Below are 51,056 nucleotides of genomic sequence, written 5' to 3'. Positions count from 1 at the left end.
ATCGTTTTTCGATCGTTTTTCGATCGTTTTTCGATCGTTTTTCGATCGTTTTTCGATCGTTTTTCGATCGTTTTTCGATCGTTTTTCGCTCGTTTTTCGCTCGTTTTTCGCTCGTTGTTGGTCGTTTTTAGCTAGGCATTTATGAACTACCCTGCTTGGAAGAATAATTTGGAATCCTCGTTTTTAGATAGCGACCCATCGGCGGTTGATAAGCGTCCTTTAGTGTTGGCTGTAGACGATAATCGCGACAACTTAGAGCTGCTGACACAAATACTCGATTTATTCGGCTGCGAGTGCATGGCAGCCGCGGACGGCTACGAAGCTCTTTCAGCAGCAGTCGATCGACCTCCCGACCTAATCGTACTCGACATTTGCCTGCCGGATATAGACGGTCTAGAAGTAGCAAAGCGCATCCAAGAAAACCCGGATCTCAGACATATTCCGATTGTGGCTGTCACAGCACTAGCAAAAGCAGAAGACCGCGATCGGATTCTCCAAGCCGGCTGTGTTGAATACATTTCTAAACCTTTTAACATCAAGGATTTAGAAAAAATTATCCACCAGCACATCAACTCTCCGACGTTAATGGTGGAGTTTTAGGTTGAGTTTTAGACTGGGAACTAGAATCGCGAACTTTAGGTGCAGACTCCAAAATTGCGATCGTTCCGGTGCGGCCGGTCTCCAAGGTCGCATCGCTGAGCAAATCAGTTACTCCCACACCCAAAACCTCTTTGATTAAGTCTTTCAGTTGCCCCTCTAGGACTGATTCTAATTCCGTTCGCACCTGCAAAGCCAAATCTTGCTGACCGTTCTCAGCCAGCAGTTTTTCTGGTTTAGTAACCCCATTTTCCATAATAATTATCAATTTGTTATCCAAAAGATGGCATAGCGGTTGACTCGTTTGTTGTCCGAGTTGAGAACGGTACAAAGCTTGAATTCTCTGCGAAAGACTCCGTTCTAATTTCCCGCGAGTAGGTTCTAAGGTTTCCCCGGTCATATTTTTAATAAAAAAAAGATAACTCAAAAACACACTTATTGAAAAAGGAAGTTCGGCAACGAGCAATGTACGGCAGGTAAAGGAGGCAAGAAGTCAGAAGCCATATAATATTTTATGTTTCAGCAGCAATGAAGAACGTCCTCATCGTCAGGACGATTGCTAAGCCCAGGCGCATCTAAATTTTACAGTCAAGTTAGATGAAATTATTGTGGGGTATCTCGCCCGCCCGAAAAATACAGCGCCAGATGCAGAACAGCTTATAACAGTTAACAGTTAAATGGTAACTGTTAACTGTTAACTGTTAAATGTTAGCAACAACTGTCGCGCTAGCCTACAGTAACTTGATTAGTTTCCACCCCAGTTGCACCCTTGACACCTTTAGCAATTGTTACCAGCTTGGTGACAATTGCCTGATCGGGAACTGTACCTTTGAGAACCACCGTAGAGCCGTGTTGAGCCACATAAACAGTCTCAATATCTGCAACATCTGGATTTGCATCAAAAGCCTGAGCCACCCGTTTAGCTAAACCGCTTTCATCGTATTCTCCATTCAATCCCATGCGTTCCGCCGGAACTGTCTGAGCGCTCGCAGCAGGTTGAGCTTGAGCTTGAGCTTCAGCTACAGGTGCTTGGTAAGCAGGAGCGTCAACAGTTTCTTGATTTTCAAGTTTTTCTAAACCAAACAATCTTTTTAGCCAACCCATAGAGTTTGTCCTCCCACAAAGTTTGTGTTAATTGACGTGTTAATTGACAGGTGGCACGTCGCGGTGCAATTGTTAATCTCAATACCAGGAATTACGATCGCACTCTGGAACGCAGAAACCTGGTTTTTCTACAAAAAACTATCTTCCAGACATCCGCCCCGGTAGAAAAACCCGGTTTGTTGAGTTTGGTGCGCAGTCGTAAATACAATTTACTGTTGTACAACTTCGCCCATCATCTGCCTGGAGACATAAATTCTCCGGCGCTCAAACAAATACCTGCGCTGACCATTCCGGCAAATCAAACTTAAACCCTTCTTCCCCAACTTCTACAATTTTGTTGTACATCCACTCGCGCCAAGTTCCTGCTGCCGGAAAGTTAGGAATGCAGTAACCAGATAGATAAGTATCCGAAAAATTTCCCACAACTACTGCTCGCGTTCCCTCATCGCTCCAGCGGCAGTAAGCGAGGACTTTGGCTTCGGCATTTTCGTGGAAAAATTCAATATTTTTCGTGTAAAGTGCCGGGAATTTTTCCCGCAGCCGAATCACGTGTTTGTAGTATTCCAACAACTCATGATTTGGCTGATTTTCCAACAAAGACCATTGCAGTTTATTCGGCTGGTTGGGAGTTTGCCGAGTGGACTCTCCAAACTCTTCCCCCATCCACAGCATCGGTATTCCTACTGCGGTTACTAACAAAACCGCTCCCAATTTAGCTTGTTTAAAAGCAGCTTCTCGGTCGAGATTCCGAAAGCTTGCTTCCGCCAGCAAGTGGGATCGGTCGTGACTGGCTAAATAATTGATAACATTAGTTGTTTTTTGATAGCCTTGTTGTTTGGCATCCAGAGCTTGCTTGAGCTTTGCGAGATCGCAACGATCCCCGGCGAAATTTTCTATGGCAAAAATGCGAAAACTTTCGTGCCAGCAACCGTCCATCGACCCGTCCGCAGCCACGAGTTCGGTAAGTTCGGGAATGTGTTCTGCTATGTTGTAAAATGGCTTGTCGCCGGCGGTTTTTTTCGCTTCGCGAGTTATCCAGTGCAGGAAATCTCGATTGTCCAACTGGCGCACTGCATCGTAGCGAATGCCGTCGATATGATATTCTTGAATCCAGAAATTAATGACATCGCCGATGAATTTCCAAGCGGGACGAATGCCGAGTTTTGAGTCGAAGTTCTCGCAGTTAAACTCCGGGCCCCAGTAGTTAGCGGGATCTTCGGGATAGTGTTTGTCGCGGTAGTACCAATAATTGCGATCGATGAGCAATAAGGGACATTCTTCATCGCAGTGGTTGTAAATGCCGTCCAGAATCACGCGAATGCCCCGCCCGTGGCATTCGTCAATCAATTGCTTCAAATCTGCGGTTGCACCGTAGCTGGACTCTACGGCAAAGAAATCGCGGACTTTGTAGCCCCAGCTATAATCGCCCGGATATTCATTAACTGGCATTAGTTCGATCGCATTTATCCCCAAATCGCACAGATAATCTAATTTCTCGATCGCCTGCTGGAATTTACCGCCGCTGTCGGAACCATCTGTGCCGCAAAAATCAGCAACGTGCAGTTCGTAAATAACTAATTCTTCATTTTCGGGGAGTTTTTTGTCGTCGTGCTGCCAAACATAGGTATCAATAATTCGCGCGCCTGCTTTGATGCGAATTGTACTTGTATTAGTAGTGCGGTCAATTTCAGTAGCGTAGGGATCGTTGACTTCTACCCATTCGTCGGGTTCACAACAGGGACTTTGCGATTGAACTCGGAATTTGTATTGATAAATACCGTCTTCTAACTGAATTTTAGTGCGGAAATAACCTCTGTCATCTTTTTCTAAAGCAATTTCTTCCCACAAGCAAAAGGAGCCGAGCAGTGTAGCTGCTTTGTTGTTGGGAGCGAAGAGTTTAAATTCAATTGCAGCGGCCGTGAATAGCTTGTTTGCAGAACTTATAACTGTGATTAGTATTCATTGTTACCATTTTGTAAATCTGTCGCCATCGTTCTTAAGAGTTAAACCTGTAACTCTTCTGTTGTCAGGTGTCCAGAGGCGCACCCGGAGGATTTAGTAGTACGCACCCTAGCGGTTGAGTAAGGTGCGCGCCTGAGAACCCGGAGGCCCGATTTAAATCAATCAAAAAGGTAGTTAAAGTAACAAAAAATTGTGAAGTGCTGTTTATGAAAAGTAATTTAACTTTTGATAACTAGATAAATCGTGATAAGAGTTTAAAGTTTGTAACTAAAGGAACATTTTTTAGCTTACAGAGCTAATACTGTAGAATGATGTGATTTTAGGCGGAAAAAGCGAGGATCGGCTTGTAATTATCAGGCAAGAGAAACCAGAAAAATGAATCCTTTATTCAACTGGATTTTCGGGCGATCGACTTTAACTCAAGTTTGAGCCGAGAAGAGCAATGATTATTTTTGCTTATGCCTTGGTAACACTTGTTTTATAGTTCTTGACTGGCAAACTTTGCAGAACCAAAATCAGCTTTAACGACTGCTGCTACCTCAGTAATTGGTAATCGGTGAAAATCTCATCCGTCCCTGTTACCCGTTAGATATTCCGAGCAGCGGCTCTAGGGTTCTAAAAGTTTAATTGGGGATGTTGACGAATTACCCTTACTGTAAAAATCTGGAGTGTTAAAAATGCTAAAACAAATGTGCTGGTTGCCCAGATTGGGAGGCAATGGAGAAAAGATATTGCACTTGCGCACGGAAGCCCGTCAAGCGTGGCGGCCTTACACAGCTTTTCCGCAGTTCGCTGCACCCGACTACCGGGAACCGGGCGGTTCTAACGGATGGGCAACATTTCAGAAGCTGAGAACTCAAGGGTGGAATTTAATTTCGACTGAAGAAGGGCAGCAGTCGATGTTTGGCGAACAGAAAAGTGCTTAAAAAACCACAAACCGCAATAAAAAAAGAAGAGGAGTTTACCTCTTCTTTTTATTAGTTCTCAACGAAGTACCGGGGTTTTTAAACCCTGATATTTCCTTGAAGCGGTAAGGTGCGCACTGCCCACCCTACATAATTTTGACATTTACTATGGCGGCGTTGGAAGTAAATTAGGCGATCGCCGTTGCCCTGTCTGCTGTATTTGTTACGTTATCGAACACCGGCTGGTGAGTTTTCAAGTTAAACCGGTATCCGTGGGGGAGGATGTGCAACTTGGCGCCGCAAATCGCTAAACCCTCATCCTTCAACCGTCCATCTATATTGTCGTGGAGTTTTTCCGACTCGTCGATGATTGTTACAGCGCTTTCGCCAATAACTTCCAACTCGTCACCGTTGACTAAAATAGCTGTATTTTCGTCAATACCAAATCCCAACACGGCCGGTTGCAGCAAGAGTGCGGTAACTAAGCGTCCCAGACGACCTCGCTGGGCGAAATGCTGGTCGATGACAACTCCTGGGAGGAAACCCATTCCCGGGCCCATTGCTACCACATCAACGCGGGGATTTGTCTCGGAGTCTCCTTCAATAATCATCATGTCTGGCATCATCGCTGCGCCGGCACTCGTGCCGCCAATGATAATCCCTTCAGAGTAGCGTTTGTGCATAGCTACGTCCAGTTGGGTGTCTTTCAAGCAGCTAATAATCCGCGCTTGATCTCCGCCGGTAAAGAATATGCCAGTCGCTTGTTCGATCGCTTCTAAATAATCGGGATTTTTGGCATCTTCCGGTGTCTGGGTATCAACAACTCGCACATCTTCAGCGCCGAGTCGCTCAAACACTCGGATGTAATTATCTCCTACTTCTCCCGGCAAGCTGGTCGCAGCAGTCATGATCACAATGTGGGCTTTAGTGCCTCCGGCGCAGCGCAAGAATTCCCGCAGAATTTTACACTCCCCCTCTTTGTCTTCTGCGCCCCCAATAATTAGCAACTTTCCCTGATTTCCGTTGCTCGCCATATTATCTCCAGTTTTAATTTATTAAATTTCACTAAACCACAAAATTTTTCCTTCTGAAAACTGCCAAAAGGTATAGATAGATACACAAAATTATCTGAATTTGCTGATTCCCGGACGCACAAAACTCAAGGGATCTGGGGTTTGTTTACTCGGGCCGCGGGCTGTAAAGATGTTTTTGCTAAAAAAAATCTACCCCCCCTAACAAAATATAGGAGGGGTCAAAAAATGAGTTAAATTACAGGACTTACGCGCGCTGGTCATAAACTCGGTTTCTGACTGGATACTTCCCTCATAACCTCTTATTTCTCGTAAAAACCGGGTTTATGAGCGTAAGTCCTAAATTAGTCCGATCGCCCGTTAGTGCGATCGCTCGATCAAATTGCTCAATACCGTACGCGCCCGTTCTAAAGGTAGGTGTCTGGGTTTGCCATTCCAGACAATCTGATATTCGTTGCTGTTTTGACCATCGCCGTAGCCAGAAATTAGCTTCCGGTGAAATGCTTCCTCAGCTAATTCGTGAACTTGATCCCTGAGAGCAGTTTGTGCGAGCTTCATAAATTTGCTGCCTCTTAAATTCTCCTTCACAGTCATAAACAATTATAAGTGGGCAATAAGTGGGCAGTGCACCTCTCAAAAGTTAGAGCTTTTTTTCTGGAGGGCAAGGAAGTAGAGTTATTAGTTATAGGTGCTTAGCTATAGGTGCTTCGTCATCAGTGCTTAGTTAGATATTGAAGGAAGAAGAAATATTTTCCCACTCTTCCCCTCTCCCCATCTCCCCCACTTCCCCACTCCCCCTCTCCGCCACTCCCGCGATGCTGAAGGCAGAATTGGTCGGAGTGTTTGTATCAACTGCTACTGCAATATCTATGCCTGCGGGTAGTATCTAATGCACCGACAAGAGAGTTAATGTGAAAAATTGACGAAAAGGAGGTTAGAAAATGCTGCAAGAAAAAAGCACCGAAACAGCGCGGGTCAATGCTCGAAAAACAGATGTTTTTGATGTTTTCAACTTCAAACACTATATGGGGCCAAACCCTTATTTAGGAACAGCGGCTTTAGTTTTCGATTTGGCGGTGACGGGCGCGAGCGAACCTTTGCCGATCGCACATTACCATGAAATTATTAGCGATCGCTACCCGCAACTCCTGCAGGAAACTTTCTCAAACCACGCCGAACTGTTCGGCCGTACCGCTTCAGAAGTTGCAAAACTCGACATGGGTTTGCACTTCCAACACTGGAACGTCAAGCCGTTTTCTCAGTTTAACAGAATTAGCATAGAAGCAGTTCACGCCCGCAGCGCCAGAGCCGTAGTTTACGCTGTTTGGGATTGGTTTGAAGCCATCAATCAAAATCAAGATTTTCCCTTGGAATCACAAATAGACACGCTGCAAAATATGTTCCGGCAGTCTGTTTACGGAGGCCCGACAGTTTATTCGTTAATGCGAGCGGCATCGCAAAAAGGCATTCCCGTATTTTATTTGTGGGATGAAGGATTGATGCAATACGGGTACGGGAAAAAACTCGTGCGCGGCTCTGCAACTACTTTTGATTCTGACAGCCACTTAGACTCCGATTTTACCACGCGCAAAGACGATTGTAAAGCTTTTCTCGCTACATTAGGATTTCCTGTTCCCAAAGGCGATATCGTCTCCACAGAAAGCGGAGCTCTGGCAGTTGCTAAAGACATTGGCTATCCAGTTGCTGTCAAACCAGTAGTCGGTCATAAAGGAATTGGCGTCACAGCAGATATCCGAGATGCTGAGGAATTGCAGGCCGCTTTTAAAAGAGCTGTTAAGGCAATTCCCGAAACAGAATCGGTGCGAGTAATTGTGGAAAATAGCATCAAAGGATCGGATTTTAGGCTGCTGTGCGTTGACGGCAAATTTGTTTCGGCAACTGAACGCCGACCCGCTTGGGTAACAGGGGACGGCGACTCAACAATTCGCGAATTGATCCGCCGTGAAAACCGCAAATCCCAACGTTTGGATACGCCAACTTCGGCCCTGAGCAAAATTCAGTCCGACGAATCGATGGAAATGTATCTGGCAGAACAAGGGCTGTCATTGGATAGTGTCCTAGAGGGCGATCGCACTGTATCTCTGCGCAAAGTCGCCAATCTTTCCGCAGGCGGCGTCAGCATCGACGCTACCCAGACTATTCACCCGGATAACATTGTTTTGGCTCAAGATATCGCCCTACATTTTCGGTTAACTTGTTTGGGGGTGGATGTGGTAACAGAAACTCTCGCCAAATCTTGGAAAACAGGCAATTTTGGGATTCTCGAAATCAATGCCGCGCCGGGAATTTTTATGCACCTCAACCCGGCTGTCGGTGAAGGGGTTGATGTGCCTTCCCATATTATCGAAACTTTCTTTGACTCGGGAAAATCAGCCAGAGTTCCGATTATTACTTTCAACAAAATTTCGGTGCAAGAACTGCAAGAAACAATCGACCACATTTTGTTGCAGCATCCCGATTGGACGATCGGTGCTGTTTGTCGCGGTGGACTTTTTGTCAACCGTTCTGAAAAAGTTTTGCATAAGAATTACAATCTTAACGTGCAAAGTTTGCTGCGGAATCCCAAGCTCGATTTGTTAATTGCTGAATATCCCGGAAATATTTTGGAAGCTGAGGGAATGTTTTATCAGGGGAGCAATATGGTGGTCCTGGACAATCCGGGGGAAACTGAGATGATGTTGAGCAGAGAAAGCACTGATGACGATACTGTTGTGGTGAGGGAAGAAAATAGTATTTCTATTCGCCGCCAGGGGTTGATCGAACAGTATACTCTGGGAGATGGGGAACCGTTTACACGGGTTTATTTGAAGGAAATAGGGACTGTTTTGTAACCTGTTCCACATTTAAGTTGGCTTTGTGGGGCGGGTTTTGAGTACCCGCCCCACCAGATAAAGGCTTTTTGTCGTTCCCGGGTGCTTCCGGGGAAGGAAATTGGGGATCGCCCAGATTTGAACTCGCTTCGTTTCACTTAGTTACAATTGGTGGCAATTCCTCAGTGGATGCACTATTCCTAAGAAACCCGGTTTCTTGCTATATTTCTCGTTACCACACCAATATTTTCGTAGAAATTGGGTTTCCCAGGATAAGTCCTATTCCTGCGATCGTAAATTTTTAGAGAATGTAGTTTCTGGGCGGTCTCTTGTTTTATCAAGGAATTTCACAAGTCTTTAAACTAATTGCACTCCGGTGGCAGAAGGTGTGGAAATATGAATGTTGGGAGCAATTGGTTTAATTCGCTGACGGAAAGTTTACAGTCGTACCGTCGCTACATTCCAGCAGCGCTGACTCTTTGGACAGGTACAAGCTTGTCATTGGCAGCCGCCGCCCTTGTGTGGCATTCGGAAAACCAACGAATGCAAGTTCAATTTCACGAGCAAGCCGATCGCCTGAATGTGACTTTGCAGCAAAGCATCAATCACAATTTAGAAGTTCTTTACTCACTTCAAGCATTCTACAACGCATCTACTGAAGTTAGCAGACAAGATTTTAAGCAATTCGTTCAACCTGCACTTTCCCGACATTCTGCCATCTATTCTGTTAACTGGAGTGTGCGCGTGCCTGCTGCCCAAAAAGCAGCTTACGAAGCCGCAATTCGAGCCGAAGGTTTTCCGGCATTTCAAATTTACGAGCGAACTCGTGACCAAAAGCCGATCGAAGCAAAAGTGCGATCGGAATACTTTCCAATTATTTACAGAGAAGCACTAGAAGAAGATAACAAAGCGATCGGTTTTGATGTTGCCTCCAGCCCCGATCGCAAAGCAGCTTTAGAGAAGTCGGTGAATACCGGAAAAATAGCGGCTTCCGCGCGGATTACATTAGTCACCAACAATCAACCGGGATTGCAAGTATTTCTGCCAGTAACCCGTCGCACAACTTCTCTAGATAACTCGGTCAAGAACCGCGAAAATCTCATGGGAGTTATTGCGGGTCTGTTTCAGATCACCCATATGGTCGATTTCTCTTTAGAATCCCTAAATTTAGACAGCATTAATTTTTACCTATACGACAAATCGGCTACAGGGAAAGAACGCTTTCTGGTGCGCTACGACTCACAAGCTAAGCAGTTGATAGATAACCCAAAACTAGAAAAGCCAGAGTTAACTAATGTTCGGGGGGAAATCTGTCAAAATCCTAGTGCTTGCACTCGCTTATTGAACGTAGCAGACCGCCAGTGGATGCTGCTAGTTTTGCCCGGGAACGGGTACAACGGTCTGAGGACGCATCAGGGTTCGCTGGCTATTTGTGCGATCGGGCTATTGATGACTGGCAGCTTGACGATTTACCTGTTGATGTCTCTAGAACGTACCGCCAAAGTAGAACAGCAAGTGTACGATCGCACAATTCAACTAAAAGAGCGCACCGCTGAACTAGAAACAGCACTAAAAAAGCAGGAAACTCAATTTCAACTAATCCAAACTGAAAAAATGTCCAGCTTGGGGCAGTTGGTGGCTGGAGTTGCCCACGAAATTAACAATCCTGTCAACTTCATCTCTGGGAACCTGATCCATACAGGCGAATATACTCGAAACTTGCTGGAACTTGTGGAAATATACCAGCAGCAATATCCGAACCCAACGCCAGAAGTGCAAGCCAAACAAAAAAATATCGAATTGGAGTTTATTATTGAAGATTTGCCTAAAATCCTAAAATCTATGAATTTGGGAGCTGAACGCATCCGCCAGATCGTGCTTTCTCTGCGTAATTTTTCGCGCTTGGATGAATCTGAAATGAAGTCTGTTGACATTCACGAAGGCATTGACAGCACCTTGATGATTTTGGATACTAGGCTGAAACCCCAAGCTGATTTTCCGGGCATTCAAGTCATCAAAGAATACGGAAATTTGCCCTTAGTGGAGTGTTTTGCGGGACAATTAAATCAGGTATTTATGAATATTTTGAGAAATGCTATTGATGTTTTATATGACGCACAACATCAAAAAAAGCTGCTCGGGCAAAGTTTCTCAAATTCGCCATTTTTACCTACAATTCGGATTCGCACTGAACTTTTAAGTTCTAATTGTGTATGCGTGCGAATCTCTGACAATGGAACGGGCATGACGGAGAATGTCAAAAAACGTTTGTTTGAGCCGTTTTTTACTACCAAGCCTGTAGGCAAAGGTACTGGCTTGGGATTGTCGCTCTGCTATCAAATAGTGGACAAACATCAAGGTTCGCTCAGGTGCGTATCGGCTCCGGGAGAGGGAACTGAATTCTCGATTGAGGTGCCGGTGCGGCAACAGTCCCAGCAATCTGTTTCTCAGGTTTCACCTGCGGTAGGTGTTAGTTGAAATTAGCGGGAGAAATCTCGCTTATAGCTGAGTCTAGCCTCGCTCCCCCTGACATCTCCCTTTCTAATGGGAACGCAAGAGCGTCGCCGTTCTCTCTTTTTTTTATTTCTTTAGGAAAGGTGCGCACCATACTTGGGAAAGGTGCGGATTGCGCACCCAACAGTTAACAGCTAACAGTCAACAGTTAACAGTTAGAGTTATTGGCAAGTGCGTGCTAATTTCGAGTCAAATCTTGCCCAAAACAAATATCTTGGGTTTTACTCACCGCGACAATTTATAATTGTAGCAATGCCAGATTACCAATTACTAATTACGATGTCTTTACAATTTATTAGCATTCCGCCAAAAACCGATCGCAAACCTGTCGCTGTGATTGTCGCTTTGCACGGATGGGGTGCTAATGCTCGGGATTTGACTTCTTTAGCACCGGCTTTCAATTTACCGGATTATCAGTTTGTGTTTCCCGACGCCCCCTTTCCCCATCCCCAGGCAATGGGCGGCAAAGCGTGGTATGACCTTCAAGGTAAAGACGCTCAGGGATTGGTAAAAAGCCGGCAATTGCTGAGGGAATTTATGCTGTCTTTGGAAAGCAGCACGGGCGTGCCTTTGTCTCGCACTATTTTAGGCGGTTTTTCTCAAGGGGGAGCGATGACTCTAGATGTGGGATTGACTTTGCCTGTAGCCGGTTTAATTTGTCTGAGCGGTTATTTACACCCGTCGATTTCGCCAGTTGCTGGGAGTGCTTTGCCACCTGTTTTAATCGTGCACGGTACTCAAGATACTATTGTGCCCGTTACTGCTGCTGTGCGATCGCGCGACAGTTTGACTGCTTGGGGAACTGCGGTGCAGTATCGAGAATTTATCATGGGACACGAGATTCTGCCCGAAGTTATAGATGTAATGCGAAGTTTTGTTGTAGAAACTGTGTCGAAATCAGATTAAAGGCTTAGGATATAGTATGGCGGAAGTCTCGGGCAGGGGAAAAAAATGAAAACTTTAACCAAAGCATCGCGCGATATTGCTGTACTTACTTCTCAGGACGTGGCAGAATTGGCTGTCCGTTTGGAAGTGGACGATTATGCAGATCCTTTTGAGGGATTGAATGATTGGCATTTGTTGCGGTCGCTTGCCTTTCAGCGGCCGGAGCTGGTTGAACCTTATCTCCACCTTCTGGATATGGAAGCCTACGACGAAGCATAGCCTAAAAAATCTAGCTTAAAAATTTCGACGGAATTGAGGAAGAAGTTAGCAGCATATTTTGTTGTGAATTGAACAGATGAGTTATGGATTTTTGTCTATTTTCATCTTAATTTCTTTCTTGATTCTTTTTTATGAAAAAATGACACCCGTTTCAAAAAAGAATGTGAATGTAGGCCAGATCTCAACCCTGATATTCATCAGTAATTCCCAATTTAAAATCTAAGATCTAAAATCTAAAATCTAAAATGGTATGACATGAAGGGCAGACGAATTTTAATCGGCGTTAGCGGCGGAATTGCGGCTTACAAAGTTTGCGAAGTAGTTTCAACTTTAGCGAAAGCTGGAGCTGAAGTTAAAGCTATTCTTACTGATGCGGCCGGGGAGTTTGTAACGCCTTTGACTTTTGCTACTCTTTGCCGCCATCCTGCTTTTACGGACAAAGATTTTTGGCAAGCAAGTCACGGCCGCCCCCTGCACATTCAACTAGGAGAATGGGCGGAAGTTTTTGTTATTGCTCCCCTGACAGCTAATACTTTGGCTAAGTTGGCGGGGGGTTTTGCTGATAATTTGCTGACTAATACTGTCTTAGCTTCTACTTGCCCAATTTTGCTGGCACCGGCGATGAATACGGATATGTGGGAACAGCCGGCGGTGCAGCGGAATTGGCGGGAAGTGTTGACTTATCGGCGCTATCATGCTGCAAATCCGGGGGCGGGAATGCTGGCGTGCGATCGCGCGGGTGTCGGCCGCATGGCAGAACCTGGTGAGATTTTGCCTCATATTGAATCGCTGTTGTATGCGAAGGGCGATCGAGATTTAGCGGGCGTTCGGGTGTTGATCGGTGCGGGAGGAACGCGGGAACACCTCGATCCGGTGCGGTTTATCGGCAATCCTTCCAGTGGCAAAATGGGCATAGCTTTGGCGCAAGCTGCACAGCACCGGGGCGCGACAGTGACGCTGGTACACAGTATAACTGGCGAATTGCCGCTCTCAGGTGTGCGGGCGATCGCAGTTGCGAGTGCAGAAGAAATGCGGCAGGCGATGCTGCAATGCTTTCACGATGCGGATTTGACGGTGATGGCGGCGGCGGTAGCGGATGTGAAGCCGGCTGAGTACAGTAGTGAAAAATTGCCGAAGCGATCGCTCCCGAATTGTTTGCCTTTGGCACCGGTAGCGGATATTGTGGCAGAGTTGGGAAATTTGAAACAGCCGCACCAAAAATTAATCGGGTTTGCAGCACAAACTGGGGATATTGTCAAGCCAGCTTTGGAGAAATTGCGGGCAAAGAAACTGGATGTAATTGCCGCAAACCCGATCGATCGAATAGGTGCAGGTTTCGGCAGCAATACCAATCAAGCAATATTAATTAATGCCGCCGGCAAGCAAGTAGAAATAGCACCTTGCAGCAAGCTAGAAATGGCTCACCGATTGTTTGATTTTGTGATGAACGGGTGAGGGCGCAATTTACTCATTAACTGGGATTAATTACTACTGGTTCGGGGGATAATTCTGATTCCCCAAAATCCGTTGATTTCGAGTCAGCGGGCAACTCAATATCTGCGACAGTAATTTCTACTTTCAATCCTAATGCTTCGAGCAATTCTACCAAACTATAAATTTCCGAACCGCCGCTTTCAGTCAGCATCTTGTCGAGTTTTTCGTGATGCTGTTTTGCTGACTCCGAAAGAGCATTCATCCTGATTCGAGCCTCAATTACCTTTCTGATGGCATTTCTCAAAAGCGCGGGTTCAGGGTCTTTTTCTTCCAAGATAGCGCCGATAAAACCAGCAGCTTCTTCCGGCTCGTGGAGAGATTCAATTAGGTACTCGCGGTAGCTATCACTTGTCGGTGCTTTCACGTTTTTCATAATCTGTCCAGTATTCTCTAGCTTGTCGAATGTTCTGTCCTTGGGTGCTTTTATCCCCAGCTATGAGGATTACCACAATTGTCAAGCCGACTTGTCCGAAGTAGAGGCGGTAGCCCGGGCCATAATTAATTCTGAGTTCAAAAACTCCTTGTCCCACTGACTTGAAATCTCCGAGATTACCTTGCTCAACTTCGGTCAAGCCTAGATTTGATTCTAACTATAACATTCCGATCGCGGAGCGAATCAAGCCACTCGCCGAATGGTACTCTACCCTCTGCTGTAGCGTAACGTCGAATTTCCCTGGGTTGTACTTCTATGATTTTATCGTACAGATTAACAATTTCTATCGTAAGTGCGATCGACCGTGCATTAAGTCGGCAAATCATACTTAAGACAGAGGCATTCGAGCGACAAAATAGTAAACCTTGTTTGAGGAAACAAAGTTTAAATCAAACAGGGCCTTGTGAATGAATTTTAAATCGATCGCAAAAACCAATCTACTCTTCGGCAGCCTGATAATTAGCCTCGGATTGCAAGCACTTCCAGCCACAGCGCAAGCAGTCACCGACGCGCAAGTTTCCGCCCTCGTAGAAGCGCTGCGACAAGCCGCCCCGCCACAAGCCGCAAATGACGGAATGTACAGTCAGTGGCAAGTTTTACCGAACAATATTTCCCGCTGGGCAAAGTTCTGTACCAAACAAGATTTAACACCCCAACAATTTGAGGCCGACGCGACAAAAGCCAAATCAATTGTTACCTGTATCGTGGGCGATTTGCTGCGCGACGAATACAAAGCTAGCAGCAACAATGAATTAACCGCTGTACGCCGCGCCGCTTGCTGGTGGATGACAGGGGACTCCGCAGCTTGTAAAAGTGGGGCAACAGCTACTTATGCCGATAAAGTTACCAGCGTTTACCAGAAGCAGCAACCTAAAAAGTAAAGTTTGTGCTGGCGGAATTTAGGTTTTTTTGACCGCAGATGGACGCAGATGGTTTTGTGCTGATGGACAGATAATAGGAATTTGATATTAAATTCAATTATCCTCTAAGCGCCAAAGATTCTTGAGAACATTAATCAGCTCTTTCTGTCGTCGAGCCATTACTTCTGGCGTCCATTCCTGTTCCCGCAGCACTTGGGTAGTAAGCACAAAGGATGAAACGCCCGTTTTAGTAGTGAAATACTTCTGCTTTTTCACATCAAAATCATAATTTTGTGCCAGATTGTTTTTCGCAGAAGATAGCAAAACTAAGTTGCCAAGACGATGCACATATTGATCGCGCTCTTCCTGACTAGGAAACCACTTCATCCACTCACTATTAGCCCCTGGATTTTGGGGAAGTACGTGCTCGACAGTAATGTTGGAGAAGTTGTAAGATGCTTCACCTTCTGACAGAGCAGCATCTAAGCGCAGCAAAACATAACGACGAATTTTTTGAATTAGGTAAAGGTCACTATCGAGGACTCTAAGGATATTGTTTGACTCTTCCGGAGTAAACTGGAGCGGTGAATAGGAATTGAATAAATCTTCCTCTTGCTCAATAGCAGTAAGCAATCTACTGTAACGTTCAATGCGCTCATTGATATTGGCGCGGACAATCATTAAACCTGCGGCAAGGCGGTCTAAATCTATAAAGAAACGCACCAAATTATCGGGGCTATTACGGTTGCGAGATAGGTAGAGAATCGCAGGCGGTATCCAGTCGAAATTATCAATCTTGTTTAACCATTTAAATAGTTGATTTATTTCCTCGGCACGCCGCTCGCTTTCATAGGTTAAGTTTTGAATTTCGGAAAAAGCCTTAGCATAAGGATCTAAAATTTCATCAATGAATTGCTGAGACCCTGCGGCAGGATTGATGTTTTCCTGAAACTCTTTAAGGATACTCTTGCTAAGTTTTTTCTTTTCCTTAATCATGCGAATATGAGAAAACAAATCTTTGAATAAGTCGCGTCCCAGCTCCTCCTCGGTATCTTCCCACTTTTTAGTATATTTTTCTTTTTGCCCTTCTGGTATTTTTCCAATAATGTCCGCTTTCAAGATATCAGTTAGGGAGAGATCCAATCCCCTGTTGTTCAACACAGAAAATATCCGATATGCAGAGTCAAAGTCAGGCGTAGAAACCACTACCAAGAAGCACTGGGTAATCAGGAACTGGGCAAGACGTATACGGTGGGATTCCGCGATCGTCTGCAAACGTTGCAAGAATAAATGTGCATTTTCTTTAATAAGCTTCTGAGTATCCATCAGCTCAGCATTGTTCAATTTTTGGAGCTTGTTAATACCACCTTCATTTTGAATATATTCCTTGAAAAATTCTGCATCTCGCTCGCGCAAAGTCAGACGGTAACGATTATCTATACCCGCGATTAAGCTGCCTCTTTGGTATAGATAAGTGGTCAAGTCATTGGCGTGTTCTGTTGGCAATGATGCTCGGAGAGCAGCTAGTAGTATGGTGAGAGTTGTTAGACGTTGCTGACCATCTACAACTTCAGCATCTGGCGGCCCAGATTTGATCAAAACAATGCTGCCTAGAAAGTACGGGTTGAGTTGATCAATCGTGTGGTTACCATCTCCCAATGATGTTAGCAGGTCTTCCAGCAGTTCCCCAGCTTGCTCATTTGTCCAAGCATAAGGACGCTGGTAGAGGGGAATGGTGAACATAAAGTCATCGCTAAAGATTTTTCTAATGGGGTGTTCCTCACCCTTGATGCTGGCACGGTTCATGGTGGGTTCCTGTGTTAGGTGTGGTTGGTAATTGCTTCCCGAAAGTCAATTTTCTCTGTTACAAGAATACCATGCTCAAGCTTGGAAGAGCTAACTCTCATCTTAGCCTGTGCAGGCCGGTTTCATTCGTCCCGCTGTAGGCTTCAATCTGCGGCTGAATTACCCATTTTCCCCCTGACTTCTTATCAACTTTTGCACGCTGGCTAAAGCCCGATTTAATTCATAACTTTTTCTTTCTGAATTCTGCAAAAAAGCCTGCTGTTCTTCTTCAATCATTAACACATCCTGCCACACCAAACCATCTAATAACTTTTGAGCCGCACCGAACAAACTATCTTTAATAAACCTGCGAAACCAAACCGGCAATTTGTGCAGCCGCCAAAACGCATTTAATGAGGTAAAGTGAATTAAATAAGCGCGAGTTGCTGTCTCGCTCACCGGACAAACCAAGCAGTAAATCTTAAAGTCGCTCCCCAAAGTTGAAACCCAGTGCGGGTAAACATAACTCACCTCCAGCGGTTCCGGGTGCAGTCGGCGCAGAGATTTAAAAAATAACTGAGAAATTGACCAAATTTTATCTATTTTGTAATAACTTTGTGCCTGATAGCGAGCAGTTACTTGATGCTCGTTTTCTTCTAAAGTATCTAACACCGGATTTGCCCAAGCCTGCCAATCATCGTGCAAGTGTCCGTGGTACATATCCATCAAATTTTCAATTAAAAATGAATAGTGTGCCTGACAGTCGATGACTGAAACTGTGGCAATATAATTGAGATGTTCCCACTCGGGCAAATCCAATAAATTTATTTTTTCGGCTTGCGTTTCGTCGCCGGGAAACAGCCAGATAAAACCGTTTTGTTCCTTGGCTGGATAGGAGCGAATTTTGCAGTTAGGTAGCTTTTGATTTTCTGCTAAATAATCGACTTCGGCGCATTCTCCCCTTGCATTTAACCGCCATCCGTGGTAAGCGCATTCGATTAAATCGCCTTTAACTTGACCGTGGCTGAGTTTAACTTGTCGGTGCGGACATCTATCTTCTAAAGCGTTGATTTTGCCTGCACTGTCGCGGAAAAGTACGATCGCCCGATTCCAGATTTTTGCAGCTATGGGGTGAGTTTGCACCTCGGTGCTGCGGGCGATTGCATACCACCGCTCCAAATTAATTCCCAACTGGCGGATGTGAGTTTTTTGTCCCCTTGCAGCTACCGATTGTATCGCGTTGTTTTGCATTAGAAATGTTCCCAGATTACGCCCATAAAACAACCCAATTTTACAAAATAACAGCCGGGAAAGCAACGACTGTAAATCTTTTTAAATTGCCGTTCTGACAAATACCTGTCGCTAGCTAAATGTTTCAACCAGCTTGGCGACAGTCTAAATCTTAATAATCTTGAAGCTGTACGAAATCCGTAGGTAGAACAGTCGGGAAGAAAATCTCTCGCTGCACCTACTATGTAGCCTATTGTAGCAGGTCTTTCGATTTCCGATATATTATCTAAAAAGACGATTTTTCCGTGCCGATTTAACAATTGTTTAATTACTGAGAGGGCGGCGGGGAGGTTGGGCAAGTGGTGAAAAGTGGCGGCACTAACTATTAAATCAAATTTGCGCTCTAACGTTAATTGACTGGCATCCATTTGAATGTATTCGATATTGGGGGCTGAGCGTTTTTGACGGGCGATCGCCAGCATTTTTGCTGAAAAATCTACGGCGACTACACGATCGTAATACTGGGCTAATTCAAAAGCAAGAATTCCCGAACCGCATCCAATATCTAATGCTACACCTTTGCTAGTCGATAGGTTTTTAGTAAAGAAATCGTTCTGATTTTGCAAGGTGGCGGCGAAATCGTATTCTGTTGCAAAAGCATCAAACATTACAGGTTTATTGCGAATTGTGCAGTTACTCTTCAGCATCTATTATTGCTTTATACTGATTCAATAATATTTTAACCGCATATTCACCCCGCTCAACGCAGATATTTTTTGGGTTCGCAAGCTCTGCCTTTTCTCCTCAGCGAAACCGCACCCACAAACCGTAACTCATCTTAAAAAAAGAATGCAACTGTAGTAAAGCTCCAAACCCTTATATAATAAGTCATTCCCAATTATTTAATTCTTTAATTTAAAATTTAAAATGGTATGGCTGGGGGCGGATTTCACCGAGAATAGCAGCCGATAATTGACGATTTATAAAACCCGCCCCCCTGCTAACCTTAGATTTTTAACACGCCTTCGGGATTTACCGTCAAGAGCGATCGCCTCTGCAAACCTTCCTGATATAAAATAGCATTAGCGGCCAACAAACCGCTGCTCACTGCCCTTTCCATTAAACCGCAAGGAAACGGCATTTTTACCCAATCTCCCGCAAACAAAAGATTTGGAACAGCGCAGCAAGTTTCTGGTCGTTCTGCATAGCTACCGGGCGGATATCCAGAGAAATTTTTTTGATTTACCAATTCCCGGTGCAGCATATTTGCCTCTTTTAATTCCGGTACAATTTCGTACAATTCTTGCTCAAAAGTCGCCAGCAAAACTTTCTGGTTCGGAAATTCCTTCTCCTTGTAACAATAAGCGTGCAGTTCCACAACACTACCGCCAGTTTTCTGATTCCACTCGATAAACTGATCCTGAATTTTGTGGTAAAGCGTAATGCTGTCAGTCAGTTTGTAGCCGGAAAGCGAACTGAAATTGCTGTGTTCCCAGGGAAATTCGCGATCGAACCAAAAACGGCACACCGCAAACGGATCGGCTATGTTCAAGCTCTCGATCCGCTTCTGCACCTGGGAATTCACCTCACCGCTGGCCAAACTAAACAAATGCTGCATCCCCGGAACATCTGCCGCCAAAACATAGTAATCAGCCTTCAATGTTTCTCCCAAATTTTGCGGCTGCGATTGGTTAACCGCTGCGGCCAACTGTACCTCATCTGCTTTTTCATCGACTACCTTAAATCGAGGCAAATCCCGCTGAGCAGGCCCGCTGACAACTCGCCCTTCGGCATCAAAAACTGCCCCGTGACAAGGACAGTGAAATTGACCGTCGTTCTGTTTCTGAACTGTGCAGCCTTGGTGAGTGCAGCTCAGAGAAATTGCCTCTTTTCCCGACGGTGCGGCGGCAAATACGCTGTCACCAGCGCCGAAATATTCGGTAGAGTTGCTGTCAGTTAACAGCGCGTTTCGCTTCACCAAAAAAGGTATTTTACTCTGCACGTCTCCCGACTGATAACTCAGATAATCAATCTTACCGTTTTCCCAGCGTATCTCACTGACTGCGACATCTGCTAATACTTTGCCACCTTTCCTTTCAATCGCTCTGGCAATAGGCTGCACCAAACTGGTGCCCATATCTTGCCGCGTGCCGTTGAATGCCAAACCCTCGGGATTTCCGAAAAAGTAAAAGTGGAAAAATTGCATTAATTCTCCCGCGCTCAATTCGTCGGGAGCGTTGAGGCTGGACTTGGCAAAAGGCAGAAAATACAAGTCATAAAGCCCGCGCGGAAATTCACCTTTTACCCAGTCGGCAACTGATATATTGTCGAGGCGATCGAAAGTTTTTTGAGTTTGAAAACCGCCGATTTCCCGAAATACTTGCCAGTGAGCGGGTTTTGTCAGATTGATTCCCCACTTGAGCCGATTGGGAGAAGATATCCCCAAGTCAACTATATTCCAGGGAAAAGCTGAATGGTTGGGACGGAAAACTTCGGGTTTGTATTTGCCGTCTCGAAACACAACGGCGTAGGACTCTAAAGATACAAAGTTATCGGTAATTTCTAGTTCTTCAACCACACTTTTGAGGTTGTAGTATTGCGGAAAAAAACCGTGGAAACCGTGTTCCATCATAAAAGTTTCGTTCCCGACTTGTATCGGCCAACTAGCAATTTTGCCGCCGAGTTGGGGCGATTTGTCGAGCAATGTTACGGCGAAACCCCGCTGGGACAGTTCGTAAGCACAGGCGAGCCCGGCCAAGCCTGCCCCTACAACTGCAACGGTTTTGCGCTGATTCAGCATTCGCGGCAAGTCAATAGAATCTTGCACAAAAACGGTGGGCTCTGGCTTGGAAAATCGAGAGTAGCCCAGCAGCCCGCCTGCGGCACCCACTCCGAGGAATTTGAGGGCGGTTCTTCGAGAAACTGGTTGGGATAGCGGTGAATTGGTTGATTGACTCATCAGCGGTACGCGGTAACGGGCTTTAAACACAAATACGCCATAAGGCATATATCATAGACCGAAATCAGGATATGTGAAGAAATACTAAGACACGTTCCCCAGTCCGATCGCGATCGCACCGTGTCAAGTTCGATCGCACACAATCTATAGCAGAAGGAAGAAGGCTTTAGTTATCTAGGAGAGAAGCAAGAATAAAAAAGGAAAAAGCGATCGACCGCATAGCGTAAAATTCTCTAAATAATTAAGTGTTTTTATTGATAACTTAGGGGTGTGGGCGATCTATGCCACACTTATTGGATCGATCGGGAAAAGTGCGATAAATTTTAGAGTTTTTAACCGCAGAGCGATCGCGGGCGTCCCGCCCGTGCCACGCACAAATCTCGAACAAACGGCATTAATTTATGTTGCTCAACTTTTGGCAACCGCCGTTAATGATGCTAAAAAATTAGGAGATTTGCGGGCAAAATTTTATGCCAAAGGCAGTCTGGGCGAATTGTACGAAATAAGCGGAAAGATATCCTAGACAAAACAATTAACCAGTCGAGCTTTAAGTAAGTTGGCGTGAAAAAAACTAACTATTTTAAAATAAGTAAATACAGAGAATATATCTACTGCAATCACTCAATATATGGGCGCTCGATTCAGGATATTCCTCACTCAAGACCAAGACAAAACCCGATTCAACCTGAGAACTGCGGATGTGCCGCAAAAAGTCAAAGACGCCCCTAGAGGTAATGCCTGTTAAATGCACCTGGCTGCTATGTAGAAAACAGGACTTACGTGAAAAAATCCAGTTTTTACCTAAGTCCTGTTTATGCAAAACTTCTGCATAATTTATAAAACTTTACATAAATCGCGAATTTCTTGGCGCGGGGACTCTGTTGGTGCTGGTGTCCACACCCTACGGCAGAGATTTGCGGTTTGTCTTGAATGCTATAATCGTGCCGCGATCGCCAGCACAGTCAAATATTCCCAGTCACATCCCAACTTTTGCCAACTGCTGCCGCCAACTGCGCCCTCAACCGCCCCAAAACCATGCACGACAAATCCCCGCAGCAACGCCAAAAACACACGACTCATAAAAAAATTAAAAAAGCTATTTTTTACTGTTTGACAGCAATATTTTTCTGCTGGAGTACAGCGAACCTCGCTACAATTGCCCAAAACACAGGCCAGGGCGGGCTTAACGGGCAAGAAATGAGAAATTTGCTCGATCGGGGAAACCTCACCGAAGCCGTAACCAGAATCGAACAAAACTGGGAAGAAGACTATCAAAAATACTTTGAACAAGACTTTGCCGCCCGTGCAAAAACCGCCGAAGCAATATCAAAAACTCTATCCCGCCTAGCAGTTCAAACAAAGAAAAAACCAGCTTTAATTTACGCCATCCCGCGCACCGATCAACTAGAATTAATCTTAATATTGCCCGATCGCCCGCCCATTCTCCGCAGCGTCCCGGAAGCCAAACAAGAGACACTGCTCTCAGTAGTCAAAGAATTCAGCAGCGAAATCACCAACCCCGTAAAAATCAACACCACCACCTATCTAGAACCAGCCCAACAACTCTACAAATGGATAATTGCACCCCTAGAAACAGATTTGCAAACAGCAAGAATTGAAACCTTGCTGTTCTGCATCGGCGAAGGTTTGCGAACCGTACCCCTAGCAGCAATGCACGACGGACAGAAATTTCTGATTCAAAAATATAGCCTCGCCCGCATCCCCGCATTCAAATTCACAGACAGCAATTACACCGACCTCAGAAACACCCAAGTCCTAGCAATGGGAGCATCAAATTTTTCAGAAACGGCAAACAAAGAACCGCTGCCGGCAGTGCCGTTAGAATTGGGCGCGATCGCCCGACAGTGGCCCGGCCAATCCTTTCTCAACGAAGATTTCACCATAGTAAACTTGCAATCCCAGCGGCTGCAACAAAAATACGGAATCATCCACCTCGCCACCCACGCCGAATTCCGCCCTGGAACCCCAAATAACTCCTACATTCAATTTTGGGACACGCAACTTAGACTAGATCAAATGAGAGATTTAAAATGGAACAATCCGCCCCTTGAACTATTAGTATTAAGCGCCTGTAGAACCGCCTTGGGAGACAAAGAAGCAGAACTCGGATTTGCCGGTTTAGCGCTGCAATCGGGAGCAAAATCAGCCCTCGCCAGCCTGTGGTACGTCAGCGATGCGGGGACTCTCGCCATGATGACAGAGTTTTACCAGCAGTTAAAAATCAGCAGGCCAAATGACCTTCCAATCATTAAAGCTGAAGCTCTCAGGCAAGCACAAATTGGTGCGATTGAAGGCAAAGTGACGATCGAACGCGGTCAACTGCGAAGTTCCCGAGGCGAAACTCCCTTGCCACCGTCCATCCCCAAACTCGACAGCAAAGATTTATCCCATCCGTATTATTGGGCAGCTTTCAGCATTATCGGCAGTCCTTGGTAAGTCGGCCTCTTGACCGACACAGGTGATAGGCTATAAAAAATAAAGTAATTCAATGCCTGTCGCTGTCGCTCAACAAACCACCACCAACCTGTGACGAATCAAGCGGGAGCCTTCAAGGGGAAAGAAAGATGAAAAAATTAGAATTTTTGCTACAGAAAGAAGGCGATCGCGCCTGGTTGCCCCTAGAAACCTCCGACGTGGAAATTCTAGAAGGCAAATACCGCGTCGTTGCTCGCATTCAGCACCCCAACACCGACATCGAAATTCGCGTTACCCATACTTCCTTCGACGAAGGCGCGCAGCGGAAAGTCCAAAGCCGATCGGCCCGCACCAACCCCGAAGGATTAGTCGTGATCATTCCTTACACCAGGCTCAAGCCCGGACTGTGGGAACTCTCCTGCTTGCCAGATCCCAAATCAACACCAGCAAAACCTTGGCAGTACGGCGTTCAGTTGGAAGTATTGCCCGCAGAATCGGAAACCTCCGAACCCCTACCGCCGATCGACCAAACCGAACCCGCAACTTCCGCCGCAGCACCAAAAATCGCCGCACCAGCCGATCGCGCAGCCCCACAAATCGCCGCACCGGTCGATCGCCCGGCACCAACCCAAATCCCAGCAGCCCTAACAGCACCGCAGCAGGCCAAAATCTACCAATTCCCCACTCCCCCAACCGCCCAACCCAAACCGGGCATCAAACTCGAACTCGTCCTCGATCGAGAAACCTTCGTCACCCAACTCGGTCGCCCCTTAATCATTTCCGGCAAAATCGACATTCCCCAACCCCCCCAAACAACCAGAAAAACAGCAACTCTCATCCCCGAATCCGAAGCGCTAGAACTCAAACAACTCATCGGTTCAGCACAGCTGCAAATTTACCTGCGCGACCCCCAAACCTCACAAATTCTCGCAGAAATCCAGCAGGCGATGCCAGAACAAGTTCCTCCCTGCATCTTTGCCTGCGTCACCTACATTCCAGCCGAGTGCAAAAGCCGCCTAATATTAGGAGAAGCTATTCTCAGCAGCGGCAGCGTTACCCTAGCCACCAAAGCATTCACAATTACAGCCCGTTTAGAGCATCTTCTAGAAGCAATTGAAGACAATTTCATCGAAGAAAAGCATCAAGCCGAACCCTCCCTAACAGCCTCAAAACAGCCTCGGAGCGCCACAAATCTATCCTTTCTCAAGCTAGTAGAAAAATCCTTAGACCCTCCTTCCCCCGCCGAATCTCCAACAAACGAGCCCTTACCCCCTCAACTAAGTTCCCGTCAGACCTCAAGTGTAGGCGGCTTAGAATTGCCAGCATTCGGTAACAAACTGCCTGACAGCAGCCGATCGCAATTGCTTTCGGAAATCTCCAATGCGCCTCGAACTGTCGCAGAGTCGATCGACCCACAAACCAAACCCTCAGACATCCCAACTTCCCCTAAAACAGCGGAAATCGGAGCGATCGACCAAAAACCCGAAAACAGCCCTGAATTAGCAACAACAGCCCCAGAAACTCCGCCAGGACCCACAAAACAGGCATTTCAAACCTTAAACGTCCAAAATAGATTTTGGTCGCGACTGAGTTCCTTAGCCAGCAACGGCGAATCCCCCGAATGGCTGAAAGCAACCGCCCTGTCGCCAACTCCAAAAGCCACCGCCAATAGCAGCGACGAAATTGCCGTTGTGGAAGAAACCAGCCCAACCCAGCAGCAACCCGAAACCAGCGAAACAATTTCCGACCCCAAATCCACTAGCCCGGAAGCCAGAGAATTTGTCGTTTTTGACGAGCCCCCGCAGCCGAAACAAGTTGCTCAAAAAACCGCAACTGTCGCAGCAGAAGTAACTCCGCCAACTCCCTACGTTTTGCCAGAAGACGAGTTAGTACCGATGCCAATTTTGGAATTGCCGCGGGCCGAAATCCTCGCCGGCGGGCCGGTAAAAGTGCAAGTGCAACTGCCGGAATTAATGCCCCGGATTTATGTGAAAGTTTGGGTGTACGATCGGCAAACCTACCTGATTCTCGACGGCCCGCGCTGGATTACCGAATTTAAACCTAACGGGTTAGGAAACGTCCGAGCAAGTGTCGAGTTAGAGATTCCCTACGGCTGCATGGAAGTCGAATTTGAGGCGATCGCCGTCGAAATGCAAACTCAGCGGGAAAGTCATAAAGTAAGCGTTCACCGCCAAGTTTTACCCCCAGCCGGGCCAACTTTGCCCCTCGAAGGTTAACCGCAATTAACATCTCGATTCATCGGCGATCGTCTGTGGTTTTAAAAAGCCTCTTAACCGAACACTATTAGAAAAAGCTGGATTTGGCGGCGAGAAATCTAGGGATATTCCCGGTTTCTCGCCTCGCGCAGGCAAGTCCTAGTCTACTTACCAGTCAACTGCCGAAACTTCTTCTTAAACTTATTCTTATACACGTAGATCGATCGCTGTAAATCCTCAACTTGCAGCGACATCTCGGCCTCCAAACCCGTGCGGTTCCAAACATCCTCCTGACACTTGCGACGGCAAAAATTCATCGGTTCCGAGTAAACTTTCCCATTAGATAAACTTGGCTTCGGCCCGCACCAGTGAATCACAGTCGCCTGAGTGCGATCGCCCCCAGGCCCGCTTGACTCAACCGGAAACTGCTTTCTCAACAAATCCTGGTCAAAATCCGGCACCAACAACTGCATATCCACATTCTGCACCCGCAGTTTGCCCTCTTGAACGGCGCGGAAGACCATCAGGTTAAAAAAGCCCATGTCTCCATACTTAAATATCTCTGGATGTTCATCATTAAAATCCAGAATCTTTCTATACTCCTCTAAGCTGAAAACACCTCGCTTCCCAAAGAATGTGCCTGGACAGACAAAGCGAGAGCGATAGTCTTGCCAACGAAAATCTGGAAAATACTTTTCGACTCCCGGAATGTCAAAGAAATATTCCGTGATATCCGCATCCGAGTAATCCTGACAAGGCTGGTCAATAATAAAGTCGAAGTCTTGAAAATTAGCGAATTTGAGGACATCTCCCCAAATAATTGTATCTGCATCCATCACGAGAAAATTTTGCCACGGACTTTCCCAAAAGGGAATCATATGACTTTTTCCCCAACCAAAGCTTCTTTTTCTCAGAAGTGGCTCAGAGACGCTATCGTGATTAATGACGCGCACTCCGTAAACTTTTTCTAGGGGACTCACGGAAAACGTACCGTCAATCAACAGGCAGATGGGAACATCTCCCAGGAAATATCGGATGCTAGCACAGCAACCCTTTGCAAACAAATAATCTTGGTCACAGCAAGCAATAATAACACCAAAATCTTCCATAAACCCTCACTTTTTTACTAACTTGCCTAGCCACAGCGTTTCCGTTTTTGTTCTGACCGCAGTTGGATTTTCAAGTTTTGTATTTTCGCCAGCTTAGCACTAAATCCCTGCGATCGCCTGTAGACAAAAACATCGGTAAAACCACTAGGAATCTTGGGTATAGTTTGTCTGTGAAACAACTGAGCCCGACTGCGCTTCCGGGTCAAGCAACACCAATTGCAGCCGCACTTTCGGTGCTAACAAATGACTCATTGACAGTATATTTCCTACACTGACTTCCGAGATATCACTGACAACCAGGGGCTTTGGAGTGCGATCGATCCTGCGAGCAATTGCGGGATTTTCCCGGCCCCATTCCTTAGTCCACCAAGTCTCGGCTTGAGAACTAACGGCATTTGACAGAACCCCGCCCTTTAACAGTAAAACCGTGAGAACTTTCCACACTTGCCGTTTCCAGCTTGGCACAGCGCGCTAATTTTAGTCGCTAACAGATATGCAACAGCGATTTGCATCCCCAAATAAGTCGGAAATAGGTAGCGAGCTTTAGTCGATCGGATTCCTCCCAATATAACATCCGGCAGCACCACTGCCAGTGCTGTCGCCGCCATCACCATCACCACAAACAGCCAAACCTGTTTGTTCGTCTCTGAAAACAGAAAATAAACTGCGTAGCCTACGATTGCCACTAAAATTAAAGTAGCTGCCACTAAACCAATAATATATATCGATCTAGCATGATAACTTAGCCCAAAACAAATAAAACGCGACCGATATTTCCGAGCGAATTCTTAACTATAGATAGCCTGGTATTTTCTAGATCTACCCAATATATTGACCCAGCTGCTGCCCTTCTATTCACCAGTAAGATCGCCATTAAAAGCAGAAATATTAGCAACGAAATAGCACTTGCCATTAAGTAACTCACTACCTTTTTATCCAACCTTAAACCTTGAGTTACTACTAGATAAATGCCGTGTCCGAACGCAACTAACAGGCTAAATAAATGAGTGTAAAATTCCAGAATATTTGCTACTGTGTAAATGCTCCAGGTCAGCTTAGTTTCCAGCAGCATTGCTCGCAGCAGAGACGCACAAGAAAGCAAAATCAGCGCCGGCCACAAAATGTAGGGACGGGCTTCTTGAGCGTAAAGTACGTGCAAGGGAGAAACTGCTACCAATCCCACGGCTATCCACGCCACTTCCGGCGGTGCAAACAATTCTCGGCACAGCCAGTACAAGCTAGGAAACGCTAACAAACTTATCCAAACTGAAAAACTTCGGTTCTTCATCACCTAGTATGCTAAAAATATAATTAAAAACCGAATTAAAATAAAAAAATATATAAAATAATGACCTCAAGTCTTGACAGACTTGACTATTGAGGGTGAGCTGTTGTTAGCTAGAATGAAAAGGTAAGTCATTTTAGGGTGGATGGGTAACGATGACCTCAAAGAAGGAAATTAAACTGCTCACAGAGCTTCTGGAATTGTCAGGAGTAAAAGTTGTCTCACGTCATCAGCATAAAGGAATTGGAATCCTTTTACAGGTTGAGCCAGTAACTAAGGAAAGTATCTGTCATCGTTGTGGGGAAAAAAGCCATAAATTACATCAAAACCATCGATATCTAATCAAAGATTTACCATGGGGAGAGTCCCCAGTCTTTTTGGAAATAAATAGACGACAGTTCAAATGTAAGAAATGTAAGAAGCCGTTTAGCGAAAATTTCGATTGGGTCGGGAAAAGAAGGACTTATACCAAAAGACTAGCTAATAAAATATTGCCCGAAGTTTTAGGAAGTGATATAAATAGTGTAGCGAAAAAAGGATTAGTAACAACGGAAGAAATAGAAAGAATGTTAAAAGACGCCTCATTTGAATTATCAAACTTCCAACCTACCGCTTTAAAAAAAATGGGAATTGATGAGATAGCGTTGGTGAAAGGAAAAGGCAATTATTGTGCAGTATTAATAGATTTAGAAAAGTCTGATTTAATTGGAATACTTGAGAAAAGAACGCAGTCGGAAATAAGAAAAAAGTTGCTTTCATGGGGAACAGAGGTCTTAGAGCAGATAGAAGAAGTGAGTATAGATATGTGGAGAGGATACAAAAGCTTAGTTTTAGAATTAATGCCCAATGCTCAAGTTGTCGCCGATAGATTTCATGTAATGGTACAAGTAAATCAAGAGCTAGATTCGCAAAGAAAACAAGAAAAGCGCCAATTAGAAAATTCACTAAAAACGGCTAAGGAGAAGTCGCAAAAACAAAGTTATGCTCATGTTTTAGAGGGATTAAAGAAGAGTAAATATGCCAGTTTAAAGAACGAAGAAAATTTGAATGAAGAACAAACTCAGAAACTAGCTGAACTGAAAGAGGTTTCTCCTAAATTGAAAACTATGCACGAATTAAAAGAAAAAATCCGCCAAATTTTTGAAGAGAAAAATGATTGGTTAGTCGGACTCTTGAAATTGGGGATGTGGTTATCAGAAGCTCAAAAGTATTTCCCGAACAGTCAGAAGACAATTATTAGATGGCTGGATGAAATTATTGCGTACTTCGATCATAGAACAACCAGTGGGGTAGTCGAGGGAATTAATAATAAGCTGAAACTGATTAAACGTTCGGGTTATGGATTCAGAAATTTTGAAAACTTTCAATGCCGATGTTTACTGAATTGGCATTTTAGCTAAAACTTTAGCATATTATATACTGAAGAGCCAAAACTTCTCGTCGCTGCGGGAGAATTACCGAATAGTTTTGCTCAACACTTGACTGTGAGAAAATACAGTGGAGGCAGTTGAGGTTCTTCAATTGCCAAACTTTTAAGAGTATCGCCAAAATTTTTTGTCGCATTGGGGCGCTGATCTTTCATCAAATCTTTGGGCGCTACTAACTGACCGCTGCTTATTTCATGAAGCACTTCTGTTTGCGTGTATCCAGAAATCCGCAGGGAAGTAAATGCTTCATCGTACCAATAATATTTTTTGTCGATGTTGATGAATCGAAAGAACACTCCTAATAGCAATAATACAACTACTAAAAGCCGGATTTTACTTTCATTTCAGTTAGATATGGTGTCTATAAATCTAATAGTATAGATGCTACGCATCAATGTAACATAGTATATATCGAACGGCCAAATCTACAGGTTGTTCGATCGCCCTCCCATAACTTGTGGCATTTACTTGTGTTGTTAGCAAATTAGAACCGTCTTGGATGCGATGCTTTGTTTCATCAACCGGGTTTTTTAACTTTGAGCGATCGCCTAAAACCAAGTATTTGCTTTCCTCAAACCTGGTTGAGGCGTCATGAACGCCAGGAAAATCAATGGATACTTTGGCAGTGGCATAAATAACAGAGGAAAGGTGCTTTGAGAACCAGAAGCGGTGCCAAAAAAAACTGATTGTGAAACGCCAGACAGCGAGGCCGCAAAATTCTAATTTCACCTAATAGACATTCAGTTGGCTGCCACTGCCAGACCCCAAAAAAATTGTTTTAAACTAGCAGGAAATTAAACCCGCCGACGGGCGGTATCAAAAATGGCGATCGCCCTGGCAAGTCCCGACTGCTGGGGGCATCAGAAAATTAAAATTAGTCAAGTCTGAAATTGGACCCGGAAGAGGTAAATTTACCAGCCTCGATCCCTCAGTTCCTCACTCCTGGCGGGAAATAGCCTCTTCCGGGCCGCGAGGTTTAAAGTTAGGTTAAAAAGCTTGACATAAGAGGATCGAAAGCTGTATAAGGGATGCGACAAGCATCCACTATCCTACCTATAACTGTCTGTTAAGTCTGGCGTAACTGAAGACTCTGGGCAGTTGTCAGTTTGAGGCAGATTGTGGTCGCTCCCGTACAAGCAGTTGTCGATCGCCAGCAGAGCAACTCAAACAAATCTGGCGATCGATAGATGAAATTAGCAGGTGATGGTATAATCAACCGTAAGGTAATGTGGGCTTGACCTGAATTGATGCCTGGGCAGTACAAGGGCCCAGCCCCCTACGTTCAAGCAGAAGTAGACACGCCTACTGTGAATCAACAGTTATGGATAGGTTCTATTTTGGCAGTTATTGTCAACAGGCAAGCAACCACAAAAATTAGCAGTTGGGAATTGCTGCTCGTCGAGTTGAATAGAGTGTGTTGAATAGAGTGTGAAGGTGTGAGGAAAATGAACAGAACTTTTTGGAATTTACTGCTAGTATCCCCGGCAATTCTGGGTCTATCATCAGTCGTCAGTGCCGCTGCGATCGCCGCAGAAGCTCCAGCAACCGCTGAAGCCAACCAGCTAGCTACAGCTCAGTCATCTGAGTCAAAAATTGCAGAAATAGTTACAGAAATAGTTGCAGAACCAGTTGCAGAACCAGTTGCAGCAGCCCCTGCGACCCCAGAAAAGCTAGCTTTAAACAGCAGCGCAGAGGCAGCTCAAACCCCGGTCGCCAACTCCGCAGACGCTGAAAAACTGGCCAAAATTGAACCAGACACCAGCGCAGCAGCACTGCAAACAACAGGGAGCGACATCGCTCCAGCAGCCCCAATCGCTCCCGCCAGCACAGCAGCAGCGACTGAACCACTGGCAGCAGCAGACACAGCCGAACCGTCGCCCCAAGCATCAGACTTGGCAGTGGAAAGCAGCCAGACAGAAGTAGCTGGGAAAATTGAAGTGCCAGGAGTCGCCAGCACCCCAGCTACTACCCCAGCTACTATTGAAGTGCCAGCAGTCGCCAGCACCCCAGCTACTACCCCAGCTACTAAGGTAGAAATTGCTCAGACAGCACCGACAGGAATGGGCGGCCCGATCGTCCCTGTTGCTCCCCAAGCACAGCCGACTCAACAGTCGGGAACCATGTCTCAAGTGACATCTGTCTCTCAGCTATCGGACGTGCGGCCGACAGATTGGGCATTCCAAGCCCTGCAATCCCTAGTCGAACGCTACAGTTGTATCGTAGGCTATCCCGACGGCACCTACCGTGGCAACCGCGCTCTGACTCGCTACGAATTTGCAGCCGGCGTCAACGCTTGCTTAGACAAAATAACCCAGCTAATTGGGTCAACAGGTAACTTGGTCACCAGAGACGACTTAGCCATCCTGCAACGCCTGCAAGAAGAATTTGCAGCCGAACTCGCTACCCTGCGCGGACGGGTAGACGGCCTAGAAGCTCGCACCGCAGAACTCGAAGCCAACCAGTTCTCCACCACCACCAAATTGGCTGGAGAAGCCATTTTTCTCGTCAGCGACACCTTCGTCGGAGATGGTATCCGCCTTGAGGACGATGACACAGTCACCAACCTCGGCTATCGGGTGCGGTTGAACTTCAACACCAGCTTCACCGGTCGAGACTTGCTCAGAACCCGCTTGCAAGCTAGAAACATCGCCAACTACGGTACAGCCACTGCCACGGGTACGAACATGGCTCGCCTCGCCATCGACGGCGAAGACGGCACCGAATTCTCCCTCGATCAATTGTGGTATCGCTTTCCAGCAGGCAACGCTACAGTCTGGTTCGGCCCGAGAGGACTGAGGCTCGATGACGTTGCTGAGCTGACTTCTCCCTTTGAAGCTAGTGGCACCGGTGCTCTCTCCAGGTTTGGACGTTACAACCCAGCAGTGTTCCGCGGCCCCGAAGGAGCTGGTGCTGCTGTGAAATACAACTTAGGCCCCCTCAGAGCTACAGTAGCCTATCTTGGTTCCGACGTCGACGCTCCCAATCCAGCCGATGGCAGGGGCATTTTCGCCGGTTCTTTCAGCGCTTTGGGTCAGCTTAACTTAAATCTGGGCAACGCCTTTGACGTTGGTGTTAGCTACAACCGGAAATACAATCGAGCCGGCGATGTTGGCATCATGGGCAATACGGGCAGTTCCTTGGCTAACCGGCCCTTCGGTCAATCACCCACCGCATCAGATAACTTTGGGGTGCAAGTTAACTTCAAACCGAGCACCCGCTTTCAGATTGGCGGTTGGTACGGTTACAGCAAGGCCGAACAACTTCGGGGCGGCGACAATGACGCGACGATCCAGAATGGTGCTATTACTTTGGCCCTGGGAGATTTTGGCCGGCAAGGCAATCTCCTGGGCTTCGTCTTCGGTGTACCGCCAAAAGTTACTGAGAGTGATGTCGCCAGAGACCGCAACACCTCTTATCACTTAGAGGGTTTCTATCGCTTCCAAGTCAATGACTTTATCTCGGTGACACCGGGTGTTTACGTGATTTTGCATCCCGAACACAATAACAGAAACGAGGATATCTGGGTCGGAGTCTTGCGTACTACCTTTAGTTTCTAAGGTTTCCAGACATCTAGTTACAGCTAAAAGCGGCAGGCGACTGCCGCTTTTAGTTATTGGTCATCAGTCGATCGATTTTAGATTTTAGATTTTAGATTTTAGATTGTTAACAGTTAACAGTCATCAGTCATCAGTCAACAGTCAACTGTTCACAAATTATGAATTTTGGCGGCAAATCCCGAATACAGAGGTGTAGCCGTGCAGAAATGTGCTGCCGCCGACGGGGCCGATTTCGCCGTTGCAGAAAAAGCCGCTCAGGGGGATGTTTTTGAGGTATCGGCTGAAGAGTCGGGAGTCAAAGTTTGACTGGCCGTAAAGCCCTTCACCGCGCCCCAGACAAGAGAACATCAAGGCGCCGGCACTAGATGTACCGCTGTACTCGGCGGCCCGCTGATAGCGATCGAGCAGCATTTCTAAGTCTTCTGCGGAGGTGCGCGCGTCCCGCAGGTGAAATTGGATGCGCTGTCCGGGACGGACTCGATCGCCGATCGCAATTGCTCCCACTTTCGGATCTACTCCCAACAGATTGCGGATTAAAAAATCTCCAGGCTCTAATGTCAGCTTGAATTCATCGCTGACTAAGCCTACAAATAACGAGTGCTGGGCTAATTCTCGGTCTTCTTCGCTCAAAGTTTGAACTAACTCTCGCAGGGCCTCTAAGGGCGATCGCTCGATGCCCCCGCTGCCGCTATCGTCGGTTTGTTCTTCGAGTTTCAGCAAAATATTGCGCTCTCCTTCCGTCACCCGATAAGGATGCCCGATCGGCCTGCAGCCTTGAGCTACGATCGTTTCCAAAACTATATTGCCGCTCAAAGCTACCCCAACCGTTCCTTCTCGGTAAAGCTGATAGTCGCAAAACAGCGCTGCGCCCCTGCCCGCACCGTCCCCGCCGGCGAGCCCCCCGACCTTCGCCGCACCCGGATAGGCATAATCTAGCCCTTGCAGCAAATCGTTAATTTTTGCGGAAAAGGGGTCAGCAAAGATGATGAACTGCGGTTCTTCCTGGGCCGGCACGCCCAAGAGATCCACCCAAGTATCCGGGGGACTGTCTAAGTCCGGCAGTTCTTCTGCACCGACGTGAAAAGTTCTGACATTGACTCCCGGCAAGCGCGCCAGACTCAGGCTGACTGCGGGAGAGCCCTCGACTTCTTCGGTGAGGCCGCCCCGGTTCGTGCCGATGACTCCTCCCCCGCCGCAGCCCAGGATCGCCGGCACTGGCAGCAGTTCTCGGAGTAAAGGCATCAGCCGAGAATACTCGCTGGCAAAGGCAGACGAGATAAATATCAGCGCTAAATCGGCCCGGCCTTCGAGGTCGCGATCGGTTTGTTCTACAACTTCTTTGAGGGCTGATTCCAAAGACGGACGGGTTGATAAAGCGCTGACCCATTGCATTTGGTTTTCGGTGTACATCTGGCAAACTTCTCTATAAAACTATCTCTATACATTAGGCTAACCGGAACTGACCGCTGGGGGGACGGTATTCTTGGGCGATCGATTCCCCCTCGATCGCCGTTGTTGTGTTAACATAAGTTAACATGAGAGTCCGATTAATCTTTTAAGTGTTAAATGCCGTGTTCAGCTAAATCTTAAAAGATAAAGCTCAATACAGTTTGACACATCAACCTCGTGTAATGTTTTCATCAAAAGTAAGGTCGGCTTGACCTACATTGATGCCTGTCAACTAGAACCCGCCTACGGGCTAGAGTAAAGCAGGAAGTAGAGACGGCTGCTGCGATCGCAGTTATGGATGGTTTATATCTGGGCTGCTGCAACAGCAGCGCATCTCAAGCTATTATTAGCTGGGGTCGCCAGACCGAAACTGCAAATCCAACCCAAACTAACATCCAAAAAGAAAACCTTTCTTACTTAATCAGGTCAACGACCCAGGTCTAAAGACACGCTAGCTTCTAGCCTAAGACTTAAACCACAGTTGACCAGCCTAAGACTTTAGAGGTCTATGTTTTTTGAGTTGTGACACCAAGCGGATGCGATCGCTAATCTCTTGCTCTGTCGTTAACGGTGAAACATCTTTATTTGGGTTAAGGATGTGCGGTTAGCCGAACAAGCTCACTAAGCATTGACCAAGCTAAAATTACCTAGAAATAGGTCGGGGACAACCATATTCTCCTACACTTTCATACCAACAAGTTTTATGACAACAACACCCGCAGGCAACATCCAAGAAAAAATTGAAGAAGAACTAGAAAGCGCTCGTACCGTCTGTGACGTCAAGGGCGCCACTTCCGGGGAATGCGCGGCGGCGTGGGACGCAGTTGAAGAACTGCAAGCAGAAGCTTCCCACCAAAAGCAAGTCAAACCTAAGAATTCTTTTGAAAAATATTGCGACGACAATCCTGACGCTGCTGAGTGCCGCATCTACGACGAATAAACGAGCCATTTAGCTCAAGGCCTTCCCTCCCGCGCCGAAATCTAACTTTTGGCGCGGGAGAATTTTATTTGAGGGGTTGGGCCTTTAGGTAATGGCGAGATTTGCCCTCTATCCCGATACGGTTCAAATCCGCCAGCTTCCCCCTAGCCCCCGAACCAAGGGAGACAAGAATTTGCTATTGCGCGCGCCTTGGTTCGGGGGATGGGAATGGGAAATCCGAGGAATAAACAGTTTGAACCCAAGCTGATGACCCTCTATCGTGTCTCAAGTACCTTTCAAAGCGCGCCAAGTACCTTAGAAAAGGTAGCAGCAACAGGAACATTAAGACCGTGTTCAGGTTGCTGATTTTTTAGCATTTTTGTAGTAAAATTTGTGACAAATAAGTGAGTATATTTTCCCAAAGATGTTGAGTCTTTTATTGGCAGCCACCGGGCCTTGGTTTCAACCGCTAGTCTGGATGGATTACCGGTTGTCTGTGTTATTAACAATTTCGATCCCGCTGGTAGTGCTGATTTGGGCTGTTTTGGCAAAAGCTGAGGCGATCGTCCGTTTGTCGATTATTTATTGGCGGGTGGCGAGTTTGCTGGCAATTACACTTTACCTGATGATGGCTGCAATGCCTGTGAGCTTTGTGTCGTCGGTGATTGGGAGGGCTTTGATTCCTGCTAGTCTGTGGTTTTGGGAGGATTTAAACGAAGAAATTGCCGATCGACCGCAGTCGTCCCTGAAACTGGCTTTTACAGCTTGGCGGTGGGCGATTACTGTTTACAGCGGTTTGGGCGCTCTAGCTCAACTTCCCTTTTTAAGCTGTGCCTTTAAATCTCAAATTCAGATAATTGACGAACCTTTTTGCCGCGTTTGGTTAGATCCACCTTGGCTGTACAAACAAATGTTTCACGCTACGGCAAACCCTCAATTTTTGGGATTGTTGGGTCTGATAGGTTTAGGAATCTATGTAATTTACTTCTCATACTTTGTGCTAATTCGACTAGGAAAACAGGGGAGATCGGCTACGGGAAATTAATTTGATTTAAAGTTAGTATTTGCATCCTAAATTGCAGCTAAAGTATTCAATATAAAGCTCAAAAATCCCCACTCAAAAAAGCCGGGGCGCATCTACGAAAAAATCAAACTAACAGGGTGGTGGCTGACGTAACCCCGCCCAAAAACGGATACTTGCGAACGACTCCTGTCGTGGAGATATAAAAATTTTAGACTCAGGTACAAACTCCCAAATTCATCTGTGGAGTAAATCTAAAATCTAAAATCTAAAATCTAAAATCGACTGACAGCAATGTTATTGGGAAAGACTGTGATGGATAGCGAACAAGCCTACTTACAGTGCTTAGAAAAGCTGATTTGGGCGCTCGATCGCCTAGAAGCAAAAGTCGAACCAAGTGAACTCGCTCGGATTGCCGAACTGATTGTTCAGCCGATGATGGGACCCTGGCGGTTTTTTCACACTCCCGAACATATTTTTGATGTGGGGGGAGATGAAGACGCGATCGAGGTTTTGGCAGCTTTATTTCACGATACCGTATACGTGCAAGTCGATCGCAGCATTAACTTTAACGTCAGCTACTACATAACTCCTGTTGCAAAAGAGGTTAACAAACAGCTACAAATTCGGGAGAAATCTGAACTTTCTGCGGATGCTATCTTCGAGATGGTAATGCTGGTATTCAATTTTAAACCGGGCGAAGTTCTCAATCCTTTCACCGGACAAAACGAATTTCTCAGCGCTGTGGTAGCAGCAAAAGCTCTAGAACCATTCCTCAAACGCGAGCAATTGCTTCAAATTGCAGGCTGCATTGAAGCAACAATTCCGTTTCGGGCCGCCGAGTCCGGAGTAACGGTAAGCCAGCGCCTTTATGACCGCTTGCAAGCAACAAATAGCCTGTTTAACCTCAGTTTGACTGACGAGCAAATGCGGGAAACGGTCAAAAAAGCTGTGCGAATTTCTAACCGGGACGTGATTAGTTTTGCTCACCATAGTTCAGCCCATTTCTTGGCAAATACCTGGAATTTACTGCCGGAAACCAATCACAATCTCATCTGCTGCGGTTTTTACACGGTTCGCGACTACCGAGTTGCTTTGCTGAAGATGGAAGGTTTTCTGAGTTATCTGAAGCCAGAGATAATTTTCCGTCAGTTTGATGGATATCCAGACGATCGCACCTATGAGCGCTGGGAAACTACTGCTAAGTACAATCTCGAAATTGCGAAGCTTTATTTGGGGTGCAAACTGTCTGCTCTCGCCCTGCTAGAAGCTCTTTCTTCGGGTTTGGGGATCGATGTTTCTCTGGCGATGATGATGGGAGGAATTCCGGAGCAATCTGCTAACTGCGTGCGCCTGGAAAGCTTTTTTCCAGAAATAGAGAAACCTTACGAACTTAAAAGTAATTTAGAAGCGGAAGTATTGAATTTATTAGAAAATGGGCGGGCTAAAAGCATTTCTAATACCGATTTGGAGAACTCGCCACTGACAACGTTTGTTGTGAAAATTGTTGGCTTTGACGAAATGCGCTATCAGTGCGATCGAGCTAAGGAATTTTTTAAAAACAATCTAAACGCCGACGACTTTATTTCCGACTTTAACCCGATAGTTACAGAAATTGTTATTGATTCAATTCTAAAATTGTTTGACAGCCGCAAATCTACTATCTACCGATACTACGATATCACTTCTAAGTTAAAGTCCCAACCCCCTACGACTTTTCCCGATCGCCCTTTTGGCTCAAATGGTTAACTAGCTTTAAATACAGTATTTTTGCATCCTCTATATAAAAAATTGTTACTCAGCTTTTAAAAGAGTCGATAGAGTACACCGTGACAAGATTGATTGACTCTCCAACCTACGTCAATCCGCCTATCCATCCCGGCACTAACAGCCGTACAGGTATGGTGTGGGGTTTCCAGCAAAAATGCTAAAAATTGATAAAAAATGGAAATTGGCTGCTGTTTGCCTTTGACAATTACTTTCTACAAAACGGATTTGATAGCGGGCTGTCACTCATCTGAGCTACCCCAGATAAGTTTCACTATAAAAAGCGACTGTTAAAGCACTTCGCCTCACAGCTACAACTGGGGAATAGCAAGTTCAAACAACTTGCAAACCACTAATCCCCAATCAAACCATGCAAACCACAAATTCAATTTACGCTCAATTACCTATTTGCTCTTCACTGCCAACACTCCAACGAAATAATAGCACCGCTGCCAATAAAAACGTGCGCTATCTCCAACAATCCTTAGTTAAAAACGGATATCCAGTAGCAATTGATGGATTCTTCGGCGCCAAAACCGAACAAGCAGTCATCAAATTTCAAAAGCAAAATAAGATTGCTGTTGATGGCATTGTCGGCCCTCAAACTTGGAATCTATTAGGCGCTTGTGATGCAGGTGAACCCGGATGTTAAATCCAAGTTAACTAATCCTAGGCGCACGGGTAGCAAGAAACTGGGTTTTTTCACAGCAATACTTCCTTTACGCTCCCAGAAACGCTAAAAAACCTGGTGGTTCAGCGAAGCCGAAACCCCGTTTCTGCCAGTCAAGAGTGTATCAAGGACTATTAACATCATTTCCGCACTTCTCTGCTTTCAAACAACTTGCAAACAACCAATGGAGACTCAAACCATGCAAACCACAAACGCAATTCGCACTGAATTACCTTCCTGCCGTTATTTTCCCCTACTCAAACGCAACGATGCGGTAACTCAAAATGAGGATGTTCGCTACCTCCAGCGGCTCTTGAACGCCAGCGGATTTCCTGTAAATACTGATGGAGGATTCGGCGCGAAAACCCAACAAGCAGTCATCAATTTTCAAAAGCAACAACAGATTCTTGCTGATGGCATTGTCGGTTCTAAAACTTGGAATAAATTCGGCGTTTGTACAACTATATTTTAAAGTTTGTGCAACCATCTTTTAAAGAGAGTAGGGCGTGCAGTGCGCGCCCTATTTCTCTGTCGAAGTTTCCACCCCAGACCACCCATCTGGCGCTCCGTACATCCGATACTTGCGAGAGCGTTTGAAATACAGCATTGCTACCCGATCGTCAGGATTGATTTGTAAAATATTCTGAAATACTTTTTGGGCGGCAACAAATTTTTGCTCGTAGTAAAAATTGAGAGCTTCTTGAAAAATCTCCGCAGTTTGCTGCTTGAGTACAATGCTCTGCTCTGTTTCTGTATCGTAAATTTCAAACACTGACACAGCATTTGTCTTTCCTTTCACCGTTACTCGATCGACAAATCTGTACTTATATTTTTCTGGCTCGTCCAGGCGATCGATAATTGCACCGCTAACTAGAATTCCCGAGCCGTAAACCTTAGTCAATCCTTCCAAACGAGAGGCGAGATTCACCGCATCAGCAATCACGGTACTTTCCATTCGTTCTCGCTCGCCAATTGTACCCAACATCAAATTGCCCGCGTGCAAACCGACGCCGATCGCGATCGGACACCAACCATCTTTTTCTCGCTGCTGGTTGTAAATATTCACTTCTTTTTGCATATCAATTGCTGCTCGCACGCCATCAGATGGAGATGTAGGAAACAGTGCCATGACTGCATCCCCAATGTATTTGTCAATAAACCCGTTATTTTTCCTAATTGCAGGGCTAACCCTTCCCAAGTAAGTGTTAATAAATGCAAAATTTTCAGGCGGTGTCATATTTTCGGAAAGCGCCGTAAACGAGCGAATATCCGCAAACAGCACTGTCATATCTCTTTGCTGATTTTCGCCTAATTTTACTTCAATAATACTCGGCTTTTCCAGCAAGCTTAGAAAATCGTGCGGCACAAACCTGCCGTAGGCTGCATTCAGTTTAGCAAGGCGAATTTGCGTGTTAATTCTCGCCAACAATTCCTTTTTGATAAAAGGTTTAGTTACATAATCATTTGCTTCTAAGTTAAAAGCTTCTACCAAGTCGGTAGTTAGATTTTTGGCCGTCAGCATCAGAATCGGCATTTCTAAAGGCGAGTATTTTTTGCGAACTTCTCGACACACTTCATAACCAGTCATCTGTGGCATCATTACATCCAGTAAAATTAAGTCGGGCTTAAATCCTGATTGAATCAGATTTAAAGCTTCTAAGCCGTTGCTCGCTTGAGTGATATCGTAGTTTTCTACAGAAAGACTGTTGATGATGACATGAATATTAATCGGCTCATCATCAACTACCAAAATTTTTAATCTTTCACTTTCTAGCAAGTCGCTATTGTCTGATACCTGAGAATTTATTAGAGATGATTCGCGGGCTAATTCAGGAGTGATTAAATGCCGATATCCCTCGGTTAAATGCGGCTGTCTGCTGCTAAATTCTGGCTGAGTTTCAGATACGGGCAAAGTAAAGGTGAATTGGGAACCTACGCCTACAGTTGAAGATACCCAAATTTTCCCTCCGTGCAATTCCACTAATTGCTTAGCAACCGCTAAACCTAAACCCGTACCGCCGAATTCTCTAGCAGTGGAACCGTCAGCTTGTTCAAAGGATTCAAAAATTCGCTCTAATTTATCTTCGGGGATGCCAACGCCGGTATCGGATACAGTAATTGATAATTGGGAATTAGGCGGTGATTGTTCGTTGCCCGTTACCAATGCTGCTGAAATTTCAACGGTACCGCTTTCGGTAAATTTAATCGCATTGCCGATTAAGTTGTAAAGTATTTGCTCCAAGCGATTCTCGTCGGCTGCTATTGGCGGCAATTCAGGAGCGACTGAGTTAATCAACTGCAAGTTTTTTTTACCTACTAATGGCTGAGATAAGGTGAGGATTACAGAGACTATTTCTCGGATACCAACGGACTTAATTTGGAGTTCTATAGTTTTGTGTTTGAGCTGAGAAAAGTCCAGAATATCGTTAATTAAAGAAGACAATCTTTTTCCAGACGATGAAATCAAAACTAAGTTAAAATTTGTTGATTCTGGTAGTTGTCCGGTAGCACCGTCTATTAAAGATTCTGCAATCCCAATAATGCCGTTGAGGGGAGTGCGGAGTTCGTGGGAAGTATTGGCCAAGAATTCGTCTTTTAGTTGGTCGAGTCGCTGCAATTCGGTATTTTTAGTTTCTAAGGCAGTAAAAGATGCTTGCAGTTGTGCTGCCATGCTGTTAAAAGCAGCGGCAAGTACGCCCAACTCGTCGGAGCGATCGAGCTTGACAGTTTGGTCAAATTGTCCTTCAGACAAAGCGATTGCTGCATTTTTTAATTTTATAAGAGGTTTGATAATCCAGCGAGAAGTGAGAATTCCTAACACACTTGCCATGCCCAAAGCTGCCAGACATAGCAACACTGTAGTTCGGTTGCCCGCATGAATTTGTTCCATAAAGTCGGCTTCGGGAACGACAACGACAATCAGCAAATCTAAACCCTTGTCGTCTTGGAAGGGCAGGACTTTTAAAAATTGCTGCTTCCCGTTTATCTCAAAACTGAGTTGCTGCGATTTGGTAATTTGCTGCAAGTTTTTAAAGTGACTTTCTAAATATTTAGCTGTAGTTTGCGTTACTGTATCGCTGCTTTCTGTCACTTTAAACAGTTCTTTTTTACCGTTTTGGGTGCGGAAAGGTTTTTCGGGTGTGGAAGTTGCCAGCAGCGTGCCGTTTCTTTCGATAATAAAAGTTTGACCTGATTTGCCTATTTTGAGGCTGGTTAAAAATTGACCGATACTGTCGAGACGCAAAGCAGCAATTAATACTCCTTCTAGCTGTTTCTGGCTGTTGTAAACTGGTTGCAGCGCGCTGAGAATCAATGTGGGTTCTAGGAAGGATATATAAACTGAACTCCAAGTTGGTTTGATTGCTAGAGCCGCATAGGCGTAGGAAGGGTGCTGCCGGATGTCGAAATTTTTAACGGAGGCGGCTACTGTAGTGCGATCGCCCGTATCATTAGTATTGTAAGAATAAAAACCAAATTTTGTAGAAGGGCCCGATGCGTTAATCAATAAAGTGCCATTAGACATCTTTTCGCCAGTGCGATATTCTCCATCTTGATTAGCGATCGATGTAAAATTGATATAAGGATATAATTGCACTTGCCGCCACAGATACTTTTCCCAAGCTGACAAGTCTTTCATGTTCACAAAACCCAGTTTCACCGCATCCAGCTTGCTTTGATTGATTTGGTGCGGAGTTTGCAGATAAGTTCTCAAATTTTGCTCGATGCGATTGCTCACCTCCCCCATCAACTGACCGGCAAGGTCATTCACTGCTCTTTGAGAGTTCCTAAATGATAAGTATCCCACAATACCGACCGCTGCAAATACTTGCAAGACAAAGGGAACTATGAGTACAGTTTGCAGCGTTGCTTTTCCTGAAAGTTTTGCCACTAAGTGCTTGAGAGAAAGAGTGGACATAACATTAATTTTGAGTTATAAAGATACAGTTATATCAATTCCGGTGCAACCGGAATGATTGTTGACTGTTGACTGTTGACTGTTGGCTGTTGAAGGAGGGGTCGAAAAACTGAATGGTTGAGTGTTAACTGTTGACCAGAATTTATTATTCCGATGCAACCGCAAACGATATTAATACTCGGAGCGACGATTTACCGCTGGTAAGTATTCTAAACCATTTTGTAATTAAACAAAACTTACGCAAGGAAAATCTGATATCGTTTCTATCATCCTCCATTTTATACCAATTATTAAAAGTCAAAGCGAACCGTAGGGACACGGGAATGCCCTGTCCTACTCCCCGCGCCGGACACGGCCTTGCCGTATCCCTACTTTTCATCCAAAGCTTCTATCCCCGACCATCCTTCTGCAACTCCATACATTCGATTCTTCAGAGAGCGCTGACAGTAAATTGCTGCTAACTTATCTTGAGGATGTGTTTCGCAAATATTCTTGAATATTTTTTGCGCTTTACTAAATTTTTGCTCGCAATAAAACTCCAGACCCATTTTAAATTCAGTAGCAGTTTTCTGTTTTAATTCAATGCTTTGTTTTGTTTCTGCATCATAAATTTCAAACACCGAGACGGCAGATTTTTTGCCTTTTACTGTGAGTCGATCGACAAATGGGTACATATATTTTTCTCGATCGCCCAAACGCTCTAGAATTGAGTCACTAACTAGAATTCCAGCCCCGTAAACAGTTATTTATTAGCTTTGAGTTACAACTTACCAGAGCTGATCTCCAGCAAAAAACTACCATAAATAGCAGCGTATATCCCAAGCAAAACGCTGTTTAATCCAATTTTTACGGAACAACGATAATTAAAACCTAGTCTTTCTATGGCTCATCAAATATCGAACAAGTAGGTTTTCCCTGATTCAAATAGTTTATTTTTTTATAGCAATTATATTATGTAGGCTTACTTCCTGCTATAAAAAACGGTTGAATTAAGAATAAAATCTTGGCTCGCTGTTCCTGAAATCAGCCGCAAAATTAAGCTATATTATAGCAGGTTTCAGGAAAGTGAGATTTGCTATGGCTGACTCTATTGCTCGCCGCTTGGAACAATACACGGTAAAACGATCGCACGAAGTTTTAATCGTCAAGGCCGAAATTGACGGCGAATTCGATGAAATTGCTATTTTTAAAGGCTTTTCTAGCTCTCTGACGCGATCGACCGCTTTCGATCCTGAGGTTCCTGTTTTGCCGGAGGAAGCAAAAATTGTCAGTGTCGATCGGCTGGAGATCCCCTACAACCCAAATAACCCCCGCTATCTTCAGCAGGGGTTATCTTGGGAAACAATGCAATCTCTCTTGTCTGAGGCGGGAGTTTAGCAAAACAGTAGGGATACAACGCGAAGAAAACAGCAGGGACACAACAATGTTGTGTCCCTACAAAAGCCAGCCGTGTTCCTACCCTTAGAGCTAGAGCGTGCCGCCGGCAGCTTGGAAACGAGCTCTCGCGCGTTTGATTGCTTGTTTGGCTTGAATTTGCTCTTGCAAAGTGCCGCTAGTAGCCTTTTCCAAACGAGCTTCTGCTTCGGTATAAGCAGTACGAGCAGCTTCTTTATCAATGGTTTCGCCTTTTTCAGCGCCGTTGACAAGAATAGTAACTTTGTTTTCTTGGATTTCTGCAAAGCCGCCCATCAGAGCAATAGACACCCATTCCTTGCCGGGACGGACACGCATAACTCCGGTATCCAAAGCCGTCAACATTGGAGCGTGACCGCTCAAGATACCCAGTTGGCCTGTGGTGCTCGGCAGAATTACTTCTTCAGCATTAGAATCCCAAACAGTTTTGTCTGGGGCAACTACGCGCACAGTTAATGTCATAAATTGTCAGTTGTCAGTTATCAGTTGTCAGTTATCAGTTATCAGTTGTCAGTTGTCAGTTGTCAGTTGTCAGTTGTCAGTTATCAGTTGCCAGTTGTTACCAATAACCAATAACTAATAACCAATAACTAATAACTACTGACTAATGACTACTGACTACTGACTAATGACTAAAATTACTTGGCGTCAGCTTTCATTTTTTCAGCTTTGGCGATCGCCTCGTTGATATCGCCCACCAAATAGAAAGCTTGTTCCGGTAATTCGTCAAGTTCGCCAGCCAAAATCATCTGGAAGCCCTTAATGGTATCTGCCAGCTTGACGTATTTGCCGGGGGAACCGGTGAACACTTCGGCAACAAAGAACGGTTGAGACAAGAACCGTTCAATTTTGCGAGCGCGAGAAACGGTCAAGCGGTCATCTTCCGACAGCTCGTCCAAACCCAAAATTGCAATAATGTCTTGCAATTCCTTATAGCGTTGCAGAGTTGACTGCACCTGACGAGCAACACCATAGTGTTCTTCGCCGACAACGCTAACTTGCAACATCGTAGACGTAGAATCCAGCGGGTCAACAGCCGGATAAATACCCTTGGAAGCCAAACCGCGAGACAACACAGTTGTAGCGTCCAAGTGAGCAAAAGTCGTAGCCGGTGCGGGGTCAGTCAAGTCATCCGCAGGTACGTACACAGCTTGAACCGAAGTAATCGAACCTTCGGTAGTCGAAGTAATCCGTTCTTGCAAGTCGCCCATATCCGTACCGAGAGTCGGCTGATATCCCACAGCCGAAGGCATCCGACCCAACAGAGCCGATACCTCAGAACCCGCTTGCACGAACCGGAAGATATTGTCAATGAACAGCAGCACGTCTTGCTTGCTGACATCGCGGAAGTATTCGGCCATCGCCAGAGCCGACAGGCCCACGCGCATCCGAGCACCAGGCGGCTCGTTCATTTGACCGTAAACCAAGGCAATTTTTGACTTGCTGCGGTCTTCTTCGTTAATAACCCCCGACTCGATCATTTCTTTGTAGAGGTCATTACCTTCGCGGGTGCGCTCGCCCACACCACCGAACACGGACACGCCGCCGTGAGCCTTGGCGATGTTGTTCACGAGTTCCATCATAATCACGGTTTTGCCGACGCCTGCGCCGCCGAACAAACCGATTTTGCCACCGCGACGGTAGGGGGCCAGCAGGTCGATCACCTTGATCCCGGTTTCAAACACCGAAGGCTTGGTTTCCAGTTCGGTGAAAGCCGGAGGGTTGCGGTGGATGGGCATACTTTCGGAAGTATTGACCGGGCCGAGGTTGTCTACGGGTTCGCCGATGACGTTAAAAATCCGGCCGAGAGTTGGGATGCCGACAGGAACTTGGATCGATTCGCCGGTATCTACTACTTCCATGCCGCGCACCAAGCCGTCGGTGGTACTCATGGAAACTGCACGCACTTGGGTGTCTCCGAGCAGTTGCTGAACTTCGCAGGTAACGGAAACGTCTTGACCTGCTTCGTTTTTGCCGGAAATCGTGAGAGCGTTATAGATTTGGGGCAGTTTGCCGCCTGGGAATTTTACGTCTACAACCGGCCCAATGATTTGGGTGATGTAGCCTACGTTCGTTTTTGTTGCGGTGGATACCATGAATAGTGCCTTTGTTAGGATGCTATTTTTCCGATATTGGAAAAACTCTTAACATTTAGAAATGCTATTCCTCAGAGTACCACTGAACAGACGCACTATTTAGATTTGAATGGGGCTGATTAAGAGTCATTTTTCTGGTTGCTGCCCTCGCTTGTTTTTCCTGCGAGCTGCCGCCAAAGCCCCGATCCCCAGCACAGTCCCGAACACTGTGACTGGTTCGGGGGCTAACTCCGCCGACACGCTGAAGTCTTGGAAATCAGCGTCGTTTCCTTTTTTGGCATCGTCGAAGGAGATTTTTCTGCGCTGAGCCTGTTGGGTCATTGTTTCGGAGGCTAACTCAGTCAACACGGTGAAGTCTTGGAAATCAGCGTCGTTTCCTCCGGCATCGTCGAAGGAGATTTTTATGCCCTGAGCCAGTTGCGCCATTGTGAGCGATGAATATTGCCCAGGGTCATTACCGCCGTTGATGTTGGTAAATGAGTCGGTGGAGTTGTAGTCGAGATTAAAGTCGCCCAATACGGCTTGCTGACAGCCCGCCACCAGACAGTCATTTCTCTGGAACTGGCTGGTGGCGGCCCACCAGTTGGGGCTGTTCATGAAGGTGCTCGACGAGACGTACTGCTCGAATGGTTGGCCCGTACCCGTGTCGCTCCACAACAGCAGGGCATAAATTTGATCCTGCAGAAATGTGACGGTTTGGGTGATGGAGCCGTTTTCGGAGGTGACTGCGTTGCCGAAGGTTCCCTGCCAGTCATTGGCGCCGCCGTTATCTGAGGGTTGAGTCTCGTAAAACAGTCTGGCGATGTTGCTGTAGCCAGTGTTTCCTGAGTCAGCTTGGGCTACCCACAAGCTCGACTGGTAACCGCCGTGAGATTGGTCGAAGGTAAAGTTTATATTGGTATCTCGATCGAACTGGATGCCGCTCGTGCCAAACATGAAAGCTCGGACGGGCGTGCAGATGCTGAGCAAGATTGTGGTTGCCAAGCTGGCGACTGTAAAAGATGTTTTTTTGACTAGCGTTAAGGTAGTCATAACCCTGATTCCTCCAGTATTGTTAGATAGTAAAACGGGAAATCCCATGTTGCCGTGATGCGAATAGACGATCGCGAGCCTGCGATATTTAGGACGATCGTCAAACCTACAGAAGAGACTCCACACCAGTGAATCTACCGACCAGTATCACTTAAATGTGTTTAGGAATAAATGAGTGCTTCTTCTAAGAGTTTTCACTGACACCAGATTGCCATAGTTTAATCTGTAACAGCAAGATTTTCATCCTGCCTCGACTTCCAACCTACTACATTTACTTCGTTCCGGTAACCGTCTAAAGTTGAGTGCAAGACGTGCCAATATTGGCTTTCATCAAAAATACATAAAAATTTTACTCCTGTTTTGTAAAGTTTTGGTAAAGATCGTCTAAAACTTATAAAGTTTCTGAGAGGAATTCGGCTGTTCGGTCTTATGCTCCTCAAAGCGGTCTGCAAGCTGCTCGCTTTGAGGAGCATAAGAGTGCAGGGGGCGCAAGTAGAGATTTGAGCGAGTTTTTTGCCACTGGAAGCAAGCGGGAGGACAGGCGATCGATACTTACGTAATTTTGACTAATATTCCCAGTTTTTTAAACCCCTAACCCTCGCGTTCCGCCTCAGATTTCGCCAAAATTACCGCACGCATAAACCCGGTTTCTTAAGGTAATTGCTTCATGGAAGCAGTGAAAGTGGAAACAAGAAACCAAGTTTCATTGCTCGCCCCGCGCCTGAATACATTACGTACACAGCATTACCGTGTCGCAACCCGATATCTGTACTTCACGTAACTGAAAACCCCTAAGTAGGTGGTTACAAATAAACATTACGTGGGGAGGGCTGGTGAGAACATTTCTTTACCCGCTGGTATCTCGCGATCCTCACGCTTTCCCCCCTAAAAGATACTATCGTTTTTTGCCTTTACCTACTTATAAACTCATACATTTACTTCAGATTTACCTCCAAATTATTCAGTAATAAAAAACAGAGCTATTCTATTGACATGAGGAGTTTGTAGAAGTAAAAATAGGATAGATAAATACGATCGCACTTTAAGCACAATTTTTAAACACAATGACAGCCAACAGACTACATTTGCTCGGATGGTTATTCATTGTTGGCTGGCTGAGTGCAGCGGCGGGTTCGGCAAAGGCGCAACCCATCACCCCCGCACCAGACGGCACTAACACAGTTGTTACTCCTAGCGGCAACCGCTACGACATTTCCGGGGGGTCCTTCAGCGGAGATCGGGCTAATCTTTTTCACAGTTTTACTCAGTTTAGCCTCAACGAAGGTCAAACGGCTAACTTTCTGACAAATCCCAGTATTCTAAATATTTTGGGGCGGATTACTGGGGGTAATCCTTCTTTAATAAATGGCTTAATTCAAGTTACGGGCGGCAATTCCAATTTATTTTTGATGAATCCTGCCGGCATGATTTTCGGGCCGAATGCCAGTCTGAACGTGCCTGGATCTTTTAATGCTACTACGGCGACAGGGATTGGTTTTGGGAACAATCAGTGGTTTAGTGCGATCGGCAATAACAATTGGGCAAGTTTCATCGGGACGCCGAACAGTTTTGCGTTTACAACTTTGCAAGGGGGAAGCATTGTTAATGCAGGCAATTTGACGGTGACACCAGGTCAAAGTCTAACTTTGGTCGGAGGTACGGTTGTCAATAGTGGTCAGCTAAGTGCCCCTAGCGGCAATATTCTCATCAGCGCCGTACCCGGTAACAATTTGTTGCGCATCAGTCAAGCTGGAAATTTATTGAGTTTGGATATTCAGCCGACTGCAACTCAAAGCTCGCTGCCGAACAATTGGACGCAGCCAGTGTTATCTTTGCCGGAGTTGCTGACTGGAAAAGGTGTGGCACAGGCAACCGGTTTGACGGTAAATCCCAATGGCGAAGTTGTGTTGACGGGGAATGTTGCTGTGCCGGTAACTGCGGGAACGGCGATCGCATCCGGCACTCTCAATGTCTCTGGCAACACTGGCGGTACTGTAAATATTTTAGGCGACAAAGTAGGAGTTATTGCGGGCAATATCGATGCTTCTGGGATTAACGGCGGCGGTAATGTACTGATTGGCGGAGATTATCAGGGTTTGGGTACGGTGCCCAATGCTTTGCGGACTTTTGTTAGCAGCGACTCGACAATTAATGCTGATGCTGTTAGTAATGAGAATGGCGGGCGAGTTATAGTTTGGGCTGAGGAAACTACTCGCTTTAATGGCAATATTACGGCGAGAGGTGGCTTTTTTTCTGGGAATGGCGGCTTTGTGGAAGTGTCGGGAAAGCAATCGCTGGATTTTCAAGGATTAGTTGATTTGCGATCGAGCTTTGGGATTGCTGGCACTTTATTGTTAGATCCTACGGATATCACTATTAGCGCAGGTGCGGATGCAGACGGCACTTTAGCAGGGGGAGCATTTACGCCCTCTGCTGCTACTTCTACAATTAATAATGGGACGCTGCAAACACAGCTAGGTTTGGGAAATGTGACTATTTCCACTGCGTCGGGTTTTCCGAGCCAAGGCGATATTACAGTCAGCGCTCCCGTTGGTTGGAATAATAGTAATTCTCTGACGCTGAATGCTAATAATAATATTACGGTTAATGAACCTATTACTAATAATGGAAATGGCGCGATCGCATTAAATGCTGGTAATGCAATATCAGTCAATACCGACCTTTATACTACGGGCGGAAATATTAGCCTCACCAGTACCAATGATATCAACATCGCTGCGGGCAAGGGCAATCTGAATGCCCAAAGCTTATTTGGAAATGGAGGATCGATCGCCCTCTCAACGGTTGGCGGCGGTAACATTACCACTGGTAATCTAAATTCCTTCTCTGATGCAGGTACGGGAGGGAATATCAACCTCTCTATTACTGGAGGAACAGGTGCGATCGACACAACTGCTGGAATTCTCAATTCCTATTCCCAGGCTGGAAATGGAGGAGCGATCGCCATCTCAACGGCTGGCGGTAACATTACCACTGGTCTTCTGAATTCCTACTCCTCTGATGGAGGTGGAGGGAATATCAACCTCTCTATTACTGCAGGAACAGGTGCGATCGACACAACTGCTGGAAATCTCCTTTCCTTTTCTCAGCTAAGAGGAAATGGAGGAGCGATCGCCATCTCAACGGCTGGCGGTAACATTACCACTGGTATTCTGAATGCCTTCTCCTCTGATGCAGGTGGAGGGAATATCAACCTCAGAGTTACTGGAGGAACAGGTGCGATCGACACAATTGCTGGAGAGGTCATTTCCTATTCTCAGGCTGGAAATGGAGGATCGATCACCCTCTCAACGGCTGGCGGTAACATTACCACTGGCGATCTGAGTTCCTTCTCCTCTGATGCAGGTACGTCCGGGAATATCAACCTCTTTATTACTGGAGGAACAGGTGCGATCGACACAACTGCTGGAATTCTCAATTCCTATTCCCAGCGAGGAAATGGAGGAGCGATCACCCTCTCAACTGTTGGCGGTAACATTACCACTGGTACTCTGGACTCGCATTCAGTAGATGGAGGTACGGGAGGGAACTTCACCCTCAACTCTGGTACAGGAAATATTATTCTTAGCGGTAATATAAAGACCTCAAAGGACGCCGCCGGTAGCGGTGGCAATATTACCTTCGAATCACCAGTTGTCCTTAGTAAACCAACTATTACCCTAACAACATCAGGAACTCCCAGTAGTGGCAATGTCACCTTTAATAGGGATCTCGATGGCACTACAGCAAACAATGAAAGTTTATTGGTGAATGCCGGTGCCGGTAATATTACATTTAATGGTGCAGTTGGCAATACCAAGGCATTAGGAAATATTACTGCTAACTCTACAGGAATAACCGCATTTAATCAAAC

Annotated in this window: 45 protein-coding genes and 1 pseudogene; 22 read left to right on the top strand and 24 right to left on the bottom strand. The window is 45.9% G+C overall.

Annotation, left to right across the window (positions count from 1 at the left end; translation table 11 throughout):
* Positions 1–141 precede the first annotated feature (141 nt).
* On the top strand, positions 142–600 hold the full coding sequence (locus tag QUA20_RS21365) for a response regulator (protein ID WP_333191027.1): 459 nt from the start codon (positions 142–144) through the stop codon (positions 598–600).
* Here QUA20_RS21365 and QUA20_RS21360 read toward each other — a convergent pair.
* Positions 569–997 (bottom strand): DUF2294 domain-containing protein, encoded by a 429-nt coding sequence (locus QUA20_RS21360; RefSeq protein WP_333191026.1) that lies wholly within the window; start codon positions 995–997, stop codon positions 569–571. The genes QUA20_RS21365 and QUA20_RS21360 overlap by 32 nt on opposite strands.
* A 326-nt stretch (positions 998–1,323) precedes the next feature.
* Positions 1,324–1,701, bottom strand: a complete 378-nt coding sequence (locus QUA20_RS21355; protein ID WP_333191025.1) for a BON domain-containing protein — start codon at positions 1,699–1,701, stop codon at positions 1,324–1,326.
* A gap of 50 nt (positions 1,702–1,751) precedes the next feature.
* On the opposite strand from QUA20_RS21355, the gene QUA20_RS21350 reads away from it, so the two are divergent.
* Entirely contained in the window at positions 1,752–2,009 is a 258-nt protein-coding gene (locus QUA20_RS21350; protein WP_333191024.1) for a hypothetical protein, read from the top strand.
* Here the strand turns inward: QUA20_RS21350 and QUA20_RS21345 are convergent.
* Complete coding sequence (locus QUA20_RS21345; RefSeq protein WP_333191034.1) at positions 1,966–3,609, bottom strand: alpha-amylase family glycosyl hydrolase; 1,644 nt, start codon at positions 3,607–3,609, stop codon at positions 1,966–1,968. The genes QUA20_RS21350 and QUA20_RS21345 overlap by 44 nt on opposite strands.
* A gap of 731 nt (positions 3,610–4,340) precedes the next feature.
* Between QUA20_RS21345 and QUA20_RS21340 the strand changes: the two genes are divergently transcribed.
* A complete protein-coding gene (locus tag QUA20_RS21340; RefSeq protein WP_333191023.1) occupies positions 4,341–4,589 on the top strand; it encodes a hypothetical protein in 249 nt (82 codons plus the stop codon).
* A 167-nt stretch (positions 4,590–4,756) separates the two neighbouring features.
* Here QUA20_RS21340 and QUA20_RS21335 read toward each other — a convergent pair whose 3' ends face one another.
* Both QUA20_RS21335 and QUA20_RS21330 read right to left on the bottom strand, forming a co-directional pair.
* Entirely contained in the window at positions 4,757–5,602 is an 846-nt protein-coding gene (locus QUA20_RS21335) for a cyanophycinase (RefSeq protein WP_333191022.1), read from the bottom strand.
* A gap of 357 nt (positions 5,603–5,959) precedes the next feature.
* On the bottom strand, positions 5,960–6,157 hold the full coding sequence (locus tag QUA20_RS21330) for a hypothetical protein (RefSeq protein WP_333191021.1): 198 nt from the start codon (positions 6,155–6,157) through the stop codon (positions 5,960–5,962).
* Between the two features lie 383 nt (positions 6,158–6,540).
* On the opposite strand from QUA20_RS21330, the gene QUA20_RS21325 reads away from it, so the two are divergent.
* From QUA20_RS21325 to coaBC, 5 genes are all read left to right on the top strand, one after another.
* Positions 6,541–8,451: an ATP-binding protein gene (locus QUA20_RS21325; RefSeq protein WP_333191020.1), complete on the top strand. Its 1,911-nt coding sequence runs from the start codon at positions 6,541–6,543 to the stop codon at positions 8,449–8,451.
* 375 nt (positions 8,452–8,826) lie between these two features.
* A complete protein-coding gene (locus tag QUA20_RS21320; protein WP_333191019.1) occupies positions 8,827–10,908 on the top strand; it encodes a CHASE domain-containing protein in 2,082 nt (693 codons plus the stop codon).
* Positions 10,909–11,223: 315 nt separating this feature from the next.
* On the top strand, positions 11,224–11,850 hold the full coding sequence (locus tag QUA20_RS21315; RefSeq protein ID WP_333191018.1) for an alpha/beta hydrolase: 627 nt from the start codon (positions 11,224–11,226) through the stop codon (positions 11,848–11,850).
* Positions 11,851–11,895: 45 nt separating this feature from the next.
* Complete coding sequence (gene isiD, locus QUA20_RS21310) at positions 11,896–12,108, top strand: protein IsiD (protein WP_190743522.1); 213 nt, start codon at positions 11,896–11,898, stop codon at positions 12,106–12,108.
* Between the two features lie 255 nt (positions 12,109–12,363).
* Positions 12,364–13,563 (top strand): bifunctional phosphopantothenoylcysteine decarboxylase/phosphopantothenate--cysteine ligase CoaBC, encoded by a 1,200-nt coding sequence (gene coaBC, locus QUA20_RS21305; RefSeq protein ID WP_333191017.1) that lies wholly within the window; start codon positions 12,364–12,366, stop codon positions 13,561–13,563.
* A gap of 16 nt (positions 13,564–13,579) precedes the next feature.
* On the opposite strand, the gene QUA20_RS21300 is transcribed toward coaBC, so the two are convergent.
* Positions 13,580–13,975, bottom strand: a complete 396-nt coding sequence (locus QUA20_RS21300) for a transcriptional regulator (protein ID WP_333191016.1) — start codon at positions 13,973–13,975, stop codon at positions 13,580–13,582.
* A pseudogene (locus tag QUA20_RS21295) lies at positions 13,947–14,292 on the bottom strand (type II toxin-antitoxin system RelE/ParE family toxin). Before QUA20_RS21295 ends, QUA20_RS21300 begins: the two are co-directional and overlap by 29 nt.
* 150 nt (positions 14,293–14,442) lie before the next feature.
* Between QUA20_RS21295 and QUA20_RS21290 the strand changes: the two are divergent.
* Positions 14,443–14,916 (top strand): hypothetical protein, encoded by a 474-nt coding sequence (locus tag QUA20_RS21290; RefSeq protein WP_333191015.1) that lies wholly within the window; start codon positions 14,443–14,445, stop codon positions 14,914–14,916.
* 93 nt (positions 14,917–15,009) lie between these two features.
* On the opposite strand, the gene QUA20_RS21285 is transcribed toward QUA20_RS21290, so the two are convergent.
* From QUA20_RS21285 to QUA20_RS21270, 4 genes are all read right to left on the bottom strand, one after another.
* Positions 15,010–16,701, bottom strand: a complete 1,692-nt coding sequence (locus QUA20_RS21285) for a DUF262 domain-containing HNH endonuclease family protein (RefSeq protein ID WP_333191014.1) — start codon at positions 16,699–16,701, stop codon at positions 15,010–15,012.
* Positions 16,702–16,860: 159 nt separating this feature from the next.
* Positions 16,861–17,931, bottom strand: coding sequence for an aromatic ring-hydroxylating dioxygenase subunit alpha (locus tag QUA20_RS21280; RefSeq protein WP_333191013.1), 1,071 nt, complete (start codon positions 17,929–17,931; stop codon positions 16,861–16,863).
* Positions 17,931–18,617: a class I SAM-dependent methyltransferase gene (locus QUA20_RS21275; protein WP_333191012.1), complete on the bottom strand. Its 687-nt coding sequence runs from the start codon at positions 18,615–18,617 to the stop codon at positions 17,931–17,933. Before QUA20_RS21275 ends, QUA20_RS21280 begins: the two co-directional genes overlap by 1 nt.
* A gap of 299 nt (positions 18,618–18,916) precedes the next feature.
* Positions 18,917–20,917 (bottom strand): FAD-dependent oxidoreductase, encoded by a 2,001-nt coding sequence (locus QUA20_RS21270; RefSeq protein WP_445304695.1) that lies wholly within the window; start codon positions 20,915–20,917, stop codon positions 18,917–18,919.
* Between the two features lie 316 nt (positions 20,918–21,233).
* On the opposite strand from QUA20_RS21270, the gene QUA20_RS21265 reads away from it, so the two are divergent.
* The gene (locus QUA20_RS21265) at positions 21,234–21,392 is read left to right on the top strand and encodes a hypothetical protein (protein ID WP_333191011.1); all 159 of its coding nucleotides are present in this window, start codon (positions 21,234–21,236) and stop codon (positions 21,390–21,392) included.
* A 410-nt stretch (positions 21,393–21,802) separates the two neighbouring features.
* Here the strand turns inward: QUA20_RS21265 and QUA20_RS21260 are convergent, their stop codons facing one another.
* Positions 21,803–21,949 (bottom strand): hypothetical protein, encoded by a 147-nt coding sequence (locus tag QUA20_RS21260; protein ID WP_333191010.1) that lies wholly within the window; start codon positions 21,947–21,949, stop codon positions 21,803–21,805.
* Between the two features lie 30 nt (positions 21,950–21,979).
* On the opposite strand from QUA20_RS21260, the gene QUA20_RS21255 reads away from it, so the two are divergent.
* Positions 21,980–23,326: a CHAT domain-containing protein gene (locus tag QUA20_RS21255; RefSeq protein WP_333191009.1), complete on the top strand. Its 1,347-nt coding sequence runs from the start codon at positions 21,980–21,982 to the stop codon at positions 23,324–23,326.
* Positions 23,327–23,454: 128 nt separating this feature from the next.
* Complete coding sequence (locus QUA20_RS21250) at positions 23,455–25,542, top strand: hypothetical protein (RefSeq protein WP_333191008.1); 2,088 nt, start codon at positions 23,455–23,457, stop codon at positions 25,540–25,542.
* 143 nt (positions 25,543–25,685) lie between these two features.
* On the opposite strand, the gene QUA20_RS21245 is transcribed toward QUA20_RS21250, so the two are convergent.
* The 4 genes from QUA20_RS21245 to QUA20_RS21230 all read right to left on the bottom strand — a co-directional run bounded on the left by QUA20_RS21245 (position 25,686) and on the right by QUA20_RS21230 (position 27,918).
* On the bottom strand, positions 25,686–26,630 hold the full coding sequence (locus tag QUA20_RS21245) for a hypothetical protein (RefSeq protein WP_333191007.1): 945 nt from the start codon (positions 26,628–26,630) through the stop codon (positions 25,686–25,688).
* 144 nt (positions 26,631–26,774) lie between these two features.
* Positions 26,775–27,074: a hypothetical protein gene (locus QUA20_RS21240; protein WP_333191006.1), complete on the bottom strand. Its 300-nt coding sequence runs from the start codon at positions 27,072–27,074 to the stop codon at positions 26,775–26,777.
* On the bottom strand, positions 27,044–27,337 hold the full coding sequence (locus QUA20_RS21235; protein ID WP_333191005.1) for a hypothetical protein: 294 nt from the start codon (positions 27,335–27,337) through the stop codon (positions 27,044–27,046). The genes QUA20_RS21240 and QUA20_RS21235 overlap by 31 nt, the downstream gene beginning before the upstream one ends.
* Positions 27,338–27,372: 35 nt before the next feature.
* Positions 27,373–27,918 (bottom strand): glycosyltransferase family 39 protein, encoded by a 546-nt coding sequence (locus tag QUA20_RS21230; protein ID WP_333191004.1) that lies wholly within the window; start codon positions 27,916–27,918, stop codon positions 27,373–27,375.
* Between the two features lie 152 nt (positions 27,919–28,070).
* Between QUA20_RS21230 and QUA20_RS21225 the strand changes: the two genes are divergently transcribed.
* On the top strand, positions 28,071–29,315 hold the full coding sequence (locus tag QUA20_RS21225; RefSeq protein ID WP_445304694.1) for an ISL3 family transposase: 1,245 nt from the start codon (positions 28,071–28,073) through the stop codon (positions 29,313–29,315).
* Between the two features lie 71 nt (positions 29,316–29,386).
* Here the strand turns inward: QUA20_RS21225 and QUA20_RS21220 are convergent, their stop codons facing one another.
* The gene (locus QUA20_RS21220; RefSeq protein ID WP_333191003.1) at positions 29,387–29,638 is read right to left on the bottom strand and encodes a hypothetical protein; all 252 of its coding nucleotides are present in this window, start codon (positions 29,636–29,638) and stop codon (positions 29,387–29,389) included.
* A gap of 88 nt (positions 29,639–29,726) precedes the next feature.
* The gene (locus QUA20_RS21215; RefSeq protein WP_333191002.1) at positions 29,727–30,071 is read right to left on the bottom strand and encodes a hypothetical protein; all 345 of its coding nucleotides are present in this window, start codon (positions 30,069–30,071) and stop codon (positions 29,727–29,729) included.
* Positions 30,072–30,589: 518 nt separating this feature from the next.
* On the opposite strand from QUA20_RS21215, the gene QUA20_RS21210 reads away from it, so the two are divergent.
* Both QUA20_RS21210 and QUA20_RS21205 read left to right on the top strand, forming a co-directional pair.
* The gene (locus tag QUA20_RS21210) at positions 30,590–30,763 is read left to right on the top strand and encodes a hypothetical protein (RefSeq protein WP_333191001.1); all 174 of its coding nucleotides are present in this window, start codon (positions 30,590–30,592) and stop codon (positions 30,761–30,763) included.
* A 24-nt stretch (positions 30,764–30,787) separates the two neighbouring features.
* Positions 30,788–32,899: an iron uptake porin gene (locus QUA20_RS21205; RefSeq protein WP_333191000.1), complete on the top strand. Its 2,112-nt coding sequence runs from the start codon at positions 30,788–30,790 to the stop codon at positions 32,897–32,899.
* Positions 32,900–33,055: 156 nt separating this feature from the next.
* On the opposite strand, the gene QUA20_RS21200 is transcribed toward QUA20_RS21205, so the two are convergent.
* Positions 33,056–34,309 carry an FIST N-terminal domain-containing protein gene (locus QUA20_RS21200; RefSeq protein WP_333190999.1) on the bottom strand — a complete coding sequence of 418 codons (1,254 nt, stop codon included), beginning with the start codon at positions 34,307–34,309 and terminating at the stop codon, positions 33,056–33,058.
* Positions 34,310–35,051: 742 nt separating this feature from the next.
* On the opposite strand from QUA20_RS21200, the gene QUA20_RS21195 reads away from it, so the two are divergent.
* The 5 genes from QUA20_RS21195 (at position 35,052) to QUA20_RS21175 (ending at position 39,197) form a co-directional block, all read left to right on the top strand.
* Positions 35,052–35,288 (top strand): Calvin cycle protein CP12, encoded by a 237-nt coding sequence (locus tag QUA20_RS21195; protein ID WP_333190998.1) that lies wholly within the window; start codon positions 35,052–35,054, stop codon positions 35,286–35,288.
* 403 nt (positions 35,289–35,691) lie between these two features.
* A complete protein-coding gene (locus QUA20_RS21190) occupies positions 35,692–36,312 on the top strand; it encodes a DUF3177 family protein (RefSeq protein ID WP_333190997.1) in 621 nt (206 codons plus the stop codon).
* Between the two features lie 270 nt (positions 36,313–36,582).
* Positions 36,583–38,037, top strand: coding sequence for a hypothetical protein (locus QUA20_RS21185; RefSeq protein WP_333190996.1), 1,455 nt, complete (start codon positions 36,583–36,585; stop codon positions 38,035–38,037).
* A gap of 388 nt (positions 38,038–38,425) precedes the next feature.
* On the top strand, positions 38,426–38,707 hold the full coding sequence (locus tag QUA20_RS21180; RefSeq protein ID WP_333190995.1) for a peptidoglycan-binding domain-containing protein: 282 nt from the start codon (positions 38,426–38,428) through the stop codon (positions 38,705–38,707).
* Positions 38,708–38,924: 217 nt separating this feature from the next.
* Positions 38,925–39,197 (top strand): peptidoglycan-binding domain-containing protein, encoded by a 273-nt coding sequence (locus QUA20_RS21175; RefSeq protein WP_333190994.1) that lies wholly within the window; start codon positions 38,925–38,927, stop codon positions 39,195–39,197.
* A gap of 48 nt (positions 39,198–39,245) precedes the next feature.
* Here the strand turns inward: QUA20_RS21175 and QUA20_RS21170 are convergent, their stop codons facing one another.
* Complete coding sequence (locus QUA20_RS21170; protein ID WP_333190993.1) at positions 39,246–42,641, bottom strand: ATP-binding protein; 3,396 nt, start codon at positions 42,639–42,641, stop codon at positions 39,246–39,248.
* Positions 42,642–43,009: 368 nt separating this feature from the next.
* Entirely contained in the window at positions 43,010–43,315 is a 306-nt protein-coding gene (locus QUA20_RS21165; RefSeq protein ID WP_333190992.1) for a hypothetical protein, read from the bottom strand.
* A 403-nt stretch (positions 43,316–43,718) separates the two neighbouring features.
* Between QUA20_RS21165 and QUA20_RS21160 the strand changes: the two genes are divergently transcribed.
* Positions 43,719–44,018 carry a DUF7734 family protein gene (locus tag QUA20_RS21160; RefSeq protein ID WP_333190991.1) on the top strand — a complete coding sequence of 100 codons (300 nt, stop codon included), beginning with the start codon at positions 43,719–43,721 and terminating at the stop codon, positions 44,016–44,018.
* Positions 44,019–44,108: 90 nt separating this feature from the next.
* Here the strand turns inward: QUA20_RS21160 and atpC are convergent, their stop codons facing one another.
* The 3 genes from atpC to QUA20_RS21145 form a co-directional block, all read right to left on the bottom strand.
* Positions 44,109–44,516 (bottom strand): ATP synthase F1 subunit epsilon, encoded by a 408-nt coding sequence (gene atpC, locus QUA20_RS21155; protein WP_006635885.1) that lies wholly within the window; start codon positions 44,514–44,516, stop codon positions 44,109–44,111.
* 176 nt (positions 44,517–44,692) lie between these two features.
* The gene (gene atpD, locus QUA20_RS21150; RefSeq protein ID WP_333190990.1) at positions 44,693–46,150 is read right to left on the bottom strand and encodes a F0F1 ATP synthase subunit beta; all 1,458 of its coding nucleotides are present in this window, start codon (positions 46,148–46,150) and stop codon (positions 44,693–44,695) included.
* Between the two features lie 126 nt (positions 46,151–46,276).
* A complete protein-coding gene (locus QUA20_RS21145) occupies positions 46,277–47,182 on the bottom strand; it encodes a PEP-CTERM sorting domain-containing protein (protein WP_333190989.1) in 906 nt (301 codons plus the stop codon).
* Between the two features lie 1,064 nt (positions 47,183–48,246).
* On the opposite strand from QUA20_RS21145, the gene QUA20_RS21140 reads away from it, so the two are divergent.
* Positions 48,247–51,056: two-partner secretion domain-containing protein (locus QUA20_RS21140; RefSeq protein ID WP_333191031.1), on the top strand; the 2,810-nt coding region annotated here is incomplete at its 3' end.

This window comes from Microcoleus sp. Pol7_A1, assembly GCF_036701085.1.
Lineage (GTDB): Bacteria > Cyanobacteriota > Cyanobacteriia > Cyanobacteriales > Microcoleaceae > Microcoleus > Microcoleus asticus.
The sequence above is the reverse complement of the archived record's forward strand: the minus strand, read 5'-3'. Positions and strand labels throughout refer to the sequence as shown.

Bases quoted from the DNA above. Each gene is read 5' to 3' on its own strand.
- QUA20_RS21365 (WP_333191027.1), top strand. From the start codon at position 142: ATGAACTACCCTGCTTGGAAGAATAATTTGGAATCCTCGTTTTTAGAT.
- QUA20_RS21360 (WP_333191026.1), bottom strand. From the start codon at position 997: ATGACCGGGGAAACCTTAGAACCTACTCGCGGGAAATTAGAACGGAGT.
- QUA20_RS21355 (WP_333191025.1), bottom strand. From the start codon at position 1,701: ATGGGTTGGCTAAAAAGATTGTTTGGTTTAGAAAAACTTGAAAATCAA.
- QUA20_RS21340 (WP_333191023.1), top strand. From the start codon at position 4,341: ATGCTAAAACAAATGTGCTGGTTGCCCAGATTGGGAGGCAATGGAGAA.
- QUA20_RS21335 (WP_333191022.1), bottom strand. From the start codon at position 5,602: ATGGCGAGCAACGGAAATCAGGGAAAGTTGCTAATTATTGGGGGCGCA.
- QUA20_RS21330 (WP_333191021.1), bottom strand. From the start codon at position 6,157: ATGAAGCTCGCACAAACTGCTCTCAGGGATCAAGTTCACGAATTAGCT.
- QUA20_RS21325 (WP_333191020.1), top strand. From the start codon at position 6,541: ATGCTGCAAGAAAAAAGCACCGAAACAGCGCGGGTCAATGCTCGAAAA.
- QUA20_RS21320 (WP_333191019.1), top strand. From the start codon at position 8,827: ATGAATGTTGGGAGCAATTGGTTTAATTCGCTGACGGAAAGTTTACAG.
- QUA20_RS21315 (WP_333191018.1), top strand. From the start codon at position 11,224: ATGTCTTTACAATTTATTAGCATTCCGCCAAAAACCGATCGCAAACCT.
- isiD (WP_190743522.1), top strand. From the start codon at position 11,896: ATGAAAACTTTAACCAAAGCATCGCGCGATATTGCTGTACTTACTTCT.
- coaBC (WP_333191017.1), top strand. From the start codon at position 12,364: ATGAAGGGCAGACGAATTTTAATCGGCGTTAGCGGCGGAATTGCGGCT.
- QUA20_RS21300 (WP_333191016.1), bottom strand. From the start codon at position 13,975: ATGAAAAACGTGAAAGCACCGACAAGTGATAGCTACCGCGAGTACCTA.
- QUA20_RS21290 (WP_333191015.1), top strand. From the start codon at position 14,443: ATGAATTTTAAATCGATCGCAAAAACCAATCTACTCTTCGGCAGCCTG.
- QUA20_RS21285 (WP_333191014.1), bottom strand. From the start codon at position 16,701: ATGAACCGTGCCAGCATCAAGGGTGAGGAACACCCCATTAGAAAAATC.
- QUA20_RS21280 (WP_333191013.1), bottom strand. From the start codon at position 17,931: ATGCAAAACAACGCGATACAATCGGTAGCTGCAAGGGGACAAAAAACT.
- QUA20_RS21275 (WP_333191012.1), bottom strand. From the start codon at position 18,617: ATGCTGAAGAGTAACTGCACAATTCGCAATAAACCTGTAATGTTTGAT.
- QUA20_RS21270 (WP_445304695.1), bottom strand. From the start codon at position 20,917: ATGCCTTATGGCGTATTTGTGTTTAAAGCCCGTTACCGCGTACCGCTG.
- QUA20_RS21260 (WP_333191010.1), bottom strand. From the start codon at position 21,949: ATGAGTCGTGTGTTTTTGGCGTTGCTGCGGGGATTTGTCGTGCATGGT.
- QUA20_RS21250 (WP_333191008.1), top strand. From the start codon at position 23,455: ATGAAAAAATTAGAATTTTTGCTACAGAAAGAAGGCGATCGCGCCTGG.
- QUA20_RS21245 (WP_333191007.1), bottom strand. From the start codon at position 26,630: ATGGAAGATTTTGGTGTTATTATTGCTTGCTGTGACCAAGATTATTTG.
- QUA20_RS21230 (WP_333191004.1), bottom strand. From the start codon at position 27,918: ATGAAGAACCGAAGTTTTTCAGTTTGGATAAGTTTGTTAGCGTTTCCT.
- QUA20_RS21225 (WP_445304694.1), top strand. From the start codon at position 28,071: ATGACCTCAAAGAAGGAAATTAAACTGCTCACAGAGCTTCTGGAATTG.
- QUA20_RS21210 (WP_333191001.1), top strand. From the start codon at position 30,590: ATGCCTGGGCAGTACAAGGGCCCAGCCCCCTACGTTCAAGCAGAAGTA.
- QUA20_RS21205 (WP_333191000.1), top strand. From the start codon at position 30,788: ATGAACAGAACTTTTTGGAATTTACTGCTAGTATCCCCGGCAATTCTG.
- QUA20_RS21200 (WP_333190999.1), bottom strand. From the start codon at position 34,309: ATGTACACCGAAAACCAAATGCAATGGGTCAGCGCTTTATCAACCCGT.
- QUA20_RS21195 (WP_333190998.1), top strand. From the start codon at position 35,052: ATGACAACAACACCCGCAGGCAACATCCAAGAAAAAATTGAAGAAGAA.
- QUA20_RS21190 (WP_333190997.1), top strand. From the start codon at position 35,692: ATGTTGAGTCTTTTATTGGCAGCCACCGGGCCTTGGTTTCAACCGCTA.
- QUA20_RS21185 (WP_333190996.1), top strand. From the start codon at position 36,583: ATGTTATTGGGAAAGACTGTGATGGATAGCGAACAAGCCTACTTACAG.
- QUA20_RS21180 (WP_333190995.1), top strand. From the start codon at position 38,426: ATGCAAACCACAAATTCAATTTACGCTCAATTACCTATTTGCTCTTCA.
- QUA20_RS21175 (WP_333190994.1), top strand. From the start codon at position 38,925: ATGCAAACCACAAACGCAATTCGCACTGAATTACCTTCCTGCCGTTAT.
- QUA20_RS21170 (WP_333190993.1), bottom strand. From the start codon at position 42,641: ATGTCCACTCTTTCTCTCAAGCACTTAGTGGCAAAACTTTCAGGAAAA.
- QUA20_RS21165 (WP_333190992.1), bottom strand. From the start codon at position 43,315: ATGTACCCATTTGTCGATCGACTCACAGTAAAAGGCAAAAAATCTGCC.
- QUA20_RS21160 (WP_333190991.1), top strand. From the start codon at position 43,719: ATGGCTGACTCTATTGCTCGCCGCTTGGAACAATACACGGTAAAACGA.
- atpC (WP_006635885.1), bottom strand. From the start codon at position 44,516: ATGACATTAACTGTGCGCGTAGTTGCCCCAGACAAAACTGTTTGGGAT.
- atpD (WP_333190990.1), bottom strand. From the start codon at position 46,150: ATGGTATCCACCGCAACAAAAACGAACGTAGGCTACATCACCCAAATC.
- QUA20_RS21145 (WP_333190989.1), bottom strand. From the start codon at position 47,182: ATGACTACCTTAACGCTAGTCAAAAAAACATCTTTTACAGTCGCCAGC.